A 57,671-nucleotide genomic window follows, 5' to 3' on the forward strand; every position below is an offset into this window, starting at 1 on the left:
GAAGAACTCGGCAAAGGGCTGCACCAGCAGAACACAAGCTTTCGGCGATCATTGAGACGGTCACGTTTAGCTACTTCATTGCCGAGCACGAGATATCGCGCGCATCGATGCGGGTAGACGATGAAGCGATTGTTGAAGTCGCCGCACGAATAGCCAAAATCGAGCCGCCACAACCGGATCGAATTGGACAAACACTAGATTGCATGTTCGTGACGGCGAGATCCTTTGTATCTGAAGGCGAGCGAAGAGCAGGGGGGCCTCTGCTCTTGAGTGTCAATCTTCGTCGCGGCCAAAGCTCGATGCTCGCTTATCTGCCGGAAGACGCCTTCTGGGCGTTGGAAAGCCGATTCAGTAGTAAGGGAATCTCGCATTTAGAAATCAGCTACCAACCGCCGGTCAGGGGAGCTGCAAAACTGACGAGCATTTACCTGTCCGAAGTTCGAGACGCTCAAACTTGACAGGTGAAAAAAAAATTCAGGCAGTTGACACTTAGAGCATGAATGGCCGACCCACATGGAATGTTGGGCGAGCATTCGACGCAAGTTGACCGCTTCCTCGGGCAAACCGTGACATGCCGCCAAGCTCGGGACCCCCTCTGTCCAGTTGGGAGCGAATTTGCGAATGCGCGTCGCTTCGGACGGCGCGTCGCGAAAACAAGTAGCTGCACAACACTCTCGTTTTGGTTGACTGACACCTAAAATTGCAATCTTATACCATATATTTTTCTGGTGCAGTTTGATTTTAGATCGGGGGCATCATGGGAAATGAATTTGCGCGTTCGTGTTGCAGATTCGTTGCGACGGTTGCACTTCTAGCGAGCTCGGGCTGCGCTAGCACTCAGCTCAATTACAATGCTGTCGAAGTCTCCGCTACCATCGATAGTGTCTACACAAGGGAGACGCTGAACAACCTGAGCAAATTCATTGACAATCGAAATGCCATTCCGTCGCAAGTCATCATGGTCGGCGGCACAATTCAGACCGTAAACACGGTGAACCCCTCGCTGACATTTCCGCTGACTTCACAATTGGCGAGGACGGTTCAGGCCGCGCCTGCGGGCTTAACCCTAATCTCAGCCAACACGCTTTCGGGTTCGGGTGCTGGAGTGACTGCAACAAACTCGGCCCAGCAGAATTACACGATAGCGCCTTTAAACGATGCCAACACTCTTCGAAACCAACGAGCACTGTATCAACACGCAGTATATGGCACAGCCTTGATTGGGCGCTATCATGTGCCGCTAGTCTTCTTTCAGGATAAGTTCTACCCTGACCCCTACCATCTGCAGGAGCCTCATTGTGTCTTGTGCGCTGTTCAGCAAGGAGAGTTTTCGGGCAAACAGCATCCTACACTTCGTGAAAATCGGGCGCTCCCCGGAAAGTGGTTATACTGGGATAACGATCCACGCTTAGACGGGCTGCGGGCCACCGGCGAGCCGCCGGTGGACCTTGGGCACTACGGAAATCATGAACTATTCATGAGCCGCGCCGATTATGAGCGAGGGGTACTGACCGATTTTGTTGTCTTCACCCTACCAAATACTGAACTTGCGGAAACTCTTACACCCGTCGTGCAGCTAACACCTGGCACGCCAGGAGCGCCCTCGAAATCTACGGGCACAGCGGGGCCCACAAGCTTCCGCATCGCGCCTGCCGCAAGGCAAGGGCCAGCGTTGATCCAACCTCAAGGGATCCTGCCTGCTCAATAGCCGTGTAGCCGTAAGCTGTTCGCTATGACTAGGATGGGAGATGAATCGTGAAGTACGTTCTCGCATCGATGGCGCTGCTGATTATCGGAGGCGCGGGTGCTGACGCGTCTCCGGCAGAAAGATATGATCTACTTTTCACGGAAGCTAATTATACATCCGCCGACCAGCACCAATTGAAGTACGCCTCATTTGTTGGAGATCGAAAGACAGGCGGCATATATTCGTGTTCGGGGACAGTGCTGCTCGATGGAAAAACCGGAAATTTGCAAAACCACAGCGAATCCTGCGCCGTCGCGACTCAGCCCGGAAGCGAAAAGGGCGATTACACTTTTGGCCGCGTCAGCGCGCTTGATGCGTCCGGAAAGCCCGACTCTCCGAGGATGAATCCCTCTTGGGGATTTTGGCGGATCGATCAAGCTAAACCATCTCACAGCTTCTGCATGAGGTTTGGCGCCAGCAAAGTCGTCTGGAGTTGCTTTGAAACACCCTTACCAAATTAACCCATCCGGAGATCAGCCGAAAAGTCTTGGCCCCGACTCACGGCGCCCGTGCTGAAGCGAACGATGCCTCTCTGTGAATTTTACTCGGAGGACGCATGGAGCGTTAAAGTACCCGCCCAACTGCCGAGCGGGTACCTCTAGCCTCCTAAACGTTACTCAGCTGCAAGCACTGACGCATATCGGCGCACAATTACTGGTTCCGCTGTCGCAAACGTACCCGCCGTTCTCGCAGACTGCGAGACAAGCGAGGTACCCGGTGCGCCCGGAACACGCTGTCGCACAGCAAGTGTCACAATCATAAGGACCTACTGCACGAGCGGCTGCAGTGATTTGCACTCGATGTGCACTATCACCGATTGCCTCTACATAGCTGCGGACGGCGAAAGATTGTCTCGGCAAATGCATCACTTCCTCCTGTTTCTACAAGGCTCCAACGGCTACTCGCAACGACCTTCGCCGCGTCGTACCGACGCGAACGATATTGGGAACTACGTAGTTCACATCTACCACAATCGGCACTTCTGTAACTGCAACTCCTAGCTGATCCCGGGGATCGAAGAATCGCAACACCACGTCCCATCGATCTGTGCTTGTCGGTCGAATGTCGCTTGGCCGAACGTCGATTGCGTCAAGCACCATGCCTCTGGACATCCACTCTGCAAACACTTTCAGAGGCTCAACAAGATTCGTCGCTACGAAATTTCGAGCCCGTTCAGCGGGCGAAAGTCCAAGATTTCGATACTGATCAGAGAGAACCGCAGCAAAATTATTAATGGCGTCACGCGGTGGCAGCCCAACTCGATGCTCCTCGTCGAGTTGTTCATTGGTCGCCTCGATATATCTAGCCGCAGCTTCGACCAAATACTTGATAGACCAATTGTACATACCCGCGAGTGATGGCGTGATTACAGGTACGGTCTTTCCGGCACGATAAAGCACAGTTGTCCCGGTGAGTATGCCGGGAATTGCCACTACCTCAGCTTTGATTAGATGCTCGGAATGTTCAGATTCCGGCGAGCCTCGTTCTTGCTCCTGCAAGAATGAAATCAGCAGTTCGTAGGTTTCACGCGCGTACGCGCCGTTCGGCCGGATTGCATAGACCGGTTCTTCGTCGATTTCTAAAGTCCAGATGATGTTTTCCGCTCTTGCAATATTCTGCAAGTAGCCAGGATCCTGTGTAGCCCGCCTCCTCTGATCGAGCAGATAGCCGCTCAGAGCACTCCTATCATCAGGATTTGCTAATTTTGGTGGTTGATCGGCAAGATCCTGTATGAAGGCTCGGTTTGTCGGATTGAGAAAGTCTGCTCCGAGCCTCCCGATGGCATAAACGTGCTGCGGAACCAAGGATACAGGCTGATCTCTTTTGCCACATGAACACGAACCTTGACCGCCACAAGTGCATTCCTTAGTTCCATTGCAGTCACAGCCTTGGGGGGCGGTAAGCCTCAAGTCCGCGGCAGATGGGTGGACCGCGATTGTTGAGGTGTCATCTGCAACTCGATGATTGTGGGCTGTGGACGGCGCATCAGGCAAATCGCTACCCATTTCTACCTCCCCTCTGTAAGTCTCTGAAGTGCTCTCGGAATGTTCAACCGACCGACGAAAGAGCAAAATGGGGCGCCGAACGTATCACTCGGACAGCCTGTGGCGGTCTCTAGCAACAAATCCCCAATGTGCGCGGCCAACACCTCTTTGTTGGACGTCCGAGCGACTGAAAGTAGGTTTGCTAATACGCCGGAAACGATTGCCGCTGCGTAGCTTGTTCCTGTTCGCACACCGGACGCTCCAAGGGGCGCCGCGCAAACTAGGCCTTCTCCAGGAGCCAATAAAGCTGACTCGGAATAATCAGCTGTGTAGTTGGTAAATGTCGAAAGGCCGTCGCTTTTATCCAAAGAGCCGACCGCGAGAACACCAGGCAGACATGCCGGAATAGCTTGAACTTCTGATCCGTCGTTACCAACAGGAGCGACGACCACCGCGCCTCGCCTTTGACACCTCCTGAGCGCTGAAATGAGCAAGGGAGAACCAATGCAAACCCGCGTCTTAAACCCTGCACTTATGTTTATTACGTCCGCTCCATATTGAAGCATCCTGTTTATGGCATACGCGAGCAGCGTTTCGCTGCATTGGGGCGGACCTTCGGTTCGGTCGAACGAAAAAATATCCGCGGTCAATCCAGTGCAGCCATGACATATGCCCCCGATGTCGCTAGCAGGCTTCGAAAAAATAAGACTCGCCACTGCGGTTCCATGCGATGCAGTTGCGTACGATCTCTGAAGCCGTGAGCCTCCGAAATCGAGCTGTCTCAGTCTTGCGCCACGGAAACACGGATGTTGGTGGTCCACAGGGCCATCGAGTACAGCCACCCGAACCGAAGAAATGCCTTGGCCATAAGACCAAAGCTGCTGCATTCCGTTGATGTCCTGAACTCGAAGCACAGCAAACTGCCTCGTGTTGAGTTAAAAATACTTCAAGTATAAGTTGCGGATGACGCCCTAGCTTCGTGGATATTGTGTTCCCTGTCAAGGCGAGTGTGAGAGAAAAATCACCTCCTGCGAGCATTCAACGTGCACCTCCGCGGCCTCGCACCCGCACCAACCTCAATAAATCCCGAGATTTCCTGGATCGTACGGTAACGGCGAACGGGTCCAGCCGGCATTTGGCGTCCCAGGTGCGTGGATCGCCGCGGCCCTGACATCGGCTGTCAGTCCGCAACCTCGAACTTTGGTTTTCCTGGGTGCGGACGACCCTGCTCTCGGTCTCAACTCGCTTTTGGGCCTCAGCAGCAATAGCTGCAGCTGCCGGGCGAGGCCGCAAGACTAGGTTGCAGCTTATGACGCGCAGGGTGTTTGGTTAGTCTCTCATCCGATTGTATGGCAAACGCATTGCGTCCGCTCGCTTTCGAGCCTTGCCAACAAGATCAGGCAGGGTTCGCATGTCAGTCTGTGAACCGGCCGTCGCAGTGAGGAGCAGTTGGTTCGCTCATCTTAACGCCGCCAAAAATCTCTGAAGCGAGCGGGAGACAGTTCTGTATAGCGAACGGTATGCTGAATGTTTTTGTGTCCAAGGTAAGCTTGTAGCGAGCGTGTGTCGTTGCCCTTGTTGGCGAGCGCGTAGCCGCAAGCATGCCGCAACATATGTGGATGGGCCTTAAAGCCTAACTTGGCTTCGGTCCCAGCCCGCTCCACCATCCGAGCGAAGCCAGCCGTAGTAAACGGCGTGCCGCGCTCGGACGTGAATACGAACTGCGACTCCGGCTCTTGTTCGCGCTGAAGCTTGCGAAGCGCGCGAAGTTCGTCACCGAGAATCGGATGTGTGCTCGGAGTCCCTTGCTTAACTCGCCTCACGTGCAGCGAAGCAGAGGTGAACCCGATCTGATCCCAGCGTAGATCGGTCAGTTCGGACGCGCGAAAGCCATGCCGGTAGGCCATGAGAATCATTGTCGCATCACGATGGCCTTGGCGATTGGCCTTGGCGGCCTGCATCAGGCTCTGCACTTCGTCGTCTGTCAAATACTCGCGCGTTCGCAGTTCGGCGTTCTTTCGCCGAAGAGGCATGCTGACTGTTCGTTTTTCGATGGCCGATGACGTGATTTCAGAGGCTAATTTTGCCATGTTTTATGCTCGCTTGTGAGTGAACTGTTCGAAGAACGGCTGTTTTACGAACCCCCTTGCAGCTGCCGATCAGTCATGCATATTGGCGGCAAGAGGCTGAATTCATTGAAGGATCGCGACCGTCCAACTAAGGCTGGATCTCCGAGGGGCGGGACATCTAGTGTTCCCGCTATGCTTGCAAGATGCTAATTGTTCTCGGAGAGCGCGCTAATGCGATTCAACAGCGGCCACTCCTTTTTTGAGGGGGATATTTCGAATGCAATGGTCGTACCGCAAATGAATTGAACTCACCGTGTCGGTATCAAGTTCAGTCAACCACCCGATTTCACGGCGCGCCCTCGCGAGTTCGGAGCGTGAGATTAGGGCCTTATCCAACTGCATGAAGAGCACGGTGCTCGCCACCAAGCCTAAAGAGTAGCTAGGGGACGGAAATGGGTTCGCTTTATCTCAGCAGACTTTCTAAGGAAGATCGCGCTAAGCTCGAAAAGCAACTTTGGGCGCAGCAACAAGGCAAATGCTTCATCACAGGCAAACCAATTGAACTGGGCTTGGACGAGGTCGACATCGATCACGTCATTCCGACGCGCGATAACGGAAAAGACGATCCTGGAAATTTCGCTCTGACGCTAAGCCACTACAATCGATCAAAGCAAGCGGCCGATTTGCGCATCGCGCGTGTTCTCTTTCGATTTGAAGAAATTCGGGAAAAGGCCGTCAGTGATGACCGTGGCGCCAATTTGCATGATGTATTGAAGGCGTACGGCGGTGCTGAGGCCGATTTGCGTTTCAAGCTAGATGGAGACGTCGTCACCTACATTGCGCAAGATCAAAAGCAGGAAATCAAAGTCACTGTCCCGCTCCAATTCGATAAGCTTTCAGGACTCGCATATTTCTTCGCGGTATTGCCCGTCGAAGTCGTTCATCACGATGAGCGCATCAATCCTCGACCTATCGGCTCGAACCTTCGTGGCTTGATCGAAGAGTTTCACAAGGGACGTCCTCAACTCCATGTCGCGTTGGGCTGGATCGGAACGCAAACTTTGCCGAACAGCAAAGTGTACGTATTTGATGGTCAGCACAAGGCGGCAGCGCAGATATTGCTCGGTGTACGCAATCTTCCCGTGCGCATCTTTGTGGATCCGGACTTCGATCTCTTGCTGACAGCAAATACTAACGCGGGTACCACGCTGCGGCAGGTCGCTTTCGATAAGTCAGTGCAGCGGCGGCTGGGGTCCTCAATATTGCTAGACCGCATAAAACGGTTCAGAGCAGATAAAGAACTGGCGGACGACTACGAAGAGTTCTCAGAAAAAGCTTTGGTCGAGCATTTCAAAGGCGAGCAGCGGGCGATTAAGCGTTATGTGCTCGATAGCGTTCGCGACGCTATTACCCACTCGCCGGACAATAAACTTCGTGATTTCGTCGAGTACGCTGGAAAGGGGCACGATAAGCCGATTTCGTATAGTACCATCGAAAAGACATTCTACAGCAAGTTCATTTTCCCAGATATGCTTGAGACGTTGTGGAATTACAAAGCTGAAATTGGCGAGAATGCTCGGGAGCTGGAAAAGTCACAAATTATCCGACTGATGAGCACAATTGCTGAGAAGCTGTACATCGGCAAATTCGACGATGAGATAGGAACGCGCCGATTGGAAAACAAGATTCAAAGCGGCGAGGATATTCCGGAAACGCATCTTCGAGCGTTCCGCATGGCCAAGGAGGAAATTCTCTATTGCTGGATTGGCTATATTGGACAAATCATCGAACATCACTTCATACAGATGGGTAAGCCAATCGATAAGGAGCGTCTGTTCCAATACCCGTTTCCTGAGCAGCTTTGGACGAATATTGGAAACTTCATAGAGAATCTCGGTCGCCTGGCAATTTGGAAGAATCGCGAGGCTTCACAAACAGTTTTTGGTGGAAAGCAAACTTACAGCTTTTGGCAGCACATCTTCGAAAGCGGCGCTAGTCCCAGCGGCCTGAAGGTTATGCCTGCGGGGCTTAACATAATGGAGATGATCAAGGCGGTCTGACACGCGACGCGTTTAGCGGATCTTTGATGTTACAATCTTTCATGTAAACACACGTTCCAGCGTTGCGGGCAATAACGCGGAATTTGCGGCTCGGATGGAAGTGTGCCGTGCTTTGAGGTTGGTGATTTCGGCATGAAGGCGGTCGAAGGATTGCTGTGCGGCGAGCGTCGGCAGGGGGACTTCAATTTTGCCGAGTTTACCGAGACTTAATGTTCGGTTTCGATCAGCCGTCCCTGGCGATGCGGAGTTCACTTTGGCCAAACCGTCTTCGCTCAAAAGATAGTAAGCGAGAAAGCCTGCGGTAGCCTTCATCGGGTCTGGAACGCAGGTGATGTAGCGATGAGATGCGATGCAGCCATCATGCGCATTGCTTGCGACTGCGATTGCACCTTCCCATGCCTTAATATTGCTCAGCACCAAGTCGCCTGATTTAACCCAAATTGGCTTTTCCCAGGTAGCCGTCGCGCCATCAAAATCTGGTTTGGCGAACAAGCCCTTGCCGAACGAGCGCGCACCGATTTCCCGATAACGCGCGGTAACGTGGATTTCGACGGGGCGGCGAAGAAAAGGCGCAGCTTCAAATATCGGGCGAAGAGGTGCGTTGTAGGTGGTGTCGCGGAAACGCAGCGCGAGCAAAAGCTCCGCGTCGCGCTCCACTGCATCCAGGTGTTCCTCGATCTGCTGCGCCTTTTTGGCCAGCGTGTCTAGACGGTCAACAATCCGGCTTTGCTCGTCGAGCGGAGGGAGCGGAATTTCATACCCGAGGACGTCGTCGGGCCGTATTGCGGCATAGTTCGTCGAACCCTGCGCCTCGACCTGCAGACGAAAGGCGCGTGTCTTGGCGAACCAACCAAGGTACCTGTTGTTGAGGCGATCAGGTTTGTGGCGGTAAAGAAAGTAGTGACTGCTAACGATTGAACCGTCTAGATCGTTTGGAACGACGCCAAAGCCGCCTACCTTTGCATCAATCTCGGCGACGAGGAACTCACCTGCGCGAGCGACCTGCTGTTTTTTGGTTTTGATCTGCGCACCTTGCACGGCATCGCGCAACACAATTCCCTGCGCGTGAAGCTGTACACGTGGGCGACGGTATGTTTCCAGGTCATCAATAATGATGAACTCTTTTCGATGATCTATTACTTCGCTGAGTGCGATCTTCGGCCAATCGTTCACGATTCCGCCCCGCTGACCAAAGTCTCAATTTCACATAGCAAGCGCAGCACGTCGGCCTCGTGGCTGCGCATCGAGGCAATCAGCTCCTTCGGATCGGCGTGTCCTAGACCGAGCTTGGCGTTCGGATTCTTAAGGTCGAGGTTGTAGCCGTTAGCTGCGACTTCGCTGGCGCTAACCTTCCACGCCTGTGGCCCTTCTTTGCGTCGCTTCCACCAGTCCAATACGGGCGATAGTTCCTCGAACTGCAAAGGCGCAGTCTTGCTGTATTTCTTGCGGCCTTCGGGCAGAGGAGGTTCGTAATACCAAATCAATTCCGTAGGGCCACCACGCTCGAAGAAGAGCAGATTAGACGCAATGTTGGTGTAAGGTGCGAACACCCCTTCAGGCAGCCGCACGATAGTGTGAAGGTTGAACTCCTTGAGAAGTTCCTCCTTGATGCGGGCACAAACGCCATCGCCGAACAGTGTGCCATTCGGCACGACGACGGCAGCACGCGCCGGGTGACCGGCGGAAGTCGGTTGGCGTTTGAGCTTGCGCATGATGAGTTGCAAGAACAGCAGTGCAGTCTCTGCCGTCTGACGATCTTCGGGGAAGTTGCCCTGAATGCCTTTTTCTTCCTCCCCACCAAACGGCGGGTTGGTGAGGATCACATCGACGCGCTCCTTCTCACCAATCTCGGAGAGCCTGAAGCGGAGGGCGTTGCCGGGATCGATCTGCGGCGCATCCAGTCCGTGCAGCAGCAGATTCATCTGGCAAAGCAGATAGGGCAGGGACTTTGGTTCGCAGCCGGTGATGGTGTCGTTTTGCAGACGCTTGCGGTCGGCGACAGTCTTCACTTGTTTCTCAAGGTGGTTGTATGTCTCCACCAGAAATCCGCCCGTGCCACTGGCTGGGTCAAGGACGGTTTCGCCGAGGCGTGGGTCAGTCACTTCTACCATGAAGCGGACGACGGCGCGCGGCGTGTAGAACTCGCCGGAATCACCCGCAGCATCGCGCATTTCGCGCAGCATAGATTCGTAGAGTGCTCCGAGGGTGTGAAGCTCCTCGGACGACGTGAAATGAATCCCGCCGACTTTGTTGATAATGTCGCGGAGCAGATAGCCGCTTTTCATGCGGTTATCTACGCCCTTGAAGACGGTTGCGATCACATCACGGCGGTTGTCGCCATTAGAACTTGAAAGCGAACGCAAATAGGCGAATAGGCCGGATCCTTTCTTGCCATCCGCACGAACGGCTTCGTCGGAGTTGATGAAGGAAAGGAGCTCATCACCCGTGATCCCCTGCGGGTCGGCCGCCCAATCGCGCCAACGATAGGGGGCTTCGATGGCAGCCTTAAACTTCTTGCCCGCCAGCGCGGCTTCTTCGTCACGTTGCCGCTCAAGGTCGTCGAGGAATTTCAGGAACATAATCCACGTCAGAAGCGGCAGGCGGTCGAGATCGCCGTTCAGTCCCTTGTCCTTGCGCATGATGTCGCGTGCAGATTTCAGTAGACTTCCCAGGATCTGGGAGGTCGTCATCGGTGCGGCTCCAGGGCCATTCTTCGTTTTAGTTCGTCCCATAGAGCAATCCTTGCAGGTCGTTCACGGCTCGGCGGAGCTCGTTGGGGCCGCCGAACAACTTGATGATTTCGGCCGGTTGGCCGTGGGTTGAGATGGGCGGAACTCTCAGCACGTCTGGCAAGACAAACTGAGCATCACCGTGTTCCGCATACTTTTCCAGAAGCTCATCGAGCACTTGGCGCGCTTCGGGGGAGAATTTCAAGAAGTAGTCTTTTCGCTCGGACCTAAGCCGCTGTGCTCGCTCGCGTCTTGTGCGAAGGGGCGCATTAAAGGCCAGATGGCAAAGCAAGTCGAAGGGATCAGCGTCCAGCTGGCCGGTTTGTTCAGCCAATTCAGCAAAGTCGATTCCGCGCTCATTGAGCGCGGCTATAATTTCGCGGCGCTTGTCCGCGTCCGCCCAACGCTGGCGAAGATCAGAAGATGTGGGCGCGAGCGAGCGAATGCTTTCGGCGGCATATTCGGTGTACTTGACGACGCGAAGCTGTTTCCCATTCGGGTCTAGCTCATGCACTAGATGGGCGACTACCTCGACCTGACCGCCGTCGAAGTAGAATTTGCGTGGTTCGCCCGGCGGAGGTTCGATAACGCCAGGTTCGCCGTCTTTCGGCGCTTCTGGCTCTTGGCCTTCTGGAATAGTTTCGGTCTTGCCGGTGGTCTCGCCTGCGTCGTTCATTTCTTCTTCTGTGATTCGTGCAGGATCACCATCGAAGTCCGGGTCGGCAAACATGCGGGTCGCTGAGCCGGTGTAATCGAGGATATTGAACCAGAGTTTGCCATAGTCATCGCGCAGGCGCGTTCCGCGGCCGATGATCTGCTTGAACTCGCTCATCGATCCCACGACACGCGCGAGAACAACATTCTTGCAGGTTGGCGCATCCACGCCAGTGGTCAGCATTTGCGAGGACGTGAGGATGGCCGGCGTCTTGGCTTCGAGGTCTTGAAACTTGGACAGATGGCCGCGCCCAATGGCGCCTTCATCGGCAGTGACGCGCGCCACATAGTCAGGATACTGTGCCACAAGGTCGGCATTGAGATTGACGAGAGCTTCTCGCATTTCCGACGCGTGTTCCTGATCGACACAGAATACGATAGTTTTGCCAAAGCGGTCCGTCTTCTTTAGAAAGTCCGTCAGATGACGCGCGATGGCCTGTGTTCGAGCGCGCAAGGCGATGGCCCGCTCAAAGTCCTTGGTCTGGTACTCGTCATCCGGGATCGTGCGGCCGAAGCGATCCACCTCGTCCTTGCTGGGCCGCCAACCGGCAGCGTCCCATTGGGTGATGACGCGATGAACGCGGTAGGGCGCGAGAAAGCCGTCGTCGATCCCCTGGCGAAGGCTGTACTCGTAAAGCGGGTTGCCGAAATAGACGTAAGTGTCGCGGTTGTCCTCACGCAGCGGCGTCGCCGTCATGCCAAGCTGGTAGGCCGGTTTGAAATGCTCGAGGATGACGCGCCAGGAACTGTCGTCCCGGGCGCTTCCCCGATGACATTCATCGATAATGATGAGATCGAAGAAGTCAGCGGGATAGTCGCGGAAAAGTCCAGCGCGGCGCTCATCCTCCGCAAGAGCTTGATAAATTGCGAAATACATTTCGCGGCTTTTGATAATCTCGCCCGATTCGACCTTATGGCGGGCGTCGCCGAAGGGACTGAATGTCTTGTCCTTAGGATCATCGACGAGGATATTGCGATCAGCGAGAAAGAGAATGCGTGGCTTGCGATGCTCTCCGGTTCTGTTCCAGCGGCTTGACCAAAGCTTCCAGCAAATCTGAAAGGCAACGATGGTCTTGCCCGTGCCAGTCGCCATAGTGAGAAGCAGGCGCTGCTTTCCGGCAAGGATGGACTCGACAGTTCGGTTAATGGCGATTTGCTGATAGTATCGGGGCGATTTACCGCCGATTATGTTGTAGGGCGAGATCAGGTGATCCAGGCGTTCTGGCGTGTTGATACCGCTGCCTGCCTGATAACGTTGCCACAGGTCTTCGGGCTTGGGGAAGTGCGTGACGTGCTTCTCCTGCCCGGTGAAATAGTCGATTTCGATAATATCAACTCCGTTGGTGGCGTAAGCGTACTTGAGGCCAAGAATCTCCGCGTAGCCGCGCGCCTGTTGAACAGCATCGGCTGCGGACTTGTAGCTGGCCTTGGCCTCGACCACGGCAATCGGAAAGTCTCGTGTGTAGTGCAAAAGATAGTCGACCCGCTTGGGCGGCTTGCGAACAAAACCCTTGCCCACGGGGATCACGCGCCCGTCCGTAATGGTGCGCTGCTCGGCGATAGAATGAGGTTCGTTGTCCCAACCAGCCGATTGCAACTTTGGAACGATAAACTTTCGACAGGTATCCGCCTCGTTCGTCATCTGCATATTTCCTGGTCACGCGAATTTCTTATTGGCAATAGGATTGACCCGCTCCAAGGCGTGGGCGCTCGAAGTACGGCGAGCTTTGCTGGGTAGCAATCATCACGGCCGATCCGTGCTTGGCTTAGCCAGCGCTCGCGGGGGAGCGAAAAACAAATCGGATGTATCTTGCTCTTGCTGCAAGATCTGCCCCTGTATTTGTTCAATCTGCTGCCGAAGTGATTGGGTCATTTGAATCTGGTTCATAATTTGCCGCTGCCTCTCGATGGGCGGCACTGGGATCGGCAGTCGTTTTAGATCGCCCATTGGGATCAAGGGGACCGTGGTGCCACCGGCGAGCGCCTGCAACTGTGCTTGGCCAAATGACGAGGCGAGATAGCGGGCGAGCACTAGCGGATCAGAAATAGGCGACGATTGACGTAATCGGGCAATGACAAAACTCTGCCCAGCCGTCCAACCGTTGAAAAATTCAGTAGGTGCATAATCTGGCACTACTCCCGCTACGCCAACCTTCCCTTTCACGCTGATCAATATGTCTCCCCCTCGTAGGATAATGCGTTCAATCTGATCGACATCGCCGATCCAAATGTCTATCCCCTTTTCGGGACGCTTGACCACGCCATCTTGGATGTCGCTAGTGGTAACCTCGCGCACGGTAATGATTTCGCCAGTTGGCGGGCGGCGGTGTTCTGGGGTCGGTTTGAACGGTTGGGGGCGATACAATTCGGCAAGGTCGGAGAGCGGTACAGTCGTCTGTTTGTTCAGCAACTGGCGTTGGCGGCGAATTTCCGGATCGACGACGTAACGGTCGACTGCAAGATTGTAATCATTGTCAGCTAGCTCATCGACATTCACTTCAATCACATACTCGTCGTCCCCCTTACCTTTGACGCGCGCGAGCCATTCGCGTGTTTGATGCTCTTTCGCTAGGGGATTTTGCATACGCAATTTGGAAGGGGCTTTTGTGCGACAATCGACGAAGCGGACAGTTTGCTCAAGCGATGTATTGGTGGCGTCAAAGACCAGGAGTGAACTCGCCACGCCGCTGTTGTGGCCAATAATGCCGCGAGGCAGTCCAATCACAACACTCAAGCCGTAATTCGAGACGATCAAACGCTTGTAGGCTTGATCGCTTTTGGTGGTGCGGAAGAGAAATCCGTCGGCGAGAAGGATTAGCTGATGTTTGTGGCTGCGCGTCAAAGCCAAATTTATATGGAGCGCGTCGGCCATGCTCGCTGTGCCGGGCAATGCCGACAAGTCGTCAGAAATTTTGTCGGGAGAATATTTGCGACCGAACGGAGGGAGTACGATGGCGTGGTCAAACGAGCGTTGAGCATAGCCGTGCCGCTTCCGCTGTTCCAACCACATCAATCCTTGTTCGGGGTCTTGGATTTGGCCGCGCGCTGGATCCGAACAAGAGACCTTCAAGGAATAGTTTCCAGCAATACCCAAAAGTGCAGTCAGCCGAGCGAGTGAAGCTGTTGGGGCTTCCAGTTCGACGGGGTGGGTCCTTGCTAATTCCAGCGCAATGGGCGCGGAGAGGTCGAATCCGCAGTAAACGCTGTCGCTTCGTTTGATGCCCAATGCATCGATTATGAGGGCTGTCAGGTCAGAATCAACATCCAGTGACGGTGCGAGCAGCCATCTGGCGCAATCGTGCACCCTACTTGGATTGAGTTCGTTGCCTGTCGCGAGAAAATCACGGGTGGTCTGGCGCAGTGACTCAAGCGTTCCAGGTTCTGCCTTGGCCGCGATCTCTTCTAATTCCTCGAATGCCCAATCGTCACCATGAGCGGCGCGCTCCCTCCGTAGGCGCGCAAGAATGGCTGCCCAGGTACGTGTGGTTAACTCCTCCTGCTCATCAAAAAATCCAAAGGTCTCATTTTTTGAGCCTTTCTTACGTTCGCCGGTTGGCAGAAGACGTGCCCAAACCATCATTGCCGCAATGAAAGGTCCGGCCTCGTCAAGCCGAAGACCCATGCTGCGCCAAATATCGATGGCACTGAATGTGCGCGCATCGAGTGTGGGGGCCTTCACCACTTGCGTTCTCTCACGTAACTGCGGGCTCTGCGGCGATCATAGCTTTCCGTGCGGTAAGTGGTGATGAGCTTGCCGCCTTCCTCTACTACTACCACACCGCCCTTATCGAGGGCGCGAATGACGGTCCGTTCCGTCTGCCGGAGTGCAGACAGCATTTGTTCAAGACCCTTGCGGGTCAGTACGTATTTGTCATGCTGGCACTCGCCGTATTCGAGAGCGAGATCAACCAGGTCTAGAGTAATGCCGCGTTGGTTCATGCGGGTTGTCATGTGGCGAGTGTGGCCCATTGGCTCCTCCTCAATTCTTTTGTAATTATGGTCATTCGGATTTAAAAGTCAATATGTGACTTTTTATTTTGATGGGAAGTTTACGAAGGCGAATCCGTTTCGGTTGGAAGAGCGGTGACCCCGACTCGGAGCGCCCAAATGGCAGCGCGTGACCCGGCCCGGAGACGACTGCGGATCGACCGAAGGGACGCGCCTATGAGGCTGAGATCACTTTCGAATGGTGCGACAATCCGAAAGCTTCCAATCCGGCAAGATTGGCAGTTTGTCATTCCAAATGGGCCGAAGTCGTAATCCCCAGCACGACTGTGCTGTCGAAGGGGGCGAGATGGCCTTTCCTTTCCTCGTGCTGTACCCACTCAATCTTCAACGTCATTTTGCTTGCCGTGCTCTCGCGCCTGCCGTCGATAGAGAGACAGCGAGCGGATTCATCTCGGCCTATTGACGGTAAGCGGGGCAGTACTTTTAGAATCAGCTTTTGAACGTGACCTAAGGACGTAATCGCATTGTCGATACCCATAGGCAGGGTAGGAGCACCGCGGATCGTGGTTGTCAGTCAAGCAATCCAGTGCGAGTTCTGCAAGCACTGGTACTTAATGCCGTGTACGGATAGCGAGCAAGAAGCGTGCCCGAACATGATCTGGTTGCGCGCGAAGGCGGGGGTGACGGCGCAGCAGTCCTTTCGGCATCATTACATTCCAAAGTTCTATACCAAACGTTGGAGCGGCGAAGATTACAAACTCACCGAGTTTAGCCGCCCCTACAAAGAACTGATATCAAAGCGAGTGCTCCCAGTCCAAACTGGATTTGCTGACAGGCTTTACGAACTAAAGGGAGCTCCGGCCTCGGCTGCGCAACAGGTCGAAGACGAATTTATGAGCCCAGTGGACTCTGATGCCGCTCTTGCATCGGAAATGCTCGAAAACGCGGATCCTCGCATTAACACGGATTCCAAATGGCGATCAGCATGGTCGCAGTTCTTGATCACGCTTTTGATGCGAACGCCAAAAGATCTGACGGTTTTAGCGCAAATAATAGAAGAGGATTGGGCAAGGGATTTTCCGAGGTTTGAACAAAAGTATTCGGCGAGCCGGAAGCCTGATGACCCCGCAACATTGCAAGAATTTATCGATCAAAAGGATCCCGATTATATCGCGCGATGGACGATTGATGAGGCGCGCGCACTTATGAGCCACGATCAGCTGGGTCAGCAGCTAAACAATTTGCGATGGTTCGTTCTGACAACAACGAGCGACGCTCCAAAATTTCTGACATCTGATCGACCCGTAGTCATGTCCGACACACTGACGGCAGATAACTCTTATTTATACCTACCTATCGGGCCGCGTCTGCTCTTCGTGGCCGTCACCAACGCCAAAGCCGAACAGCGCATCAAGACCTGGCCATCAGCGAAGCTAGTCGACGAGACAAACAGGCTGGTGGTGTTACAGGCTTCCAAATACGTCTACGGCGCAGACAGCATAGCGGCTGAGTTCGTAGAGGGCCACTATGGGAAGCCCGGTCCAAAATCGTTCATGGAGCGATTGAGAGAGCGCCGCAATGAACGCGCAAAGCTTCGCGACACCGCGTAGCGGACAGCACAGAGGCAGACAATGACCACCGAGACTGAACGGGTACTCGAATTCGTTACTCAACACCCGGGTCGTGACGATGATGAAATTGCCCGCCTCCTTAGGATTTCACAGCGGCAGGCCGTCAATTCAATTTGTCGGAAGCTCGTCGACGAAGGTCTATTGCGACGAGCGACTGGGCCAAACGGCAAGATTGTCAACTATCCAGCCAATACGTCATTTGCCGTGGTTGCGCCGGGTAGGGTTGAGTCGGACTGGGATGGCGAGGTCCTTCGAGCAAGCGCCCGCCGTCCCGCGCTGACAAGGGAGCGTCTTGCTCAGGGAGGATTTTCATTGTCGGCGCGATGGCGCTTGGACACAACAGGAAATCTGGAGGCAGATACGCAGTTACCAACGGCGGCGGGAGTTTATGCCTTCGTGATGTGGGAGTCTGCTGTCTACGTTGGCGTGGCTACGATGGGGCTTCGCAAGCGACTATACTTATACGCAAAGCCAGGGGCGACCCAGCGCACAAGTCTTCGCCTCAATGGAGTCTTGAAGGAGGAGCTTCGGAGCGGAGCGACAATTGAAATTTTCACCGCTTGCCCGCCTAATCTCGAATGGAATGGGCTGCCTGTCAGTGGCGTCGCTGGCCTTGAGATCGGACTAATCGATATGTTTCATCTGCCCTGGAATATCCGGGGAGTGCATTAAGATGCGGCGTCTTGCCGCCTTCGTCGAATCTCAAATGTATGGGGAAGGTGAATGCACATTGCGATAGATGACACGTACGGTCCCTTGAACCATGGCACTTCAAGGTACATTACAGGCAAGCGCCGCACCCAAGTGGGTGTCTTATTTGACGATAGTGAAGTTGAGCACATACGCGGACAGGTCAATGATTGCTTGGCTTATATTCGAGAGCGGACAGGAGAGTGGCCCGACGAGTTTCACTTTGTAGATATCTATAACCGGAAGGGAGTGTGGGAGCGAACCGAACAGGGGTTAAATCTCAGGCTTTTCGAGGCGTTCGCTGCAATCTATAGCTCCTACCGCTGGCCAGTTATGATTCAGACTGTGGACGAGCGAACGGTGAGTGATCTCAAAGGTCTCGATACCGCGCTCGTGCTCGAAGGCTTGGACCCAAAAGATTATTCGCAAATTGCGCTCTCGTTGCTCTGTCTAAGAATTCGCATTCGCTTTAAGGGTACGAACGAGCCTCTAACGCTACTGTTGGACGAGGGCTTGAAGAAGGCGGGGAAGCCATTCGGAGATCAATTGTTTAGGAATTGGCCCTCTGCATTTGTTGGTCGATTTGCGTCTTCGAAGTCGGAAGGACTGCTGCAGATTGCAGATTTTCTTGCATTTTGTATCAATCGAAACACTCACCTTGCCCTCAAGGCTCAGCGAACAGAGTTGGACCATTGGTTTCTGCAGCTCGTCTCGGACATGAGAATAGACAGCCCGGATCTTTCACCCTTCCTCGCGAAGCCGAATTTCTCGACGGCTGACCTTGATGAGTTTCATCGGCGGGATCGAACTCTGAAAGGAATTGAGGATTAGTGGGCTTTGTCTTTCCGGCTTGGGGGCACCTGCGCGCTCGCCTCTTGGAGAGGCTTACGGAAATGAAATGGGACGGTTGTTCAGCCGGCCGGAGATATATCCAGTCTGTTTCCATTGTAGGCTGCACGGCTCCGCTCAGTCTTTATAGCGAGAGTTTCGTTGGCTCTTGGGAGGAGCGTACGCAGGGCACCATATCAACAAAGTCTACGGATCGATCTTCCACCAGCCGAAGGGCGCCGTTCGCTCGTCAGTGCAAGAAGGCGTCACAGGCTAGTTCAGGTCATTCCGGAATCAGCGCGTCGAGTTCGCGGCATTGGCCGCCGCGATGGATCATCGCATGGCAATTAGGGCACACAATGGCCAACTCGTCGAATTCGACCTTCCTTCCGTCTTCTGGGTATGACGCTATCGGCTCCAAGTGGTGGACGTGCGCAAATTCTTTGCCAAGTTCCCCGTACTTCTCCAGGAAGTCAAACCCGCATCGAGGCACTTGGCATCTCAAACGCCCCCCGCCCTCTAACAAAGCTGCCTTGATTTTCTTATCCCTGAGTGCTCGTTCGCGTTGACGATGACAAGTATATTTGAGCTTCATTACGCCTTCAAGTCCGTGATCTTCGGGCGTTTCGATATCGAGTTCATCGAGTGGCTCAACACCTCGCATAGGCACGTTGGGCAAAGTGTTGTCCACAGAGCTTGATGGCGAGATCGAATCGTTTGTAGACTCGGCCCGCCGTGGCGGAGCTACTCTCTCAGGCGCTGCTGATCGCACCAGCACTCGACCGTTCTGATCCCGTATTAGCGATGTGTCGTTCAGGCGAGCCAGAGTGGTTACTAGATCATCCACATTCGCGTCATCCATTTCGAGCGTTCGATCAGGTCTGTACTCGTGCGGGTGTCTGAGAAAACCTGTTGCTGGTATCTTGCTCGTTCCTCGGACAAACTGCCGGTGAGTGTCTTTTCCGACAAACTGGAGCCACGGTCTCTTTAACAGCTCGACGTTCATCAGCTTGAGCTGACAAAGGCCGTCATTTATTGGCTTTGCATCGCTAACCGTTGCTATCGCGGCTAGACCTGATCCGCCGAGCGTTGGGTGCACATAGATATAGAGCTGATCGCCGCGTTCAGGATATTCAACTTTTCTCGTTTTCGGGCTCTCTCGGTTCGTTAGGCGTCTCGCGATTGGAGCTGTAAGGATTCGCTGTTCCCACTCTGCTGCGTCCTTGGGGATTCCAATCCCTTCCGGCGCTGCCGATGCGGCGATTTTTGTAAAGAAGCTTCGCACATTACCTCCAATGAAAAGATGCTGCGCTTTGCCCGGCGCGCACATTCACGCCAATGATCAAAAGTTCGAGCAATATCATCCGTACAATTCCTATCGTTCCTGGTGCATAGCCCCTCGGGTGAGATTCACCTTGGAGTATTCAGTTTTTTGCGGCGATACTCGACGCTCGGTGATTGCTTCAATACGCGTAGACTGCGAACGAGCAGCCAAAAACTGGCAGCACCGCAATTGATGCGCTGACCTTGATAAGCGACCGGGAGATGTTTCGCAGAGTACAAATCGAACGCCGCTTGCCAGTCACTTGGGGTAAGAAAGTGATGAGGATCGGTTGCGATATTCTCATCGCCAATGAATCCAAGATAGAGTAGGGCCGTTGGAATGCCCATTGAAGCAAGTTTCCAGGCAAATGCGATGCGATTGGAAAGTTGGTAGTTACTGTCACGACTGAGGCGGATATCGGGTGAATTGATTCGGAGATTTGTGTTGGCCTCCGCAATTGCCGCTGCAATGCGCTCGTGATTCTCATCTGAGCGCGCCTGTTCATCGGGTTTCCTGCGCTTCGGAGAAGACTTTCCAGCGATACCTAGCTCGGCCGCGTGGGCCTTCGCTTCGACTAGTATTAGGCTTTTGCGCATCTCCGCATCGAGCGCGGAGACCGCGAGGTCCCAAGTGGGCAGTTTTACGCCGCGCTTGTGTTTCAGCCACCAACCTGTCAGCGTTGCCTGTTGCTCCGGTAGTAAGAATGGCTCGTGGGGACCGACCAATTCGCTTTCACGTGGATCACTCCACCCCTTCGGCTGTCGAGCACCAAGCTCGCTTATCATGAAGCCGGTCGGAGCTACCATCGCCAGAAGCTGGGGTACAAATCTTGGCGAATCGAGCCAGTCCAAGACATGCATCCGACTTCCCGCTGCGATGTCGCTATTTTTGCTCAGTGTGGGCGGCAAGTTTGACATGAGCGCATCAAATTTTTGAAAGAGTCAGGCTCACCAAGGAAAGCGATAATCTACTTCGCTTCGATTATGCGTTCCGGAGATCAACTGAATCTGGATAGATTGGTAGGTGCTTCTCTATCTCTGAATGGAATTTGGTGTCGTCAAAGCAATTCCGTCTCTCGTCCGAACGTAGATTCTCTCCGCAAACTAGTAGAGTCGTGAAGTCGTCGTGCGCGATAATGCGTTTGTATCGCGTTGCCGGAGTAGCCCAGCATTTGGCGCGCCGCGGATAGCTTTCTGCTTGGCCAGGCTCAAGGTCGCCGCCCGGTGCCTTAACCTCGATATGCAGAGCGAATAGAAACTTTCGTTCCGTCCCGTCTGGCTGAACGACTAATCTGTCGTTTGCTTCCAGAACTACGAGTATATCGGTCTCGATGCCGGTTTCGATCTTGCACGAGCATCGGCTATGACAAAAGTAATTGAACCACCACCACTTCTTAGCGTTGGGAGTTGTTCTCAACGCCGCCTGCAAGTCAGAAAGAGGCCGAGCATTCGCAGCCATGTCTGCGAACTTTGTTTTCGCCAAAAACCAAATCCGGAAATCTCTGTCGGTAAGAATGGCGTGGGCCAAGGGCCGAGCATACGGAAATTCGTCCTTTGAATAAGAATTTGACATCGGATATCTCGAAGAAAAGAACCTTCTGAGAGCCTACGACATAAACGGATCAACATAAAAGCTAGTTATGCCGGCCCTATGCTTCGTAACCGTCCGTTACGCTGGAGCGGCGCAGCCTACAGCGCAAAGTGCTCAATTCGGCCCCACCGCTCTCCCTAGCCCGGAGGCGTCTAGACCAAGCTGTCTGAGAACAAAAAGGCCCGGCTTTTTGAAAGTAAATCGCGCCATATTCAGCGGCAGTTCCCACTTCTCCGGGGTAATGAATTCTCCCCTTGTCCTGTAGGTGCCAAGCCCGGCTCCCCGAAAAATCCAGGTGCTATAGTGACCACCGTGCGCAGTTTGGCACAGTACTGCGTAAAGGCCGTAAGAATGTCGCTCGCCGATTGCTGTCAGCATGTCAGGTATCGGCGGGTCTCCATCAGGAGGCGAGTAACCTTTCTGTCGAAGCAGCTTCGACACGTCGTCCGCAAAGCTCTCCACGATGCGGCACTTTTCTTCTGAATGCTTCGGATCAATACCTATTAATGACAACTCGCGTGCCTGTTTTTTGAGATGCTTTGCCTCACCGCGAAGGTGCCCTATGTAACGACACTCGCGTTCGAAAGGATCGGCGGGCGCCATCAACCAAGCGGCCTTCACCGAAGCCTCGTAGGCTCCTCGAGCGGCGACTTCGGCCGGAGGCAGCAGCCCGAGATCGGAACGGGCGGTGGCGATTATGCCCGCCACATGCCTAGCGGCGAGCTTCATCAAATTCAAAGCCTCCTCATGCGCCTCATATTGGGAGGGGGGATACCGTTCGGCGCACGCATTGAATTCAGCTACCATAGCCTCTAAGGAATCGCATTTGGTGGTGATAGCACTCATGGCTTTTGCTGCCCTCCAAACGCTCGCATGCAGACTCGCTATTCTCAGCGGTGAGCAGTAGACACGTTTATAGGCCCTCAAGCTACTAATAGCGTTTCTGGAATCGAAGTCTCAAAATTCTATGCTCTGTTGCGGTGTCCCAACCGAAATAAGCGTCGGCTGCCCTAAGAAATGGATGCCACGACGCCGCCGTGGCATCCCGATGCAGGTTAGTGCATCAGACAATTCTTATCGAGGCAGAGGTATCGCTTACGCTTGCCATTTATCATTATAAGCGCCGTCCTCTTGCCGTCGGAGCCCTTTAGGAGGATTCCTCTCTTCGTCAATTCTTGCAGCACCATCTCTGTACCCGTCTGTGGACGTACGAGTGATTGGATGCGGCTTTTTCGGATAAGCAGGCACGACTTGCGGTTCAGCTTTCGAGTCATTCCCAGCGAATCGTTGGCCTCGATACTCGCTCCCTTCTTCACGACAGGAAATTCTCCCTCACGAACCGCTTTTCTCAACTTGGATACAACGGCATCAGTCAGCACTTGATGATTCAATAGGGCACTTCTGGCAATGCGGTGAAGGTTTACCAAAGCTGTCCATGCGCGCCCTCGCTTCCATGGCGCTATGCCGAATTTTGCCATGAGGGCTGCGGCGGCGTAAACAATCGCAAACTTTCTAGCAAACCGTTGTTCCCACGGTTCTCCCGCTTCCACTTTCCGGACAAAGGCGGCCAAGCTCTTATTGATCCTAGCGGTGACTTCCTCGCGGGGTTCGGAGCACAGCTTTGAGACAAAGGCGCCCAAAGCCATTCCGTAGTTGGATGCAATCGTTTCTTCCGTTTGGGCCGCTAGTGCGCGAGCGGTAAGCAGCACCTCATCGCCGCATCCGTCGATCAGATTAAAGATACCGCCCTCGGCTCCCGATGGGACGGGAAGAGCTATCTGGCGTACCTGCTGCCCCTCGGGCCGCGCTACCGCTCTGCCATCCAGCGGTCGTTCGCCAGTCGAAATTGCAAACAGTGCCCAAGTGAGATTGCGTAAGGCCGGATCAGCTGCGGCTTTGGCGGAACGAAAAGCACCGCGGCCGCCCGCGACCATATAGGGCAGATGGAATGCGCTAATACGGCTACTAGATGAGTGTCCGTGGGCTCGTCCCTCTTCATCAAGCCCCATCGTCAGATGGTTATGCGCAAAACACAATTCTTCAGCGCCACGGCCCGTCAAGTCAAACGTCATCAGGTCATTCTTATCAGCGCGCCCGATGGCGGACATTGTTACGCGGCCGACGGTCGTTTTTCCCGATGAACTATTCTCCTTTGTGACGCCATTGCTTGGGGAGTGAGATAATCCGTGCAAGTGAAAAATCGCACCTTCCGTTTCCCCAATCAGTCCCAAGATCGTGCTCGCGGCTGCGAGGCTTGTTCCAAGGACAAGGTAGTCGGATTTGGAGTAGGGCGCTCTGAGCCCACGTCGCCACTTCTTGAGCGTTCCGGCTCTCATGCCCAAAGCGGGATCTGGAGCTAGGCTGCCGTCGAATCTCAATTTCCCAGCGAGCGGCCCGATAGTTTCCGTCGGAAGAACAAACGAATCCTGATGCCAGCCGGTTCTACCAGTTGTTGTGTAGTGCGGCACACCGTTACTAGACGCAAGGGCGGCCTTTACCTCAGGGACCGGATTGCTGAGTCGAGCTCCAGCTTTAAGGAGCTGGTCGGCGACCTTGGTTGGTGTCCGAAAATATTCTCGCGCAATCAGTCTCCGCTTTCTGGATCCATCAAGCGTGAGATACTCGACTTCAAGAAAGCTCTGATCAGTGTCTTGGTTGGTGGTTGTCGCCACGATTCTGAGCGCGACGCCCGCAGTGGTGCTATCAACGGAAGAGACTACTTTTTGTGTGAATCTGCTCATTTTGATGCCGTGATGTGTGTAGTTGTATGAAGGATTATCCGAACTGCTCACTTGTTCCTGCCGCAACTTGCTGAGAGGCGCGAATGATGATGTTCAGACTGCAGTTTTACGGAATGAAGTGTCGGCTTCTGAGCCGCTACATTGGGCAGAGACGACGGCCATGACGGCGGCAGCCGAACAATACCGTCCGATTGCCAACTGGCAGCGATAGCAACCATCGGTCAAATTCGACTTGCTCGGACAATTGAAGCGGAAGGCTACGTCGTTGCTGTCGACCGTTGGCTCCGATGTACGCTATTCTTCGAGCGCCAATACGCTTCACCGAATAAGCAATCTGACGGGCGAGATTGCCAACAGGCGTTACCACTACGGGTCTTAGGTACGGCTGTTTGCGATAGTGACGCTCGATGAGGAATGCCTGGGAAAGCTCGGCCACTCTCGGTCCCGCTACAACAAGATGAGAGTGACCTTCCCAAACACGACTGCCACTGCAGTCAACACCAAGAGAGACTTCAATACCGCCAATCGCCAGTACAGGCCGAGACAGCTTAGTGAATCGACGGGCATGCCACTGCTCAATTCCAGAGAGGCCCAGCGTATCGAGGTCACCTATGTTCTTTTGCCACTTGGGATGGGTGATCGTAATGAAATGCTTCTTAGCGGGGTGCTCCTGAAGCAGACGATAGGCTTCTGGAATTAGCCATGAGCGATAGTTGCGCGAGGCCAGCCAATTGCCGTCGGTCTTGCCAAGATCGAATTCGCTAACAGAGGCATCATCGCTGTTGCCTCGGACAAGCCTATGGATGATGGCTGCATTCTGCAGCTCGCAATACTCAGTTGTCTCGAAATCGAGGAGCCCGAGATCAGTGACGGAGACGTTGAGAGTATTAGCCATTCGTCTGCTCCTTGGTGGTCGAGGAGCAAGTGTTTCGACTCATGTATGCGTCGAGATCGGACTTCTTGTATCGAATCGCTCGGCCGATGTGCGTGTAGAGCGGGCCGCCGCCATGACATCTGAGCTTCGCCAGAGTGGATGTCGAACTCTTGAGATAAGCGGCAGCTTCCGCTGCCTTCAGATATTCTTCGGTATTCATCTGTATCCTCGTGTGATGATTGGCAACTAGCGCCAACACGAGGAACGATAGGGAATTGAGCGTTCAGCGAGCGGAATTGGAAACGCGGTATTTCAATCCAATTCAATTCTTCTGGGCTTCGGCATCTGGCGGCGCTTTTCCAAACTTTCGCTGGTCAGGCTTTGCTTCCGTCGTTGTGTGCCGAATCGAGTAGTGAGCCGCAGTTGCTTCTCCAGTGCGAGCGCAAGCTGAAACTGTTCCCCTCGGATTTTGTCACTATAGCGGGCCATGAGAAGGTCGCCGCCGTTGCACCAGTGATCGAGCATTTCATTGAGCTGCTGAAGCGAGCCACGAAGTGAAATCTTATACGCCGCAATCACTGCTTTGCGCAGAGCTTCAGCTTCGCGCCTGCGAAGGGCGGCAGGAAAGTGTGCCTGGAGCTTTTCGATCAGCACTACAGGTCCGGCTGACTTTAGGCGGTCTCGATTGGGGTGTTTGATTTCATTCCCCGCGTTCTCCAGATGCTTGAGGACAAGAGCCGCCCAAATCAACCAGAGCTCGGTTTCGTAACTGTGCTCGCTCATCCATCGTCGCATGCACTCCTCGATGTGCTCTGATACGGCAATGGTTCCCTCCAAGAAGCGATCTAGCAGTGCGAGTGGATAGCGTAGTTCGCCGTCAGTGAGCGTTGGGTCGAACAGTTCTTCGACGAGGTTACGAAAACTCTCAAATTGAACTTTCCGCTGCGGCGCTCGTCGCTTCCAAACGTTTCCTCGAAGCCTGGCCGTATCAAGCCTCCAATTATTGAGTTTCTTCTGCACATCGGTCCATGCGGTGAGGTTCTCAGCTCCCCGATTGTTTTCGACCAAGATCCTGCAGACCGCGTTGATTTTGTCCCGGACATCCAAGGGCAATCTTAAATCATGTTTGGTTTGCAAAGTAATCCAGTGGTGCTGTGGCAATGGCTCGTACCGGCTTCCTGCAAGCTTGTCTGAGACGAAGACCTTTCGATGCCGGGTAGCCACGCGAATCTCCAATAATTGAAAGCTAACGCGACGCTTGATCGCCCATCTGCAATGCAATTGAGCTGCCGATTCGTTCGGATGCGACCTTCAGTGGGTCTGAATCAAGGTGTGCGTATCGCATGGTGGTGCTGGCTTGAGTGTGGCCGAGCAGCTTGCCGATGATCGGGAGTCCAAGTCCGGCCGCCGCACCGACACTCGCATGCGTGTGCCGAAGGTCGTGAATACGAACGCCGGGCAATTTCGCCCGTGCTGAGATCGTTCGCCAGGGACGGTTCATGTCCGCCCGCGGCTTGTCTTCGCCTTCTGACTTGATAACCCACTCACCTGTCTGATCGAGGCTGCGTAGAACGGTGAGGGCAGGACCATTCAGCACTATCGCTTTGCGGCCTGTCTTACTGTCGGGCAGCAACAATAGATCGCGTTGGTAATCCACATACTCCCATCGCAAGTCCAAAATCTCGCGAAGCCGCGCGCCAGTCAGGATGAGCAAGCGCAGTGCCGCTGCTGTATGAGCATCAATCTTGATCGCGCCGCTCTTCGGGGCATGTTTAGATTTTGGGTTCGTCGGGTCGATGCTGAAAGGAATACCGACCGTCTCCGCTTCACGAATTGTCTGGCCCAGACGGGCGAGTTCTTCAGCATTCAGGAAGCGTTCGCGTCGTTGTTCGCGGAATGCCCGAATGCCTTGCGTTGGGTTATGACCGACCGACACGATGTTGCAGGTGGCGGCATATCGAAAAATCGAGCTGATGCATTCCATGACGCGATTGGCGGTCATGGGCTTTGTTTCACCCACCTTTTTGTGCAGTTGCGCGATCTGCGCAGTCGTGATCCGGTTCAGCTTCGTTGAGCCAATATCCGGCGCTGCATGCTTTCGAATTGCGATCCGGTAGTTTGCCACTGTGCCCGGCTTCAACTTCACCTCGGCCTCTTCCTTGAGGTATCGCTCGGCAAAGTCGCGGAACGTTTCACTCGCTCGTTCCTGCTTGCGCTTCGCGGCGGGATCACCGCCAAGCGCAACGGAGGCAAGCATCTCCTTCGCGGCTTGCCTCGCTTCCTCTGGTGTGAATTCTCGCGAGCCAAAGTACATCCGCTTTTTAGGCACGCGCCGACCGCCAGCACCCGGCCGGTATTCAATGAACCAGCTCCATCGGCCATTCGTCGCGACGCGGAGCCCAAAGCCCTTAAGGTCCTGGTCGTAGGCGATTATCGCCCGGTCTCCCGGTACAATCGCATCGACGTTCCGCTTTGTCAGGCGAGTGATCATTCCAAGAACATCCGTTCTCCGTGTCGCCACCATGTCGCCACCAGAACGGAAACGAGAAGACATTGCGGAGATTAGAAAGTCAAACAAATCATTCAATTTCAGTGGCTTAGGAAGCGTCAGGCATCAGAGGGAAACGTCAGGAATCAACCCGGAAGGCACTCATAACCTGAAGGTCATAGGTTCAAATCCTATCCCCGCAACCAAGTTCGATACGGAAACCCAGCAATCTGAATGGATTGCTGGGTTTTTGTTTTTAGGTTCGAACGTCGCCGCAACGCAATCAACGACTCGGTTTCATGGGTTCGAAACATCCGCAACCTCCTGTCGTCGGCATCACGACACCGGGCGCGAACAGCGGAGGCCGACTTGCCTTGGCTAATTCGTCTGGCTTGATTGGGGATACCATCGATCTCGCCGATCAATCGGATGATCGACGCCGTGAACTCGCGGGATCGTCTCGACGATGTCGGCGCGTGGATGGCCCTGACAGTCGTGTGAGCCGAACCAGAGGAGGTCGCTGCGGTGGGGGACGTTCGGTATGGTGCGCCATTGACGAGGTGCTTCGGTGAACCACCAAGCGTGCAGGCGATGCGCATCCGGATTTCAATCGCGCTTGCCTCGATGCGTTGTCGACACAAGCCCGATCATTTTTTGTCCTTGTCGGCGGTGTCGTCCACATTGCCTCCATTGTCGACGCATTTCTTGAAATAGTCGCGTTCGGCCTGTCCGTTGCCTTTGGCGCTGCCCGCCGCCGGATTGCCGGGCTGACGTGGTGGAAAGTTCTTCGCAACGAGCGCATTGCATTTCCTCGCGACCTCAACGGTGACGGCTGATGTCTCGGTTGGCAAAAGCAGGGGAGCCAGCAGCGAGAATGCAAGTGCGGCTCGCTTGAATCCTTGTTCGGCGCGCATGGTTACCCTCCCTTGTGTGCTGCCGTCATCGTTGACGCGGCGTGATCCTATCGCGGGGTGCAAAACAGGCAATGGTCGATCGCGCAACCCGTTCACGTCCGAGTCCGCAGATCAGCGCCTTGCGAGCCCTGGATCAATGCGAGCCTTGGATCAAGATGACCGCAAGGCCTGAGCGGGTTAGGGGCGTCTGCTGACGCGGCACGTACGATCCACCGCCGGAGGATTAATCTTACGCTGCAATAATTGCCGTCCTGATCGACCTACGCACTGCGTATGCAAGCTGATTTTGGCTACATATGCGGATCATATTTTGAGTAGGCTATATGACGAAAAAAAGAGCATTAATAACCGGCGTAACTGGTCAAGACGGTGCGTATCTGGCCGAATTGCTGCTCGCGAAGGGCTATGAGGTCCATGGCATCAAGCGACGGACCTCGCTTTTCAATACCGACCGCATTGATCATCTCTACCTCGATCCACACGAGCCGGATCCACCGTTCCGACTGCACTATGGTGATTTGACCGACTCTTCCAGTCTGATCAGGATCGTCGGCCAAGTACAGCCGGACGAGATCTACAATCTCGCCGCCCAAAGTCACGTGGCCGTTTCGTTCGAGGAGCCGGAATATACCGCGAATTCGGACGCTCTTGGCACGCTGCGAATCCTCGAGGCGATTCGGATCGTGGGGCTCGAGAAGAAGTCCAAATTCTACCAGGCCTCGACGTCAGAACTGTACGGCCTGGTGCAGGAAGTCCCGCAGAAGGAGACCACTCCGTTCTATCCGCGGTCGCCTTACGCCGTTGCGAAGCTCTACGCCTACTGGATCACGGTGAACTATCGTGAGGCGTACGGAATGTACGCCTGCAACGGAATTCTGTTCAATCATGAGTCGCCCGTGCGGGGCGAGACCTTTGTCACCCGGAAGATCACACGAGCTTTGGCCCGCATCCACCTCGGCCTTCAGGAACGTCTTTATCTGGGCAATCTTGATGCGCTCCGCGACTGGGGGCATGCGCGCGACTACGTCGAAATGCAATGGCTGATGCTGCAGCAGAATACGCCGGAGGACTTCGTCATCGCAACCGGTGTGCAGCACTCGGTTCGCCACTTCGTCGAGGTTGCCGCGGGCGAAGTGGGGATGCGGATCCGCTGGGAAGGAACGGGCGTCGATGAAAAGGGCTATGATGCCGCCACAGGCAAGTGCATCGTGTCCGTCGACCCACGCTATTTCCGTCCGACGGAGGTCGCGACCCTCTTGGGCGATCCCTCCAAGGCGAAGGAGAAGCTTGGCTGGTGGCCCAAGACCTCGTTCGAAAGCCTCGTGCGTGAGATGGTGCAGGAAGATCTCGCGTCAGCGAAGCGAGATGAACTGATCAAGCAACACGGCTTCAGATATTATCCGCGTCACGAGTGACCGCAGCCCAGAACGCCGTCTGGCACTTGTTGAGGCGGAGGCCTCGAATGATTTCCGTCGACCACAGGCAGCGGGGCGCCTCAATGCCGTCAAGGCAGACGAATGGCGTCCTTCACCGAGATAGCGTCGGGCGCGCCAGCGGTCATCGCCGCCTGCATTCCGGACGGAGTCGATGCGTTTCGCATCGCGCTCATCTCGAGCGCCCAGCGACTGACGATGGCCCGACGATCCCAGCGCTCGAGTGAGCGCTTCCGTCCTTCGGCGCCGAACGCCGCGCAGAGCGCCGGATTCTGGGCTAGCGTGCAGATCGCATCGGCGAGGGCCCGTGTGTCGCCGGGCGAAACGACCATCCCGGCACCCTTGACCTCGTCGGCCAACCCCGTTCCTTCGGTCGCCATCGCGATCACCGGACGGGCGGAGCCAAACACGGCCCCAAGCTTGGATGGCAAGACCAGATCAGCCGCCTCTGCCTTCTGCGGAATGAGATGCACGTCCGCCGTCGCCATCAACTCGTTGAAGCTCTCGTTGGGTTGCAGTCCGAGAAAATGAACATTGGAGCGGCCGGCCGCCATTTTGAGCAACCTCGCCTTGTCAGGCCCCTCTCCGGCGAGGATGAAATGAATTTCGGGATGACTATGTTGCAGCATGGAGGCGGCTTCGATCACGAGATCGAGCCCCTGCTTGTTCGACATCGTGCCCGAATAGAGCCCGACGATATCGCTTTCGCAAATGCCGAGTTCACGCCGATAACTGGTCTGCCTCGACCGGGGAAAGATGGCGCTCGTGTCGATCCAGTTTCTGATCTCGAGGGTCCGCTCCGCAGGAACGCCCTTGGCCAGCAGCCGGTCGACCATCTGTGGTGAAATCGACGATACCCGGTCGAACGAGTGAAGAATGCGAGATTCGGCTCCGAGCATTAGCCTGCGAAGCGCGCCGTTTCGAAGCAGTCCGAGATCAAAGGCGGCATCAACCTCGAAATCCTGCACATGCAGCCAGGACTTCACACCGATCCGCCGCGCGACGAACGAAACGAGCGCGGACGACATCAAGGAGGGAGCGGTGGACAGCATGACGTCGGGCCGCCATTCGAGCGCCTTCGTGAGCATCGGCGGCGCGGTCGTCAACGCAAACGAGGCATGGTGCAGCAGCCTCTTCGCACCCGTCGGCTTCCGCGGCACGTATATCGGGGCGCGCGTGATCTCGACACCATTGACGTTCCGAGCCCTGAAATAGTGACTGTCGAAGCCGACCGGGATTCGCCAGGCGGGATAATAGGGCGGTGCGGTGATCACTCTGACCTCGTGCCCCTCGGCCACAAGGCTCTCACAGAGCTCCGTGTTGTATTTCGCAACGCCGATCAGATCGGGCGCATAGTTGATTCCGACCAACAGAATACGCATCAAGTACAATCCAACTTCTAAAACTGGAATCGAAAAATCGCGTCTCAAAAAAAGCGTTGATCTCGTCAGTCGCCGGAATTGCCTTCCAAATGACGACCGTAGCCTTTTATAAAATCCTCATATGCCCCCGCCAGCCCGGTCGGTAGCGGGGTAGTCGAACGCCAGCCCAGTTGCCGAATCCGGGAACTGTCGAGGAGCTTGCGGGGCGTGCCGTCCGGCTTGGACGTATCAAAAACCAACTTGCCCGCATAGCCCACGACCTTCGCTACCATGGAGGCAAAATCGGCGATAGAGACTTCGTCACCACTGCCGACGTTGATGGGCAGATCGTTCGAGTAGTTCTTCAAGAGGAAGACGCACGCATCGGCGAAGTCGTCGACGTTGAGAAACTCACGAAGCGGATTGCCCGTGCCCCAGACGGTTACGGTCGGGGTCCCCGCCAGCTTGGCCTCGTGGAAGCGTCGTATCAGCGCCGCCGGCACGTGGCTGTGCGCTGGATGATAATTGTCACCGCGGCCATAGAGATTGGTCGGCATCACCGATATGAAATCGTCACCATGTTGCAGCCGGTGTGCCTGACAGATCTTGAGGCCGGCAATCTTGGCGATTGCGTACCATTCGTTGGTCGGCTCGAGCGGCCCTGTCAGCAATTCGCTTTCGGCGATCGGTTGCTTGGCGTGCTTGGGGTATATGCAGGACGAGCCGAGAAACAGCAGGCGCCCAACGCCGATTGCATGGCTTGCGCGGATCACGTTGAGTTCGACTGCGAGATTGTCGCAGAGAAAATCGACAGGGAAACTACTGTTGGCGGCAATGCCGCCGACCTTGGCGGCGGCATGGATCACGACGTCCGGACGGTTTGCCTCGAGCCACCGCAATGTCAGCTGCTCCTTCGCAAGGTCGAGCTCTCCGCGATCGGCATAAAGGAGGGTGCACCTCTCCGACGCGAGGCGGCGCATGATGGCCGAACCTACCATTCCGCGATGGCCGGCCACGAAGACCCGCCTTCCAGTCAGATCGTAGGAGAACCCCCCTGACATAAATTAACCCTTGCCTACTGAAATCCGAATGCTTCACGGCCGCCGCCAGGGCCTTTCAATGTTTGTGGTCCCCGGCGTTCGAAACCGAGCCGGGCAGCCGTTCCAATACTCCCTACCAATACGACGGTCGGTTGTAACCGAACGAGTATATTAATGATGAAGATGCGAAGGGATACTCAGGCGGGACAACACAATGACGGCCTATCTTCCAAATGTGGCCAAGTACGCGACAGTAAGAGCAGCACAACCTATTTCAACGATGGTGGATGAAAGTTCGAGAATACCGACAGCTCAAATTCAGCCGGCCAAAGGCCGCAATGCCGGGGATGCCGGTCCGACCAAATATGCAATAATTCTCCGCCCAAGTTAAGGTCCATTACGTCTCTCCCTTCAGGGACGTGCCGTTGCAGCACCCGAAAATTTACGGGCAAAGCAACGAGGCTATGCGCGCTGCCGGGCGACCACGGAATCTTACGGGGTCGGAAAAGTCTCTTCCGCGTGCTCGGCAAAGTGCAGGAAATTCTCGTTCGGGCCACGGGGGCGCACCGACTATCACATTCCTGAGTTTCCCCCGACGGGGTGGTACGACACGCATGCGGCGAGAGAGTAAGTCAGGACAGGTCCGGACTCGCGTGACCGCTGGATCATCTCAACCCGAGAGATGAGAACCCGTCGACATCCAACGTTCGCGTCGATTCGTGGATGAGCCGCTCGATCTGCGATTGAGATGTCTGCAACTGCGGACCCGAATGCCGCCGCCGAACGTGGAGAAGCAACTGCCCTGCTCGTGATGTTCGCGTCGAATTAACCTTGCTGAATTGCGCCTGCCGGCGTCGGTCAAAAACCATTGATGCCAATCCGTATAATTTTAGCGGTACTCGCAGGCGCACCTTAATTACCAAAACAACTCGTACCCGGCCATTAAAGTCAGGAAAACGGGCGATGCCATAGCAATTTCCCAGCTGAGGAGAGCGCTATGTCGATCGATCCGAAAAATCTCGCTGGAACGGCCACACTCACGTTTTCGGACGATTTCAACTCGCTCAGCCTGTGGAATGGCACGAGCGGCACCTGGGATTCGACCTATTGGTGGGCGGCTGCCAACGGAATCAACATTGGTGGCAACCAGGAGGTCAACTGGTACATCAACAGCAATTATGCGCCCACGAGTTCGGTGACGCCATGGACCGTGAACAACGGCATCCTCGATCTTCATGCCGGCCCCGCAGCTGCCGCGATCCAGTCCTACATCAACAATGCCCAGTACACGTCGGGCATGATCACAACCTATCACTCCTTCTCGCAGCTCTACGGCTACTTCGAGATGAGGGCGGAGCTGCCTGCCGGCCAGGGGCTCTGGCCCGCATTCTGGCTGCTGCCCACGAATAATGCGCTATTCGGGACCGTGCCGGCTCAAGAGCTGGACATCATGGAGTCGCTCGGCAACAACCCGACGATCGACTACATGACATCGCACAGTTCTGCGACGGGCAGCATGCAGCTCCAGCAGGACGGAGTCTACCTCCCGACGATGACGTCTGGATTCCACACCTATGGCATGGATTGGGAGCCCGATACGATTACCTGGTACGTCGACGGAGTGAAGACCTTCCAGATTGCCACTCCATCCGACATGCACACTCCCATGTATATGATCGCCGACCTGGCGCTGTACGGGCCGGCCATCACGGACTCTAGTTCGCCGGTGGGCGGCGACATGCTTATCGACTACATCCGCGCCTATTCCGCCAAGCCGCCTGTCGTTCAGATCAACTCGTTCTCGCCCGATAGCAACATCACGGGCGACGGCATCACCAACGCGAAGCAGATTACGGTGACGGGCTCGGCCGCCGTCGGCGAGACAGTCCAGATCTTCGACGATTCGTCCAAGCTTGGCACGGCGGTGACAGACGGCACCGGAAAATGGTCGTTCGTCGCGGCAAACCTGACCGACGGGGTTCATTCTTTCACAGCGAAGACGGCGGATCAGAGCGGCAACGTCACGTCGTCGACCGCACTCACGGTGACGGTCGACACGACGGCGCCCACGGCCCCGAGCATTGCTTCATTCACGCCGGACAGCGGAACGATCGGCGACGGCATCACCAACCAGAACCACGTTGCGCTGAGCGGCACCGCAGAGGCCAGCAGTACGGTCCAGATCTTCGACGGGACGACGCAGATCGGCACGGTGGTTGCAGACAAGACCGGCGGCTGGTCTTTCGCGACGGCAACATTGAGCGACGGCAACCACGCGTTCACGGCCAAGGCGATGGATGTTGCCGGCAACGTCAGCTCTGCCTCTACGTCGCTTACCGTGACGATCGACACGACGGCTCCCGCCAAGCCTGTCGTTGTGTCGTTTACGCCGGCTCATTCCACCATTGCCGGTACTGCCGAAGCCGGCGCGACCATCGCACTCTACGACGGCACCACCCTGATCGGCTCCGGAAAGGCCAAGAGCGACGGCACTTGGAGCATCAACGTCGGATCGCTTTCCTCGGACCCCCACTCGTTCTCGGCGACTGCGACCGACGCAGCCGGCAATACGAGCGTGCGATCCGACGTTCTCCAGACCGGCAAGGTCATCGAAAGCGCGGGAAGCACGACCCTGGAGCAGGTCGCAACCAGCCTCCACTTTGTCACAGGCAGCACCGACGTCGTATTCAAACTGGCAGGTGCCGCGCTTAGCACGGATCAGTTTCCCAGCACCAATTTCATCGGCGCCGAGAAGACGGCGACCGGCTACGACGTCGCCTGGAAGGATGCCGGCACCGGACTTTATACGGTCGGGGCCACCGATGCGAACGGCAACTTCCTGTCGACCATCGCCGGCTCGGTCTCCGGCACAAGCGATGCGCTTCGATCGCTGGAGTCGTCGATGCATCAGGATCTGAACGGCGACGGCACGATCGGCCTGCCCGTCAAGATCATCGAGACGGCGGGCAGCACGATCCTCGAGCAGGTTGGAAACAGCCTGCACTTCGTCACAGGCAGCACCGACGTCGTATTCAAACTGGCGGGTGCCGCGGTCAGCACGGATCAGTTCCCCAGCACCAATTTCATCGGCGCCGAGAAGACGACGACCGGCTACGACGTCGCCTGGAAGGATGCCAGCACCGGCCTGTATACGGTCGCGGCCACCGATGCGAACGGCAACTTCCTGTCGACCATCGCCGGCTCGGTCTCCGGCTCGAACACGTCGCTGCTCTCGCTCGAGTTGACGATGCATCAGGATCTGAACGGCGACGGCACGATCGGCACGAAGGCCGGCACCGTCGCGACCAGCGTTAGCCTGCAGCTTACGATCGATGCTGGAGGCAGCCTCGAGCTCGCCGGCGCCGCATCGGGCTCGATCACGTTCGCCAAGAACACGGGCATGCTGGTCCTGGATCAGTCCACCAAGTTCACCGGAAATATCCTGGGTCTGTCGGGCAATGGCGACCCGACCGCCTCGGATATCCTCGACCTGAGGGATATCGCGTACGGGGCCGACACCCGGGTTTCGTACACCGGAAATACCTCGGGCGGCGTGCTGACGGTCACCGACGCGCAAAGCCACACGGCGCATCTAAATCTGACGGGCGACTACACGCGAATGACATTCGCCTTGTCCAGTGACGGACACGGCGGCACATTCGTCATCGATCCTCCCGCGACGAACGTCGCTCCGCTGACACTGTCGATGCCGAATCAAGCCGCCACGGTGAGCCAGGTCGGCGACGGATTTGTTTTCCATCCGTCCGCGGCCGCCGCCAGCGCAAGCACGTATGATGGCCACGCCCCGCTGCCGTTCAACGAGGCGCAGCTTGATTGGTACACGAATTCGATTGCGCAGGATGTGCATCTCGACATTCACGCCCTCGCGGATGCTATGGGCTACACCCACACCCACGACACCTTCATGCTGCATGTGTAGAGGGAGCAGACGCGCGTCTTCCTAAGGGGGAGGGGGCGGAGACAGTGAAGCCTGGCGGCCCCGTCGTGACGGAATTCGCGACCGATCTGGAAAGCGCGAACGCGTCCGACCGCGCTGTGCCGCGCAAATCTTGCCGAGAGGTAACGGGTCTGCCAGTATCGCGTGCGATCACCTGGAGCCTGAGAGATGCCTACACGCAGGGAGATTTTGGGCTCTGCTTTATCTGCGTTGCTTTACAGCCAGGCCCGAGCCGCCGAGCAGGCCCCGACGCCGCTTGCAGATCTCAACTTTCTCGATCGAACGGCGTCGGACCAGCACGCGCACGTCCTTCGTGGCAATCTGCGCTACGTGGACCACGAGGTGTTCGGCGATCCAGCCGGTATCATGATCGAGGAAGCGGCTCTGAACGGCGTTGAGGATGCCGGCTTTGCGGCAGAAGCCGTGCTTCCGTCGGGATGGCAGGTTACGCCGATGACCGGCAAGCTCGTCACCTTCACTAAGGTCAACGCGACGTCCGGCCGCCTGCAACTGCGAGGAGACGCCGCCGGCCAGTTCTACGTTGTCATGGCTACCAACCGGCACTTCGCGGTCAAGCGTGGCGAACTGCTGACTGGATCGCTTGCGTTGCGGTTGGCAAATCGCGACGCGGGCGGGCTGACCAAGGTAGAGCTCTGCATCCTGCAGCTGAAGTCGGACGGATCGGCCATCCTTCCGGTCGCTGTCCCCATTCAACTGATGCAGACCGACAAGCCGTGGTGGGAGCAAGTTCGGTCGGTGGCCCCCGAAGACGGTTTTGCGAGCCTCGCCCTGAGAGTGACGACGCAGGCGCGGTTCGACGCCACATTCGAGCTCCATTCGCCTCAGCTGGAGCAGCGTGCCTGGCGGTCGACGTTTTGCGCCACATCGCGCAAGGCCGACGACGTCATGCTGACCGACGCTGAGGGCTATCTCTCGCACGTCGAACGTTCGGTCCTCATTACGGCCGATGCACCGAGATTTGTGGCGTCGGGCGCGCTATGGTGCGAGTACGCCGATCCCGACAACTATGTCGAGATCCGGCAACGCGAGAGGGTTCTCTATGTGACTGTCGTGAGCAAGGGGATCTCGAGCGAGGTTCGGCTCGGTGTCGTGCCGCCGTTGATGCGGTTTACCGTTTGCTTGGTTCAAGGCACCGCCGGACTTGCGGCATCGCTCAATGGAAAGACTCTCAAGACGATCGATTGCGAAATGCCCGCGAGATTGAAACTCGCCCGACTGGGCAGCGGCTTGAGCGGCAGCTGGAATTCGACAATCGCGAGACTGACCCTGTTCGCTGCGAAGGTTTCAAACGGTGCCTCGTTGAGCCGCCCCCCCAAAGCCTTCTTCGACGACTTCGACCGTCCGGACTCCCCGAATCTCGGCGCCTCGCCGACAGGACAGGTCATCCGCAGGATCGGCACGGTCGGCAGTATGATATCGAAGGGGAAATGGGTTGTGACGGACGGGGGAGTGGGACTGGCGCATGCTGCGTATGGGATCGTCCGGTTGGACCGTCCGCCACGGTATCTTGGGGCGGTTCTCGATTGGACGGCGGGATCACCGGGTGGAGCAGCAGCGATGCTCGCCGCGACCGACGACGATCCCGGGAGATCCATCGATGCGCTCCATGCCGTCGTCACGAATCAAAAGGAAATCTTCCAGACCATGATCGCGACGAAGGTCGAGGCGGCTCTGGCCGAATTCGTTTATCCAGTTCCGATGGAGCGCGACGGCAGAACACCTTACGGGGTCGCCTGCCTGACCAACTTCGCGGAAAAGGCGGTTGTCTACGTCGGTCCCCAAGGGGATCTGGCGCGTCACGTCCATCACACCTATACTGAAAGAGCCGGTCCGTTTGCTATTTTCGAACACTTTTGGCAGCTAACGCAATGCCGCCCGGAATTTCTCGCCGTCGCGGCGGCGTGAGGCCGTTCCCGGTCATTGCGATGATCCGGAAAATTGGAAGGAGCGTTTCATGAGATACGGAACAGCCATGCTAACCCTGTTGTTGCTATCCGGAGAGGGAGCAATGGCGCAGGGCGTATCGCAAACCCCGACTCAGACCGTTACGCAGCAACGCCAGAGCGGATCGGCGGTCTCGGGGGGACCGAATTCGGCGGTGAGAACCAACCAAGGCGTCAGCACTGGATTTAGCAGCCCGTTCACAAGTCCATTCGGAAGCTCCAATAGCTCCCAATCGAAGGGCGGCTACGCCGGTTACGGCTCTAGCCGGTGATTCCTTCACCAAGGTGAGGTTCGCAAAATCTGCCACCTGTCCGCCCTCGCGCCGTAGCGATGCCTCCGCGTCCAGCGATCTAAATCCACGCCGCGCGCCAAGCTTAGTTAGCTGCTGGTTAAGCCTTCGCGAGATCGTTGCAAATCAGCAACTACCGTGATCCAAAAATCTGCTCCAACGCAGATTCACTTAGAGATTGCGCCGAGCCCATGATAGTTCCGACCGCATGGGGACTAATTTTAAAATCAAATTTTTTGCTGGAATTGCCCTCTGCGCCACGATTGCTCTGGCCGGGTGCAGCTATTTGCCGACGTCGGGGCCGTCCGGCCAAGCTGTAAAAAACGAGACGCCGGTCGATGAAAACAGCCTTCCGTACGCGCTGGTCCGCGTCAATTCAGACGTGGTGTCCGTGCTGGCGCGCAATACTGGCAGGCTGACTGTTACCTATCCTGATCGTCAGCCCCCCCGCGAAATCAGATTTGGCGTGGGCGACGTCGTCAGCGTGACCATCTTCGAGGCCGCCGCAGGCGGCCTGTTTATCCCGGTTGAAGCGGGCGTTCGACCCGGCAACTTCATCGCCCTGCCTAATCAGACGGTGGACCACAACGGCAATATTTCGGTTCCTTATGCCGGCGCTGTCCGCGCGCAAGGGCGGACGCCTTCCGAAGTCCAGCAGGCGATCGCGGATTCGCTGAAGAATCGCGCGATCGAGCCCCAGGCTGTCGTCGCGCTCATTGATCAGCGGACGTCGCTCATCAGTGTTCTCGGCGAAGTGAACAATCCGGTTCGCTATCCCGCAAACGCTGCCGGCGAGCACCTGCTTGATGCGATCACGCGTGCCGGCGGCCCCAAGGGACAAGGCTTCGACACTTGGGTCATGCTCGAGCGCAACGGCAAGCAGGCTACCGTGCCATTTGGGGCGCTGGTGTATGAGCCGTCGAACAATATCTGGGTCCATCCGAACGATACGGTTTACGTCTATCGTGAGCCGCAGACATTTGTCGCCTTTGGTGCAACCGGCCAGCAGGGTCAGTTCAATTTCGACGCCTGGCGAATTTCGGTGGCCGAGGCCGTGGGCAAGGCAGGCGGCCTGAACGATACGCTGGCTGATCCCGGAGCGATCTTCCTCTATCGCGGTGAGCGGCGCGAAGTTGCCGCGATGCTGGGTGTCGACGTGAGCCGTTTCACGACGCCGATCGTCCCGATCGTGTATAATTTCAATATGCGCGACCCGTCGACGTACTTCCTGGCGACGAAGGTGCTGATCCGGAACAAGGATGTTCTGTACACGTCGAACGCTCCAGCGGTGGAATCGGCGAAGCTGATGACGTACATCAGGCTGGTCACCGCAACGGTCAACGATCCGATAGTTGCAGCCTACAATGGTGCGGCACTTCGGAATCTGGTCGTAACGACTCCCTGATCCGCATGCGGTACGATCGGCGATACATCGTCGTCTTGCAGACGGCGGTGGTCGCCCTCAAACCGCGGCAGGCTTCGGATGCGTTCGCTGCGCTGCTGTTCGCGGTCGTGGCCATTTTGCCTTTCCCGTTTGCATCAGTGTCCTCCGTCGCCATTTCGCTTTGGTGCGGCTTGGTGGGCATAGCGGTGGTCGGGCTTGCCTTGCGACCGCCGGCCATTGCTTCACCGCTTTTTCTTGCAGCCATCATTGCCGTCGGCGTCGCGAGCTATGCGACCATCCTCTATCTTCAGGTCGTGGCTCGAGCGCCGTCCGATCCCCTGGTCCATCCGATCTGGGCCCTGGCCAGCGAGATTCTGGGAATGCCCCTGGAGGGGAGCGCGTCGATCGCCAGGGGGCAGCCTTATCTCGCGATCGGCACGCCGCTTCTGAACCTGCTGCTGTTCACGGGGGGCTACATGTGCGGCGCCGACGAGACACTCTCGCGCCGCCTGTTCCGCACGATCGCTTGGGCGGGCGGCCTCTATGCCGTTTACGCGATTTGCTCCTACGCGCTCGAACCCAACCTGGTGCTGTGGCAGGAGAAGATCGCCTATGCGGGCAATCTCACCGGGACGTTCACGAACCGTAATGCGGCGGCGGTCTATTTCGGGTCGATCGCCATTATATGGTTGCTGCTCACGTTCCGGCGCCTCAATCTGCGCAGGAAGCGCCGTTCCGGCAAACGCCGCCGCCCATCGACGATCCTCGTCAATTGGCGTGTCCTTGCGCTGCCGAGCAGCTTTTTTTGCATTTGCTTGCTGGCATTGGTCCTGACTGGCTCTCGTGCGGGTGTGGCGTGCAGCTTTGCCGGCCTACTCGTGGCCTTTGGGCTGAATTTCAGATCGGAAATGCCGCCCAGGCTTCGCAAATGGCTGGCCTTTGGCGGTGCCGTCGTCGTCATCCTGGCGATCTACCAGATCTTCGACAGCGGGTTGGGCGAACGGTTGGAAACCGAAGGCACAACCGGCGGTGGACGTGCCAGCGTCGTGGCCTCGGTCCTGCACATGATTTCGGATTTTCCGTGGCTCGGGAGCGGTTTGGGCTCGTTCCGCTGGAGCTTCGCCGCCTATCGGAGCAGCCAGATTTCAGGCTGGGGCGTGTGGGATCGGGCCCATAACGTCCCCCTTGAGATTGCGGCAGAAGGCGGCCTGGTCCTGGCGGGCATCGTCGTGCTGGCTTGGATCGGCGCAATGGCGATCCTGCTGCGCGCCTGCCTCGACCCTAAACGCTCCCGTACTCTGCCGCGCGCCGCCCTGGCCGTCTCAACGGTCGCCGTGTTACACTCCCTGATTGATTTTTCCCTGCAGATCCCTGCTTACGCCGGTACCGTGATTGTTCTGCTCGGTGCTGCTCTCGCGCAAACGCAGAGGCCAGTGGCAGAGGTTGAGGCGGCTGAGGCGGTTAACTTTGAAGTGAACCAAACTCCGGAAAGCCTCGACTGACGTTGATGTCGCGGCGCTATGCGGTTAAGATATCGTTATATTTTCGGAAGGGTTCATGGTATGTTCCAAATCGCTTTTAAGCAACAAATCACTGGCGTTGCAGCATTGGCAATTCTCGCAATGTGCGTAACCGCTCAGGTCCCGACACCAGCGTCGGCCCAGCGTTCGTCGCAAGCCACTACTCAATTCCTGAGCAATCCGGCGGAGCTTCTCGCCAAGAATCCCACCGGCGGCGCCGAGCTCGTCAGCGCCATTCGCGAACTGGTCTCGGGTGACGCAGCCACACTTCAGCCGATCATCAATTTGATCGCGAATGCCAACAAGGACCAGAAGGCGGCAATCGGCGCCGGCCTGGCGCAGGCTGCCAAGGTCATCGTCCGAACCAACCCCGGTCTTGCCACAGAAATCCAACAGGCGATTCTCAACACCAAGGATCAGGACGTCGTTCTGGCCTTCGCAGCCGGCGCGGGCGACCGACCGATCGGAGCCGCAGGCGGCGGCGGTGGTGGCGGTGGTGCTGGCGGAGGTCAGACCAATCCGCTCCAGTTCGGCGCGGGCGGCGGCGGCGGTGCGCAGCCGATCGGCGGAAGCGGCACCAACACGCCGCTGTTCAGTTACACGTCGAGCGTTAGCGGCTTGGGCAATACGTTCGCGAACTCCGGCACCGTTTCGAGTTCAGTAAGCCCGTGAGAGCAATGCCGGGGAAATCCGGCATTGGCTACATTACCGGCTCAGGCCGGAATGAGCGACTGCTTGCGAAACAGGCGGCCGTCTTGGCTTGCCGCATCACAATGATTCCAAAATGCTCCAGCTCCTGAAGCCCGAGGAACGCGAGATCGAACGCGCAGACTACGTGTCGCCCGATCAGATGTTTGCGGCTGCCCTCGGTTTCGCTCGCCGCCAGTATCCGATCTTTCTGGTCACGATGCTGATCACCCTCGCATTGGGGGCCGCTTATCTCGTGGTGGTCCGATCGACCTATACCGCGCAGGCGACGATCATCATCGACACGCGAAAGCTTCAGCCCTACACGTCCCAGAACTCCCTCTTTACCGAAGTCCCCGTGGACTCGCCGGCGGTGGACAGTCAGCTCGAGCTGATCAAGTCCGACAACATTGCGCGATCGGTGATCCGCGACCTGCATCTGGCGCAAGAGCCCGAATTCTCCCGTTATGGCGGAGGCTTCGTCGGCAATCTCCTCTACTATTTCTACCAGCTCTTCGAACCCGGCGATGAGTCCCAGGACGAGATCGAGCGACGCGCCCTGCGCGAGTTCTCGAACAATCTGTCGGCGAAGCGCGTAGGCGTTACCTACGTGATCGAGATAGCGTATCGCTCTGCCCTGCCGGGGCGGGCTGCCCAGGTGGCCAATGCCGTCGCCGAGGCCTACATCAACGATCAGCTCGACGCCAAGTATCAGTCGGCCCGCCGTGCGGGCGACTGGCTTTCCAGTCGTATCCAGGAGCTGAAGCAGCAGGCGATCTCCGCCGATCGCTCGATCGTCGACTTCAAAAGCAAGAACAACATCGTCGATGCCGGCGGACGGTCGATTTCTGAACAGCAGGTTGCAGAGATCAACAGCCAGCTACTCGCAGCACGGACGGTCACCGCGGACGCGCGTGCACGCCTCGATCGCATCGAGCAGGTCATGAAATCGGACGTTCGCGACGCAACGGTAACGGACACTCTGCGAAGCGATGTCGTGAGCAAACTGAGGACGCAATACCTGGATATCGCCAACCGGGAAGCCGACCTGTCAGCCCGCTATGGGGTGAACCATCTGGCCGCGGTCAATCTGCGCAACCAGATGCGTGAAATCGCCAAGTCGATTACCGCCGAACTCGGCCGCCTCGCGGAAACCTACAAGAGCGACTACGAGATCGCCAAGCAACGCGAGGATGAGGCGCAACGCGCGCTGGAGGCCGCGGTCGCCCGCTCTCAAATCGGTGGCCAGGCCCAGGTCCAGCTGAAGGAGCTTGAGAGCAACTCCCAGACCTACCGCTCAATGTACGAGACCTTCCTGCAGCGCTATACTGAATCCATTCAGCAGCAATCGTTCCCGATCACGGAGGCCCGCATCATATCGAGCGCGGGCCGGCCGTCCAAGCGCAGCAGTCCCAAGACCATTCTCGTTCTCTCTATGGCGTGCGCCGGCGGCCTGATGCTGGGCTTCGGCATCGGCCTTATGAGGGACCTGTCCGATCGCGTGGTACGCACCAGCGATCAGGTCGAGCGGTTGCTGGGAGCTGATTGCCTCGCAACCCTTCCGGTTCTTCCGGCACCCGCTCTCCAGCCCAACGACACCCCTCCGTCACCGCATGAGATGCAAGCCGACGCTGGAGCTTTCTGGGCCGTCGTCAGCTCGCCGTTCTCCAGATACGCCGAAGGCATCCGATCGATAAAGTCCGCGATAGACCTCAATAGTCGACTACGCAGCGGCCGCGTCGTGGGCCTCTCCTCGGCGCTCCCCGGCGAGGGGAAATCAACCACTGCCGCGGGCCTTGCGCTGCTCAGCGCGCAGTCCGGGCACAAGGTCATCTTGATCGACGCGGATCTTCGAAATCCGTCGCTCACGAAGCTGATGGCGCCAAACGCCGCCGCCGGCCTCGTCGAGGTTGCGCTGGGGCAACGCAAGTTCGAAGACGTCGTTCTTCGGGAGAGTACAACTGGCCTGGATTTCCTGCCCACGGTGATCCATACCCCGATCGCACACACGAGCGAGATCCTCGCGTCCGAAGGCATGCGAGCGCTCATCGAGCGCTTCAGCAGCATGTATGACTACATCATCATCGACCTCTCTCCGCTGGCGCCGGTGATCGATGTCCGCGCCACCGGACATTTCATTCCCACCTATCTCCTGGTGCTCGAATGGGGCAAGACCAATATCGATGTCCTTGAGCGGGCATTGGCGAACGCCCGGTCGGTTCGTGAAAATCTGCTTGGCGTGGTCATGAACAAGGCCGATACGAATCTTTTGAAGCGATACGAGGGATACGGGACGAGCTACTACTACGATCCCAAGTACTCACAGCCGAGCTAGATAGTTGAGGAGCGGCGATCTCACCGGTGCAGCCGCGACTGGCATCACGTGTCTGCTTGCGGCCGTCTTGGGACTGGGCGCGGTGGCTTGGTCAGCCATCACGTTGCCGACCTTTTGGCGACAACTGCCATTGGAGCAATTCGCGAACCGCATTGTTCGCGGAGAGACCTTCCCGGTCGACCGGCTGGAAGAGAAGCTCCGGCTTTATCGCGAGGCTGGTAGCCCGGTCCGCTGCAATGCTACCGCGGCCCACGATACGGCTGTTGTAGATCTGGCGATTGTCCGGGGGCAATTCGACGCATCATCGGAAACAGACGCCCGCCTCGAGCGCAGCAGAAACATCGTCGTGGAAGCGCTGTCATGCTTGCCCTCCGATCCGTATCTATGGTTTTCGCTGTTTCAGATCGAAAGCCTTCGCGTGGGACTCCGACAGGAATACCTTCGCTACCTCGACATGTCGTACCAGGTCGGTCCTAACGAGGGCTGGCTCGCGATTCCCAGAAACCGCGCAGCCTTCGCCATCTTTCCAGCCCTTCCCGAAGCGCTCCAATCCAAGGTGATAGACGAGTTCTGCTTGCTTCTGCGAAGCGAGTTGTATGCGGAGGCGATCGAGATATTCCTTGGCGCGGCTCGACCTCACCAAGCCGAACTGGTCAGCCGGATGGGCGCGGTCCCAATCAGGAACCGGCAGCTGTTTGCAGTTCAACTCGCGCGCAAGGGTATCGACGCTCATATTCCGGGGACGTCGGTGGTCGTTCGCTGAAACGCGCAACGCGACGTCACATTCGCCCCGTCCGATCAGCACATCCCGGGAGAGCTACTTGCAGGATGGCGATCATCAAAAATCGTAGTGGAAGCTTCCTGCCCGCCAGTTGCAATCACGCGATCGCTGCCCTGAGCACGGAGTGGCCCCGAACAAATCTGATCATGATAGCAACACCCACACACATCACAGCATCCATGGCGAGCAGAACGCCCTCCTGGCCCCAGATCTTGAAGAAAGCGCAAGCAATCGGCACATAGATCAACGACTGCCATACCTGCAGCCTCGCTGCTTCCCTGATATTGGACGTACCGATCAGCAAGGCGGAGAAGAAGAACTGCAAGGCGCTCAGAACGATGAGCAGCGATGCTCCCGTCAAAAACAGATGATCAAGTTCGATCGTCGTACGCAGCCAGATTGACAGCGCAAAATTACCGAACAGCCAGAAGCCCGTTCCTGCCAGGCAAGATCCTGCCAGCAGCATGATCCCACTGAGGCGCACGATCCGCGTGGCCGACAAATCGTCCCGCATTTTGAGCTTTGTCGCGACGATATTTGACAAGGGATACGTAAAGGCGATGACGAGCCCTCCATAGGACTGCATCAACCGCATAAATATTCCGAGTTCGATGACAGCGTCTGGCCCCGCCAAGAAACCGAAGAGTCCGGTAGCAAGTTGATATAAAATCCCTATCCCGAGGCTAATGATGGTGAAGTCGAGCGAGCTCAGCAGCAGGCGCCGGGCGATCCGGGGTCTCCACCTCCAGTCGCTTGAAAACAGATTCCGGTTCCGGCGAACGACGTCCAGCGCATGGAAGACTGAACCCGGCAAAAAACCGAGACTGAGAAGGACAGCGGCGAAGACGATCGACGGATGGGTCGGAAATACAAACAGCAGCAACACGAACGACAGTACATAACTCGCCAGCTGGAACAGATAGAGTCGATGCAGCTGATGGTGCCCTGCATCTATTCCCTCAAAGATCGAGAGGAAGAACCACAGGGCCAAGCCGAAAAACACGACCAGAATCGTTGCAATAAACTCGCCGTAGTTTGCGAGAATCACCTCATTCAGCGGCACCAGCCACATGAAAATCATCAGGGCAACTGCTGCAATTCCAAATAACACGAGATTGAGACCTGCTGCGAGCACCGCAGCAAGCGACACGGTTTCAGTCTTGAAGGCACTCGCGCTCCGGCGAGTTCGAGCGACGACATTTGCGATCACTCGTCCCATGCCGACATTGGCAAACCCGATCCACGAACTGATACTTAAAATAACAAGGAGCAGACCGAACCGCGATGGTCCCAGCCTGTCGAGAACCATCGGAGTGCCCACCAGATTCAACAGAATTGCGAGCAGCCTCGCGAGCCACCCCGCAAGCGTCGATAACAATATTGGCTTCATATCGACCAGCGCATGCGATGCAACCTAGTTCGCAATCAATAGATGATTGCGTCTGTGCGCGAGAAGAACTTTGCTGTCTCTGGCACCTTGCGAACATGAACCGCGGGATTTCCCGCAATGAGCGAGTAAGATTCCGGCTTTAGATGACTCACAACCGAACCGGCGCTGACCAAACAGCAGTTGGGAATCCTGACGCCCTTCGTAATAAGACAGCCTGATCCAACCATCGTATAGTCGCCGACGATAATTGGTGAGCAAGTCTGCCTACACGACAGCGGCTCGATGCCGTGCGTGACCAATTGCGAGCGAACTCCTGCAAGTCCGCTGTACATGCCGAATTCGATTCGATCGGAGCAATCGATATAGTGCTGGTGTGCAATCAGGCTCGCACGCTTCATCAGCAACTCCGATCGCCGCCCTGGGTTCTTCTTGAAGAATGGAGAGTTCAACTTTCGGGAAAGCCCGGTGATCCAATTGAAATTTCCAATCATCGCTCCTTCATGCATTTCGAGGTTGTCGAGACGTCCGACGTAGTTGAAATGACCGACGGAGGCTCCCTTCGCTAAAGAAGCCTCATCAGCAAGGACAATCGAAAGGCCAATGCGAGAGTTCGCATCAAGCGAAAAACCGAAGAGATTATTCAAGGCCCAGCGCCGAAGTGACCAAGGTATGAAGAACAACAAAACTTGAATGCCCGCCTTCAACATTTCAATGCGCTCCTAAAACTATGGAAACGGCTACGGCCGGTAACGGCTAGATTAAGTTTTGACGAACGGACATCACTCAGTACCGGAAATCGAGTTCAGGGCACTGGCATCCCATACGGCGAGTATTCGCCCGCCCGAAACCCCATCGTCCCTCAGCTCGAACTTCGGAGCAGGAAGTCCGAATGGAGACCGCATCAGGTTGATTCTCCGGAAGTCTCCGTCCCGAATATCGGAATTGAACCACACGGAACTGTCGCTGGTCAGCAAGACGTACTTGAAGCCGGCGGACTTTATGTTGTTAAGGAGCGCAAGAGCATTTTTGAACGAGAGGTGGAAAAGTACTTCACGGCATATCACTACGTCGCCCCAGCGTTCGAGGGGTTGCTTCGTTGCATCCATACAGGCAAAGCGCCTCCTGGAATTCGCGTGGACCTCGTTGTGAGAAGCGATCAACGACGGGACAATGTCGATACCGAGGTAATCGAACTCGCCGGCAACTCGAGACATCCAGTTAAAGTCGCCACAGCCTATATCGACGAGCCCAGTGCATCCGACATCTCGCAAGAACTGTGAGAGCTGACGGGTCAATGTGTCGGTAGCCATCGGCGAAGAACCCAGACCTGAGAGACTCACCTGCTCCGCATTTTCGATCCAGGTTCCGTTGACGTAGATATCTGAAAAAACCTCATCCAGCTCAGCCTTACGCATGTGGCTCGTATCACGACCACGCACGCGCCTCGCAATATTGATGATTTCATCCGCACCAAGGCGGAACAATACGTGGCGAACAATTTCCTTGCAGGACTGCAAATGATCTAGCGGCATATGAAGGGATCCGACATTGAACTGCGCTGATGATCAAGAGACATCGGCCGCAGGCTGTAGTGATGGCTGCCCTTGCGGCAACCTCGCATGACGCAGGGGAGTCGACGCGTACCGCCGTCTTGCCGAAGGCGTGTACGCCAGAAAGAGCATAAAGAAGAAAGAACCTATAAAACCGATATTGAAATTGTCCGGCTCAAACCACTGGATCAGCAGGGTGGACAGGACCGCCAGCCCGCAGAGCAACGTCCTGCGATCACTGTGCTTCGTGCCGATCCAGACCAGATAGAGCCCGCGGCCGGCGACAACGAGCAGTAAGAGGCCACCGAGCAGTAGGCCGAAGTCCATGAAGTAAGACAAGATGCCGCTATGGACCGCGTGCAGATTGTATCGGCTGGAACGGAAGCCGTATCCGAAGAACACATACTGGTCGATCGTCTCGAAGAACGTGTTCCACGATTCGGTACGACCGGTGAATCCCGAAAGAATTCCTCGATTGGGATCGAACAGCGCCAGATCGTTCGTGACCTTGTCAATCAGCCGGTCGGTGTCGGTAAAGAAGGGCAAGATCACAAGCGCGACTGGGAGCGTCATCATGAAGGCTGCGAACATGCGAACGTTCATGATCTGCTGCGCGCGACTGAAGAGCGCTCGGTAGTTCGCAAAGGCGAGATACCCAAGGTAAAATAAGAGCGTGCCTATCATAATGGTTCGCGCGCTAACTACGTAAGTTGCGCCGAAGCAAATCACAAATACAGGTAAGCTCACACGCTTGACCACCAAAGAGTGGAGCACCAACGCAATATAGGCGTATCTGGCATAGTGATTAGGGTGGATCAGACCGACCCATCGATACTCGTGAAATCCCTGAACAATCGCGGCGGCGCTGAGGGATGCGGCCAGCGCCAGAAATCCCATCGCGAGCGCGTCGTCCACGCTCTGCGCAGGCGCCTGCCAAAAGCAGAGACAAAGCAGGAATGCTCCCAGCGTGACGACGTACTGGACAATTTGCCCTGACGACTCGATGAACTCGGCTGCAGCGACCGACGCGAGAACGATCAGGCCGGAGTAGATCAGGAGGAAGATCAGAATCGGCTGCGATCGGCGGATCGCCGCGTACGCACCGTGACGGGCGAATACCAACAAGCCCAGCAACAGCGCGGGTACCGCGATGAATAGGCTGAACCCTCCAACATCAGCCTGAGTGGTAAGGCCGTTGCGCAAATCCATCAACTGGGCCGGCGTCGCCTTGATGCCGGGATAGCAGATCGCGAGCACATAGAAGCTGAAGCCGAACCCTGCCGCGTTGAATACGCCCCCCTTCGCGAGGTTGCGCAGAATCGCGAGATTCTCTGTGACGAAGACCGGTAGTCTCATCGCGGGCCGGCCCCAGCGGGGGCAGTCTTGAGGAAAAGAAAATCCGCCTGCACCGGGCCATGCTGCGGATCAACATACTGATTATATACCCCTCCCAGCCGAAATCCATGTGCCTCCGTCCAGCGCGAGATATCGCCGAACAGCGGTTGGCCCTCATAGAGATGGATAAACGAGCACTCGACGTACAGAGCTTCGAATTGGTTAATGAGATCGGCAGATCCCTCCAGGACGTCCAACTCACCGCCCTGAACGTCCACCTTCAGGAGCGCCGGCCCCCGGATGGCTCCTGCTTCCAGACAGTCCGACAGCCGGCGAACGGCAATCTCATCCATACGCGCGGTCTGTTCCCCGAATATTTCGCGTTGGGCGGATCCCGGTTTCAGGAGCGACGAAGAATCGTCCTTGCTCGTGACGTAGATCTTGGCCGATCCGGAGGTCGGCCCGATGGCGCAGGGGAAGAGCCGGATCCTGTCATCCCTGCCGAGAGCCTCGGTGAAGCGGGCGGCCGGCTCCGACAGGGGCTCGAAGGAGTAGATCTGCGCCTGCGGAAACAGCCGCCGCGCCATCACCGCGAACTGCCCCCTGTTCGCGCCGACATCCACGACCGTCTGAAAGGAAAGGCGCGACAGAGCCTCCCTGTGCTCGATGGCGGGAGCTATCCGCATGCTCAATAGCCGCCACAGCGACGGACGAAGCGCGCAAAACACGCCCTTCTGGATGGTGATCAATTGCATTTTGCGGAATTCCTCTTCCTCAGGCACACGACCCGGAACTCAACCGTACGCCTGTCGATATCGCTCGGACGTTACCTTGCCGTCGAAGGTTGCCCTGCTGTAGCGAAGGGCTCCCTCGCTCAGCGCGGACCATTCCTTCGGTCCCATCGCGTGAATCGCCTCGAGTTTCTCGACGAACGATTCCGGTTCTGAAAGCGATAGCGCCCAGCCCGCGTTGCTCGCCGCGACGTCTGTCCAGGGGCTCCTGTCGCTGATCAGCACCGGCAGCCCAAGCGTCAATGCCTCCACGATCGAATGACCGAAATTCTCCCCCAGCGTCGGATGCAGGAGAACGTCATAATCCGCCAGCTGCGCGAATAGTTCGTCCTTGGGCAGGTTTCCCTTGAACGTCACGTCGCACTGTCCGGTCCCGGCTCGCGCCATCTCAACGCATTGTTGCGCATAAGAACTGTCATCAACCTCGCCGAAGATATCGAGCGAGGACGCGACGGTGGGACGGCGTACCACGTCGAGCGCAAAGGTGACGTTCTTTTGGACCGTCACCCGGCCAACCATCGCCATTCTAAGCTGTCCCGGCGGCTTTTCTCTCCTGGTCGGTCGCAACGCTCCGCTCTCCACGAATTGCGAAACCATCAGCACCTCCTGGGAGCGGAGGTGGTTGCGGCGGATATCGTGCTCTTCCGCGGGAGACCCCGCGAGGTGAACGACCCCGCGATAGAGGCCGGTCAAATCGGCCAGGCGGCAAAACAGGCGCTTCTTCAGGGCGGACGCGGACATGATCACATCCATGAAGATACCGTGCGGCGTGTGGAAGACGCGCTTGCCCCTCAGAAATCCCAGGCGCTTCAGGATGAGAGTTGGAATCGCGAGCAGCGGATCGAAGGCGCACTGAATGTCGACGACGTCGAATTCCTCCCTGACGCGGTCGAAGAGAATGCGCAAGCCGGCGGAGCCCCTCGGAATATACTCCACGGTGGCAGCCCCCATCCGCTCGCGATGAACGGGCGTTTCGAACATGGCGGCGCCACTGGTGAAATCGTGGTTGAGGGTCAGAAGGTGAAATTCATAATCGTCCGACATGTTGCGCATCAGGTTACGGATCGCGGTGGCGGGTCCGAGATGCGACAACGACGGAAAAAACGAACGATAGACGATCAGAACGCGCTTCTTGTTCATTTGGACTCGGACAGCGTTGCAAAGCGATGCCCCGGCAGCTGCGCCCCAGCGCGTTCCGGGATACGCAATGGAATGTGCTCGGTCAAGCCTTGGCGATCGAGTTCGGACGAGACGAGCGCGAGGGTCTCGTCGAGTTGCGACGGCGCAATCCAGTTGCGCATGCGCTCGAGAAGCTGGAGACTGCCCCGGTACACGACAGCACTGTTGTTTCGGACCTCGGCTGTTGGGATATCGCCGTCAAAGGCCGTGATGGACCCGGCGCCCATGAACCTGTTTCCTTCGATCAGATTTCGTTCGGGCCGGAGAAGGTCCGAATGCTTGTAACCGGCGATTTCGGGATACCGGCTCGTCCAAGGCTCCTTGTCGACGGGCAAGCTGTACAAATTCCGAACACTGAGCCCACCTGGAACTTGCATATGATCGTTTCGCCATACCTGCCACCACGATGCATATCCCAATGCGGCCCCCCAAATCGACGGCGAACTTAGAATGAAGAGGTTTGATAGTAACTTGTTATCCTTACCGCCGTTCATCAGTATCCCGTAAGGGATGCCCACGATAACGTTGTCGGTGACGAGATTCCCGCTCGAAAACTCGTCAAGATAAATCCCCCGCGCGTCGTTGAAGTACCGTCCGCCCGTCCCAAGCAAGACGTTTCGGCGAATGACGGTGCCCTGGCTGGTGAAGTCGCGCGCGCTGTAGATGAATCCTGAATCGCCCGCTTCGGTGAGAAGCTGAGCCAGGAGGTTATCTTCGATGACGTGATCGTTTCCGGAATAGAGGATTCCGAACTGTGGTCCGTTGAAGATGACGCTTCGGCGCACGCTCATTCCGACCCCGTCCATTTGCACCGCCGGAGCAAAGGTGCGGTAAACCAGGGAGAAGTCCTGGATGCTGCTATCCTCGATCGAAATGCGCCCCGGTGTCAGGCTGGCGCGGTCGCCTCCGGACAGCCACGCCCCGCGCCTGCCGACGGCGCGAATGCTCGCATGATCGATCCGGGAGTCACTGGAGTTCGTGTAGGCAATTCCATCGGCGCCCGCCAGCTGGACGATGACGTTCGAAAAATTGATCGCTACGCTGTCGCGCACGGTCACGGCGGTCTCGATGGCGAGTTCGAAGACGACATCTCGGACGGTCAAATTATGAAAGCCGGAAACCGCCAGCAGGGTGTCGAGCACCGGCACCTCGAGGGTCTCGATCGGCTCCTCGGAGCAGAAGTTCAGCGTTCTCGCCGACGCGTCGTAGAAAAACGAGTTGCATTGGGCAAAGGTTGCCAGATTGTAGAAATACACTCTCTCGGGAGGCTTGCCGTCTGCTCTCAACCTGTTTCGATCCGTCAGCACGCCCTTCGAATCGACGGCAAGGGCCCGTGCGTTCACGAAGAGATAGGAATCGGTGAGGTATCCGCCGATCCAGAGGTCGGGGGAGCGGCGCACCCCGTCCGGCAGATCAGCGAACGCCATGGTCGCCGTGCTGCTCCGCGGATCGCCGGTGATCTCGACCACCGGCAGGAAGCCGCTGGTGGGCCACCTTGTGGATTGCAGGCGCGTCTTGCCGTTGACTCGAATCATCAATTGCCGCGGCGTTATGGTCGAGAGCTTCCGCAGCAGCTTCTGCGCGGTTTCGCCGGGCAAGTCTGAAAACGGCAATGCGTACTCGTATCGCCCGTCTCTGGAGCGCGACAGCTTGAGATGGCTCTGTAGGAAGGTCGCTCCTGATATCCTGGTGCCGCCGGGCGCGCCGCGGATGATGATGCGGGAGCCCGCGGGCGGTTCGGGACCGGAAATGGTAAGAGGCTGACCCAGGATCTGGGCTTCGGCAGGCAGGTTGATCCTGTACGTCACCGGCGTGGTGCGCTCTTTCCCATCCTTCCGCACGTATTCGATTGCCTCAGCGAGCGAGGCGGCCTTGAGCGTCCCTTGCTCGCCGGCAATGCTCGTGCGCGTGCCCTCAACGTTGATGGAAACGTCGTCCGCTCTGCACCCGCTCGTCAGAACTGCCAGCAGCAACGCGAGCCCAGCAACGAGAGGGGACCGGCCCGACGGCATTACGGCAGAATTCATTTCTGATACTCGAATCGAGGGTATAAGACTTGCCGAGCCTACCAGAGCCGGCATCCAGTAAGTTTCATCCGTGGAGGAGATCAGTTGTCTCACAGGAAGCCGGGCCGAATCTGCCTTGCACTTTGCGTGGCTGCGCAGTTTCTCGCCATTGCGAATGCACAGGCGCAGATGCAGCGATCCGGCGTCGGAGCCACGCTTGGAGTCGCTCCCCCGCCAGCCGACGATATCTCATCCCGTCGGCACCGCAGCCCGACCGGAGCCGTCTGCCTGAGGCTCGCCGCGGCATCTCGCTCCTTTCCCAACAATGACCGCCTGTTCAATCATTGGATCTATGCTGAGAACATCTGCAGCGATCGTGTTAGGGTCCAAGTATGTTACTATGGCACGCGAAATTGCATCGACATGGATATTGGCGGCCACGAGCGGAAAGAAGCCATCCTTGGTACCCTACCAGCGACCAAGGATTTTCGGTATGAATATTCGGAACGCTTCTAGATTTCGGAACGCTTCCAGATGATGACTCTGGACAGCAAAATTGAGGGGGAATAGCAGATGCTGAAGTCGATCGTCGCCGGGGTCCTGCTGACGATGTCTGCGGGCGCGGCCATCGCAGCCGACTACTCCTTTATTCCGCAACCGCAGCGCGTGGCTCCGCGCCGCGCGGTGGCCGATGTATGCCACGTCGAGCGCTGTGGCCCCCGCGGCTGCCGGGTCGTCAATCTCTGCCACTGTCCGGATCGTTATACCTGCACCGGGGTCTACGACGCATACCGGCCCTATGGCGGCACGGCTTTCCTCAGCGTCTATACCGAATACTGATCTGTTCGGCTTCGTCCGGGATGGGAGCCTGGCTCCCCTCCCGTCAGGCTTTGCACAATCGCCGTCGGTCTGGCGGAGCGAAGACACTTCACCACGCGTTGCGGTAGGTCTTGCCTGAAAACAGGGTCTGCAAAATGATCTTGAGATCAAGCAGCAGCGACCAATTGTCGATGTAGTAGAGATCGTGCTCGATCCGGTTCTGCATCTTCTCGAGCGTATTCGTCTCGCCCCTGAATCCGTTGACCTGAGCCCATCCTGTCAGTCCCGGCTTGACCGTATGCCGCCGATCGAAGCTGTCGATGCGCGGAGTGAAGAGCTCATTGTGCGTGATCGCGTGCGGCCGCGGCCCAACGACGGACATGTCGCCCCGAAGAATGTTCCAGAGTTGCGGCAGTTCATCGATCCCGGTCTTGCGGAAGATACGACCGATCCTGGTTACGCGCGAATCGCCCTTCGATGCTTGTCGAAATTCGGCGCTGTCGGACACGTACATCGTTCTGAATTTGAGAACGCGGATTGCTTCGTTGTTGTAGCCGTGGCGGGTCTGGACGAAGAGAACCGGTCCCCTCGAATCGAGCTTCACGGCCAGCGAGGAGAGCAGCAGCAGGGGAGACAACACGATCAGCCCCGCGGCTGCTGCCACGATATCAAACGTCCGCTTGACGACGAGGTCGAACACGGACAGCGGTCGGCGCGAGATGGCAAAGGTGGCGATGCCGCCGATGTCGGCCGTCTGCGCGTTCGCCCAGAAGATGTCCCGATGCGTCGGCACCGCGTAAACGTCGGCAGGGATCTGCCTCAGGAGCGACAGTAGCATCCCGACGCTTCCGTCCTCCTGCTTTCGATCGACGAGCAGGATGATGCTATCGGGTCGCAGAACCCTGCACCGTTCGACGAGCTTTGCGCCGGTCGCGCGATCGAAATCAGCCGCTTCCCCGGACGCGGCGTCCCAGCCGAGCGGGCAGGCAACAACGTCGAAACCTCCGCCCGACTTTCTCAACTGGCCTGCACAAGCCTCGCAATCATCGTGGCGTCCGACGAGCACCACGCGCTGCCTCTGAAGCAGTCCCTTCTCAGCGGCGTTCTGGAATGCGCGATAGGCAGCCAGCCGGACCAACCCGACCGTCATCGAGCAACCCACGAACTGCAAGATCAACGTGCCGCGGGAATAAACGTCCGAGAGCTTGAAAATAAACAGGAGTGAGGTCAGGACAACGAACGTGGTGGCCGCAGCTCTGATTCCGGCGGAAGCGAACCGGATCTCCCGCTGCTTTTCCAGATGCAGGAATTGACCAGCCATTGCGGCAATGCAGACCTCCGCCGCCCCGATGAAGCAGGATGCCAGCAGATAGACCTTCACGCGCAAGCCGGGAGTCGATGCGAGTACGTGGTACACCCAAGCCGATGCGAAAGCCGTCATCGCAACGCAGATGAACTCGACAATGCTGATCGAAACAAAAGCGAGACCCGCGCGCGCCGGCAACGAGGCTCGTATGGAGCGCCAGACGGCGTTCTGCTTGGGCTCTGAGCCGCTATGGGGAAGGAGGGCGCCCTCTCAACAATGTTCGTCACAGAAAACAACCACAAAATATGAAGTGCAAGTAAGAATTCGGTAACCTTACTGTATCTCTACCTGCTCGGAAAGACGATTCCGAGGGCAGCTGTTGACCAATTTTTTCGCTGTGGCGTCGAACTTTTCGCACACCGGACATACGCCGCGCTCGGGCATTCGGCGCCCGATGGAGGGCTGCCTCAGGCTTTTTTTACGAAGATGAACCAAGGCCTGCTTGACGAAGATGTACCGAGACTTGGACGGATGTTAAGATGACCATCGTCACGTTGCTCGCTGGTGTGATCGGCCTTTGCTGATCGGCAACGCCCGCTGCCAGGTGCTAGTCTTGCTGCCCGCGCACCCTGGTCACGGATACCGCGCTTGCGATTCTGGCGGACCTTGGGTCTGGACGACGCTCCAGATGGTCGCGTTAACCATCATAAGTTTACAGGCAGGGTGTTTCGCTGCCGTTCTGGCAAGGCTCGCTTGGGACAATGCCCTTCGCGTTAAAGCGACGACCCTTGGCCCGCCCCGCCCGAGTTTCTGATATTGGTGGCGGGCTGGCAGCCCTCCCGAATATGCCTGTCGGTATCTCCACAACCGCTGGTCACATTGGTGCATCGCGACTATGCAGGCTCAGCCCGATCAACCGCTGCCGTCTGGCTTCCTCACTTCACCTCAGCTGCGCTTCTACGCAGTAGGAGACATCCACGGACGGCTGGATCTGCTTGAGGAGGTTAATGCCAAGATCGAGACCGACCTGAAGAGAAGGCCCTGTTGGCGCTCTGTTCGGGTGTTCCTGGGCGACTATGTCGATCGCGGTCTGCATTCGCGAGAGGTGTTGGACTACCTGGTGGCACTCGAAGGGACCTGCGATACGGTCTTCATATTGGGCAACCACGAAACGTTCCTGACGGATTTCATCCAGGTTCCGACGGTCCTGCCGACATGGCTTTCCGTCGGCGGCCTGGAGACCCTGATATCCTATGGCATCCGCCCACCGCGCAACCCGAGCCAGGCCGACCAGTCGCGGCTGGCGGCAGAGTTCGCGGAAGCGCTGCCCGTCTCGCACCTGAATTTCATTCGAAGCTTGAGACCCTGCTTCGCCTTCGATGACGTGTTCTTTGTGCATGCTGGCGTACGACCCGGCGTGCCGCTGAGTGAGCAATCGCTGATGGATCTGTGCTGGATACGCGACGATTTTCTGCGGTATGACGGGCTGTTCGAGCGGCTCGTCATCCACGGACACACCCCAGTCCGCGCACCCGACATTCGACCGAACCGGATCAACATCGACACCGGCGCCTACGCCACCGGGCAGCTGACCTGCATGTGGATCGAAGGCGGCCGAATGGGCTTTCTCTGAGCAGAGAGTCTCACTCCGCGCAGACTACACGCTGCGATCGCCGAGCGATGCCCGGTAGTTCGGGTTCTTCGGAGTCTGAATGCGGACCCGGCGGTATGCCCGCTTTGACCAAGGCAGGATATTTTCAGTCGAATTGTCGAGGACGAGGTCGCCATCGGACGTGCGTACCACGACGACGAGATGAAAGCGGCAGGAATGAGTTGCGTGAACCGCGGTGAAGCCGAGTCACTGCTTATGGCATTCGGAAACGAAGGTCCCGTTCGCCGCCGTTAGCCGCTCAAGGCAATGGCGCGGATCCTTGACATCGCCGCCAACGACAAAATCATAAAGCTGTCCCTTGAGGACCAAGCCATAACGGCCTGGAGACAGAGCAGCCCCGCCATTTTCCGGCTGAATCTCGTACATCTCGGCATTCTCTTTGATCGGCGAGACGCGATAGGGAAATGAAATGTTCCGAATGTACCACCCATCGTCGGCTGTCGTGATCGGTTTGCCGGCCGCGTCGTAGGAAATGGAGCGGGCAACCTTCGCAATGATCCGGATTTCGGCGCGCTCCGGAATATTCAAGGCCGCCTCA

Annotated in this window: 46 protein-coding genes and 1 pseudogene (1 of these 47 running past the window's edge); 18 read left to right on the forward strand and 29 right to left on the reverse strand. The window is 56.9% G+C overall.

Annotated features, from left to right (window positions below):
• The 3 genes from H8B02_RS06505 to H8B02_RS06515 form a co-directional block, all read left to right on the forward strand.
• The coding region (locus H8B02_RS06505; protein ID WP_229165434.1) for a hypothetical protein at nt 1-458 on the forward strand (458 nt) is incomplete at its 5' end.
• Nucleotides 459-757: 299 nt separating this feature from the next.
• Entirely contained in the window at nt 758-1,708 is a 951-nt protein-coding gene (locus H8B02_RS06510; RefSeq protein WP_229165435.1) for a hypothetical protein, read from the forward strand.
• 47 nt (nt 1,709-1,755) lie between these two features.
• Nucleotides 1,756-2,208: a hypothetical protein gene (locus tag H8B02_RS06515; protein ID WP_229165436.1), complete on the forward strand. Its 453-nt coding sequence runs from the start codon at nt 1,756-1,758 to the stop codon at nt 2,206-2,208.
• Between the two features lie 420 nt (nt 2,209-2,628).
• Here the strand turns inward: H8B02_RS06515 and H8B02_RS06520 are convergent, their stop codons facing one another.
• The 3 genes from H8B02_RS06520 to H8B02_RS06525 form a co-directional block, all read right to left on the reverse strand.
• Complete coding sequence (locus H8B02_RS06520) at nt 2,629-3,753, reverse strand: cyanobactin maturation protease PatG family protein (protein ID WP_229165438.1); 1,125 nt, start codon at nt 3,751-3,753, stop codon at nt 2,629-2,631.
• 2 nt (nt 3,754-3,755) lie between these two features.
• The gene (locus H8B02_RS48835) at nt 3,756-4,619 is read right to left on the reverse strand and encodes a S8 family serine peptidase (RefSeq protein ID WP_376711607.1); all 864 of its coding nucleotides are present in this window, start codon (nt 4,617-4,619) and stop codon (nt 3,756-3,758) included.
• 576 nt (nt 4,620-5,195) lie between these two features.
• The gene (locus tag H8B02_RS06525; protein ID WP_229165439.1) at nt 5,196-5,822 is read right to left on the reverse strand and encodes a tyrosine-type recombinase/integrase; all 627 of its coding nucleotides are present in this window, start codon (nt 5,820-5,822) and stop codon (nt 5,196-5,198) included.
• Nucleotides 5,823-6,253: 431 nt separating this feature from the next.
• On the opposite strand from H8B02_RS06525, the gene H8B02_RS06530 reads away from it, so the two are divergent.
• Nucleotides 6,254-7,861 carry an HNH endonuclease gene (locus H8B02_RS06530; protein ID WP_229165441.1) on the forward strand — a complete coding sequence of 536 codons (1,608 nt, stop codon included), beginning with the start codon at nt 6,254-6,256 and terminating at the stop codon, nt 7,859-7,861.
• A gap of 39 nt (nt 7,862-7,900) precedes the next feature.
• On the opposite strand, the gene H8B02_RS06535 is transcribed toward H8B02_RS06530, so the two are convergent.
• From H8B02_RS06535 to H8B02_RS06555, 5 genes are all read right to left on the reverse strand, one after another.
• On the reverse strand, nt 7,901-9,034 hold the full coding sequence (locus tag H8B02_RS06535) for a restriction endonuclease subunit S (protein ID WP_229165442.1): 1,134 nt from the start codon (nt 9,032-9,034) through the stop codon (nt 7,901-7,903).
• Nucleotides 9,031-10,551 (reverse strand): type I restriction-modification system subunit M, encoded by a 1,521-nt coding sequence (locus H8B02_RS06540; RefSeq protein ID WP_229165443.1) that lies wholly within the window; start codon nt 10,549-10,551, stop codon nt 9,031-9,033. Before H8B02_RS06540 ends, H8B02_RS06535 begins: the two co-directional genes overlap by 4 nt.
• Nucleotides 10,552-10,579: 28 nt before the next feature.
• Nucleotides 10,580-12,946, reverse strand: coding sequence for an EcoAI/FtnUII family type I restriction enzme subunit R (hsdR, locus tag H8B02_RS06545; RefSeq protein ID WP_229165445.1), 2,367 nt, complete (start codon nt 12,944-12,946; stop codon nt 10,580-10,582).
• A 102-nt stretch (nt 12,947-13,048) separates the two neighbouring features.
• Nucleotides 13,049-14,986 (reverse strand): N-6 DNA methylase, encoded by a 1,938-nt coding sequence (locus H8B02_RS06550; protein WP_229165446.1) that lies wholly within the window; start codon nt 14,984-14,986, stop codon nt 13,049-13,051.
• Nucleotides 14,980-15,273, reverse strand: a complete 294-nt coding sequence (locus tag H8B02_RS06555) for a DUF4258 domain-containing protein (protein WP_229165447.1) — start codon at nt 15,271-15,273, stop codon at nt 14,980-14,982. The genes H8B02_RS06550 and H8B02_RS06555 overlap by 7 nt, the downstream gene beginning before the upstream one ends.
• A 632-nt stretch (nt 15,274-15,905) precedes the next feature.
• On the opposite strand from H8B02_RS06555, the gene H8B02_RS06560 reads away from it, so the two are divergent.
• From H8B02_RS06560 to H8B02_RS06570, 3 genes are read left to right on the forward strand one after another with little or no spacing between them, the layout of a single operon-like run.
• Nucleotides 15,906-16,862, forward strand: coding sequence for a DUF4238 domain-containing protein (locus H8B02_RS06560; RefSeq protein WP_229165449.1), 957 nt, complete (start codon nt 15,906-15,908; stop codon nt 16,860-16,862).
• A 21-nt stretch (nt 16,863-16,883) separates the two neighbouring features.
• A complete protein-coding gene (locus H8B02_RS06565) occupies nt 16,884-17,555 on the forward strand; it encodes a GIY-YIG nuclease family protein (protein ID WP_229165450.1) in 672 nt (223 codons plus the stop codon).
• 51 nt (nt 17,556-17,606) lie between these two features.
• Nucleotides 17,607-18,404: a hypothetical protein gene (locus H8B02_RS06570; RefSeq protein WP_229165452.1), complete on the forward strand. Its 798-nt coding sequence runs from the start codon at nt 17,607-17,609 to the stop codon at nt 18,402-18,404.
• Nucleotides 18,405-18,684: 280 nt separating this feature from the next.
• On the opposite strand, the gene H8B02_RS48425 is transcribed toward H8B02_RS06570, so the two are convergent.
• From H8B02_RS48425 to H8B02_RS06615, 9 genes are all read right to left on the reverse strand, one after another.
• Entirely contained in the window at nt 18,685-19,686 is a 1,002-nt protein-coding gene (locus H8B02_RS48425) for an HNH endonuclease (RefSeq protein WP_229165454.1), read from the reverse strand.
• 125 nt (nt 19,687-19,811) lie between these two features.
• Entirely contained in the window at nt 19,812-20,576 is a 765-nt protein-coding gene (locus tag H8B02_RS06580) for a hypothetical protein (RefSeq protein WP_229165456.1), read from the reverse strand.
• Between the two features lie 853 nt (nt 20,577-21,429).
• Nucleotides 21,430-22,161, reverse strand: a complete 732-nt coding sequence (locus H8B02_RS06585) for a hypothetical protein (RefSeq protein WP_229165458.1) — start codon at nt 22,159-22,161, stop codon at nt 21,430-21,432.
• A gap of 209 nt (nt 22,162-22,370) precedes the next feature.
• Nucleotides 22,371-24,107: a DUF927 domain-containing protein gene (locus H8B02_RS06590; protein ID WP_229165460.1), complete on the reverse strand. Its 1,737-nt coding sequence runs from the start codon at nt 24,105-24,107 to the stop codon at nt 22,371-22,373.
• 85 nt (nt 24,108-24,192) lie between these two features.
• Nucleotides 24,193-24,951, reverse strand: a complete 759-nt coding sequence (locus H8B02_RS06595; protein WP_229165462.1) for a hypothetical protein — start codon at nt 24,949-24,951, stop codon at nt 24,193-24,195.
• The gene (locus tag H8B02_RS06600) at nt 24,944-25,150 is read right to left on the reverse strand and encodes a helix-turn-helix transcriptional regulator (RefSeq protein WP_229165464.1); all 207 of its coding nucleotides are present in this window, start codon (nt 25,148-25,150) and stop codon (nt 24,944-24,946) included. Before H8B02_RS06600 ends, H8B02_RS06595 begins: the two co-directional genes overlap by 8 nt.
• Nucleotides 25,151-25,242: 92 nt before the next feature.
• Nucleotides 25,243-26,154: a hypothetical protein gene (locus H8B02_RS06605; RefSeq protein ID WP_229165466.1), complete on the reverse strand. Its 912-nt coding sequence runs from the start codon at nt 26,152-26,154 to the stop codon at nt 25,243-25,245.
• A gap of 22 nt (nt 26,155-26,176) precedes the next feature.
• A complete protein-coding gene (locus H8B02_RS06610; RefSeq protein WP_229165468.1) occupies nt 26,177-27,517 on the reverse strand; it encodes a tyrosine-type recombinase/integrase in 1,341 nt (446 codons plus the stop codon).
• A gap of 548 nt (nt 27,518-28,065) precedes the next feature.
• Complete coding sequence (locus tag H8B02_RS06615; protein ID WP_229165469.1) at nt 28,066-28,332, reverse strand: hypothetical protein; 267 nt, start codon at nt 28,330-28,332, stop codon at nt 28,066-28,068.
• A 323-nt stretch (nt 28,333-28,655) separates the two neighbouring features.
• Here H8B02_RS06615 and gmd point away from each other — a divergent pair, with 323 nt between their 5' ends.
• Nucleotides 28,656-29,747: a GDP-mannose 4,6-dehydratase gene (gene gmd, locus H8B02_RS06620; protein WP_229165471.1), complete on the forward strand. Its 1,092-nt coding sequence runs from the start codon at nt 28,656-28,658 to the stop codon at nt 29,745-29,747.
• Nucleotides 29,748-29,836: 89 nt separating this feature from the next.
• Here the strand turns inward: gmd and H8B02_RS06625 are convergent, their stop codons facing one another.
• Both H8B02_RS06625 and H8B02_RS06630 read right to left on the reverse strand, forming a co-directional pair.
• Nucleotides 29,837-31,195 carry a WcaI family glycosyltransferase gene (locus H8B02_RS06625; RefSeq protein ID WP_229165473.1) on the reverse strand — a complete coding sequence of 453 codons (1,359 nt, stop codon included), beginning with the start codon at nt 31,193-31,195 and terminating at the stop codon, nt 29,837-29,839.
• A 17-nt stretch (nt 31,196-31,212) separates the two neighbouring features.
• Entirely contained in the window at nt 31,213-32,187 is a 975-nt protein-coding gene (locus H8B02_RS06630; RefSeq protein WP_229165475.1) for a GDP-L-fucose synthase family protein, read from the reverse strand.
• A 193-nt stretch (nt 32,188-32,380) separates the two neighbouring features.
• Here H8B02_RS06630 and H8B02_RS06635 point away from each other — a divergent pair, with 193 nt between their 5' ends.
• From H8B02_RS06635 to H8B02_RS06670, 8 genes are all read left to right on the forward strand, one after another.
• Nucleotides 32,381-32,557, forward strand: a complete 177-nt coding sequence (locus H8B02_RS06635) for a hypothetical protein (RefSeq protein ID WP_229165481.1) — start codon at nt 32,381-32,383, stop codon at nt 32,555-32,557.
• Between the two features lie 606 nt (nt 32,558-33,163).
• Nucleotides 33,164-36,106 (forward strand): Ig-like domain-containing protein, encoded by a 2,943-nt coding sequence (locus H8B02_RS06640; RefSeq protein WP_229165482.1) that lies wholly within the window; start codon nt 33,164-33,166, stop codon nt 36,104-36,106.
• Between the two features lie 186 nt (nt 36,107-36,292).
• Entirely contained in the window at nt 36,293-38,050 is a 1,758-nt protein-coding gene (locus tag H8B02_RS06645) for a hypothetical protein (protein ID WP_229165483.1), read from the forward strand.
• Nucleotides 38,051-38,586: 536 nt separating this feature from the next.
• On the forward strand, nt 38,587-39,783 hold the full coding sequence (locus H8B02_RS06650; protein ID WP_229165484.1) for a polysaccharide biosynthesis/export family protein: 1,197 nt from the start codon (nt 38,587-38,589) through the stop codon (nt 39,781-39,783).
• A gap of 47 nt (nt 39,784-39,830) precedes the next feature.
• Nucleotides 39,831-41,264, forward strand: coding sequence for an O-antigen ligase family protein (locus H8B02_RS06655; protein WP_229165485.1), 1,434 nt, complete (start codon nt 39,831-39,833; stop codon nt 41,262-41,264).
• A gap of 60 nt (nt 41,265-41,324) precedes the next feature.
• On the forward strand, nt 41,325-41,954 hold the full coding sequence (locus H8B02_RS06660) for a hypothetical protein (RefSeq protein ID WP_092123381.1): 630 nt from the start codon (nt 41,325-41,327) through the stop codon (nt 41,952-41,954).
• Between the two features lie 112 nt (nt 41,955-42,066).
• Nucleotides 42,067-44,304 (forward strand): polysaccharide biosynthesis tyrosine autokinase, encoded by a 2,238-nt coding sequence (locus H8B02_RS06665; RefSeq protein WP_229165486.1) that lies wholly within the window; start codon nt 42,067-42,069, stop codon nt 44,302-44,304.
• Between the two features lie 82 nt (nt 44,305-44,386).
• Complete coding sequence (locus H8B02_RS06670; protein ID WP_212318124.1) at nt 44,387-45,067, forward strand: hypothetical protein; 681 nt, start codon at nt 44,387-44,389, stop codon at nt 45,065-45,067.
• A gap of 115 nt (nt 45,068-45,182) precedes the next feature.
• On the opposite strand, the gene H8B02_RS06675 is transcribed toward H8B02_RS06670, so the two are convergent.
• The 7 genes from H8B02_RS06675 to H8B02_RS06705 form a co-directional block, all read right to left on the reverse strand.
• Complete coding sequence (locus H8B02_RS06675) at nt 45,183-46,463, reverse strand: MATE family efflux transporter (protein WP_229165487.1); 1,281 nt, start codon at nt 46,461-46,463, stop codon at nt 45,183-45,185.
• 47 nt (nt 46,464-46,510) lie between these two features.
• Nucleotides 46,511-47,182 (reverse strand): acyltransferase, encoded by a 672-nt coding sequence (locus H8B02_RS06680; protein ID WP_229165488.1) that lies wholly within the window; start codon nt 47,180-47,182, stop codon nt 46,511-46,513.
• A gap of 72 nt (nt 47,183-47,254) precedes the next feature.
• Complete coding sequence (locus H8B02_RS06685) at nt 47,255-48,007, reverse strand: class I SAM-dependent methyltransferase (RefSeq protein ID WP_229165489.1); 753 nt, start codon at nt 48,005-48,007, stop codon at nt 47,255-47,257.
• Nucleotides 48,008-48,040: 33 nt separating this feature from the next.
• Nucleotides 48,041-49,381: an O-antigen ligase family protein gene (locus tag H8B02_RS06690; protein ID WP_229165490.1), complete on the reverse strand. Its 1,341-nt coding sequence runs from the start codon at nt 49,379-49,381 to the stop codon at nt 48,041-48,043.
• A complete protein-coding gene (locus tag H8B02_RS06695; RefSeq protein WP_229165491.1) occupies nt 49,378-50,115 on the reverse strand; it encodes an FkbM family methyltransferase in 738 nt (245 codons plus the stop codon). The genes H8B02_RS06690 and H8B02_RS06695 overlap by 4 nt, the downstream gene beginning before the upstream one ends.
• A 39-nt stretch (nt 50,116-50,154) precedes the next feature.
• Entirely contained in the window at nt 50,155-51,291 is a 1,137-nt protein-coding gene (locus tag H8B02_RS06700) for a glycosyltransferase family 4 protein (protein WP_229165492.1), read from the reverse strand.
• A complete protein-coding gene (locus H8B02_RS06705; RefSeq protein WP_229165493.1) occupies nt 51,288-53,357 on the reverse strand; it encodes a right-handed parallel beta-helix repeat-containing protein in 2,070 nt (689 codons plus the stop codon). The genes H8B02_RS06700 and H8B02_RS06705 overlap by 4 nt, the downstream gene beginning before the upstream one ends.
• Before the next feature lie 552 nt (nt 53,358-53,909).
• Between H8B02_RS06705 and H8B02_RS06710 the strand changes: the two genes are divergently transcribed.
• Complete coding sequence (locus tag H8B02_RS06710) at nt 53,910-54,176, forward strand: hypothetical protein (protein ID WP_229165494.1); 267 nt, start codon at nt 53,910-53,912, stop codon at nt 54,174-54,176.
• An 88-nt stretch (nt 54,177-54,264) separates the two neighbouring features.
• Here the strand turns inward: H8B02_RS06710 and H8B02_RS06715 are convergent, their stop codons facing one another.
• The gene (locus H8B02_RS06715) at nt 54,265-55,659 is read right to left on the reverse strand and encodes an exopolysaccharide biosynthesis polyprenyl glycosylphosphotransferase (RefSeq protein ID WP_229165502.1); all 1,395 of its coding nucleotides are present in this window, start codon (nt 55,657-55,659) and stop codon (nt 54,265-54,267) included.
• Nucleotides 55,660-56,356: 697 nt separating this feature from the next.
• Between H8B02_RS06715 and H8B02_RS06720 the strand changes: the two genes are divergently transcribed.
• Complete coding sequence (locus H8B02_RS06720) at nt 56,357-57,094, forward strand: metallophosphoesterase family protein (protein WP_229165504.1); 738 nt, start codon at nt 56,357-56,359, stop codon at nt 57,092-57,094.
• Nucleotides 57,095-57,118: 24 nt separating this feature from the next.
• On the opposite strand, the pseudogene H8B02_RS06725 reads toward H8B02_RS06720, so the two are convergent.
• Nucleotides 57,119-57,286: pseudogene (locus H8B02_RS06725) on the reverse strand (transglutaminase-like cysteine peptidase); the annotation flags it as partial.
• Nucleotides 57,287-57,319: 33 nt separating this feature from the next.
• A protein-coding gene (locus tag H8B02_RS06730) for a hypothetical protein (RefSeq protein WP_229165508.1) crosses the window boundary here: on the reverse strand, nt 57,320-57,671 show its final stretch. It continues 773 nt past the right edge of the window; 352 of the gene's 1,125 nt are visible here — the last part of the coding sequence; its start codon lies beyond the right edge, outside the window; its stop codon occupies nt 57,320-57,322.

It is taken from the genome of Bradyrhizobium altum (assembly GCF_020889705.1).
Lineage (GTDB): Bacteria > Pseudomonadota > Alphaproteobacteria > Rhizobiales > Xanthobacteraceae > Bradyrhizobium > Bradyrhizobium altum.

Excerpts from the sequence above, each read along its gene's own strand:
- H8B02_RS06510 (WP_229165435.1), top strand. The coding sequence starts at position 758 with ATGGGAAATGAATTTGCGCGTTCGTGTTGCAGATTCGTTGCGACGGTT.
- H8B02_RS06520 (WP_229165438.1), bottom strand. The coding sequence starts at position 3,753 with ATGGGTAGCGATTTGCCTGATGCGCCGTCCACAGCCCACAATCATCGA.
- H8B02_RS48835 (WP_376711607.1), bottom strand. The coding sequence starts at position 4,619 with ATGCAGCAGCTTTGGTCTTATGGCCAAGGCATTTCTTCGGTTCGGGTG.
- H8B02_RS06525 (WP_229165439.1), bottom strand. The coding sequence starts at position 5,822 with ATGGCAAAATTAGCCTCTGAAATCACGTCATCGGCCATCGAAAAACGA.
- H8B02_RS06530 (WP_229165441.1), top strand. The coding sequence starts at position 6,254 with ATGGGTTCGCTTTATCTCAGCAGACTTTCTAAGGAAGATCGCGCTAAG.
- H8B02_RS06540 (WP_229165443.1), bottom strand. The coding sequence starts at position 10,551 with ATGACGACCTCCCAGATCCTGGGAAGTCTACTGAAATCTGCACGCGAC.
- hsdR (WP_229165445.1), bottom strand. The coding sequence starts at position 12,946 with ATGACGAACGAGGCGGATACCTGTCGAAAGTTTATCGTTCCAAAGTTG.
- H8B02_RS06555 (WP_229165447.1), bottom strand. The coding sequence starts at position 15,273 with ATGGGCCACACTCGCCACATGACAACCCGCATGAACCAACGCGGCATT.
- H8B02_RS06560 (WP_229165449.1), top strand. The coding sequence starts at position 15,906 with ATGATCTGGTTGCGCGCGAAGGCGGGGGTGACGGCGCAGCAGTCCTTT.
- H8B02_RS06565 (WP_229165450.1), top strand. The coding sequence starts at position 16,884 with ATGACCACCGAGACTGAACGGGTACTCGAATTCGTTACTCAACACCCG.
- H8B02_RS06570 (WP_229165452.1), top strand. The coding sequence starts at position 17,607 with ATGCACATTGCGATAGATGACACGTACGGTCCCTTGAACCATGGCACT.
- H8B02_RS06585 (WP_229165458.1), bottom strand. The coding sequence starts at position 22,161 with ATGAGTGCTATCACCACCAAATGCGATTCCTTAGAGGCTATGGTAGCT.
- H8B02_RS06595 (WP_229165462.1), bottom strand. The coding sequence starts at position 24,951 with ATGGCTAATACTCTCAACGTCTCCGTCACTGATCTCGGGCTCCTCGAT.
- H8B02_RS06600 (WP_229165464.1), bottom strand. The coding sequence starts at position 25,150 with ATGAATACCGAAGAATATCTGAAGGCAGCGGAAGCTGCCGCTTATCTC.
- H8B02_RS06615 (WP_229165469.1), bottom strand. The coding sequence starts at position 28,332 with ATGCGCGCCGAACAAGGATTCAAGCGAGCCGCACTTGCATTCTCGCTG.
- gmd (WP_229165471.1), top strand. The coding sequence starts at position 28,656 with ATGACGAAAAAAAGAGCATTAATAACCGGCGTAACTGGTCAAGACGGT.
- H8B02_RS06630 (WP_229165475.1), bottom strand. The coding sequence starts at position 32,187 with ATGTCAGGGGGGTTCTCCTACGATCTGACTGGAAGGCGGGTCTTCGTG.
- H8B02_RS06635 (WP_229165481.1), top strand. The coding sequence starts at position 32,381 with ATGACGGCCTATCTTCCAAATGTGGCCAAGTACGCGACAGTAAGAGCA.
- H8B02_RS06640 (WP_229165482.1), top strand. The coding sequence starts at position 33,164 with ATGTCGATCGATCCGAAAAATCTCGCTGGAACGGCCACACTCACGTTT.
- H8B02_RS06645 (WP_229165483.1), top strand. The coding sequence starts at position 36,293 with ATGCCTACACGCAGGGAGATTTTGGGCTCTGCTTTATCTGCGTTGCTT.
- H8B02_RS06650 (WP_229165484.1), top strand. The coding sequence starts at position 38,587 with ATGGGGACTAATTTTAAAATCAAATTTTTTGCTGGAATTGCCCTCTGC.
- H8B02_RS06660 (WP_092123381.1), top strand. The coding sequence starts at position 41,325 with ATGTTCCAAATCGCTTTTAAGCAACAAATCACTGGCGTTGCAGCATTG.
- H8B02_RS06665 (WP_229165486.1), top strand. The coding sequence starts at position 42,067 with ATGCTCCAGCTCCTGAAGCCCGAGGAACGCGAGATCGAACGCGCAGAC.
- H8B02_RS06680 (WP_229165488.1), bottom strand. The coding sequence starts at position 47,182 with ATGTTGAAGGCGGGCATTCAAGTTTTGTTGTTCTTCATACCTTGGTCA.
- H8B02_RS06685 (WP_229165489.1), bottom strand. The coding sequence starts at position 48,007 with ATGCCGCTAGATCATTTGCAGTCCTGCAAGGAAATTGTTCGCCACGTA.
- H8B02_RS06690 (WP_229165490.1), bottom strand. The coding sequence starts at position 49,381 with ATGAGACTACCGGTCTTCGTCACAGAGAATCTCGCGATTCTGCGCAAC.
- H8B02_RS06695 (WP_229165491.1), bottom strand. The coding sequence starts at position 50,115 with ATGCAATTGATCACCATCCAGAAGGGCGTGTTTTGCGCGCTTCGTCCG.
- H8B02_RS06700 (WP_229165492.1), bottom strand. The coding sequence starts at position 51,291 with ATGAACAAGAAGCGCGTTCTGATCGTCTATCGTTCGTTTTTTCCGTCG.
- H8B02_RS06705 (WP_229165493.1), bottom strand. The coding sequence starts at position 53,357 with ATGAATTCTGCCGTAATGCCGTCGGGCCGGTCCCCTCTCGTTGCTGGG.
- H8B02_RS06710 (WP_229165494.1), top strand. The coding sequence starts at position 53,910 with ATGCTGAAGTCGATCGTCGCCGGGGTCCTGCTGACGATGTCTGCGGGC.
- H8B02_RS06720 (WP_229165504.1), top strand. The coding sequence starts at position 56,357 with ATGCAGGCTCAGCCCGATCAACCGCTGCCGTCTGGCTTCCTCACTTCA.